We start from the raw sequence: 57,671 nt of genomic DNA, 5'->3' as shown, positions 1-57,671 counted from the left end.
ACGATGTCCGCCCGGTCCAGCTGCCAGCCGTCCAGCCCGAGGACCATCACCGACAAATTGGGCAGGTCCGCGATGGCGCCCACGCCGAAGGTGTGAAGGAGCTGGTTGGGGCGCAGCTCTCCGAGCCGCACAGTGGCATTCACGCGTTCCCTCCAGTGCCGTCCGGGCCCGAGGCGGGCAGGAAGGGCGGCTGATCGTGGTCCCCCAGATCGTTGCCGGTGGCCATCAGCAACCGGATGCCGGGCTCGACATCACGCAACGAGGTGGGGCACGTCGTCAGCCGCCAGCGCCCCTGATCGGGTTCGCGCAGCAGCCCGGCGACATCGTCGGCCTTACCCCAGGGCTTGCGGTAGGCGAGCCGGCGGGCAGGCACGGACCGCTCGTGCGCCCAGTGGTCCAGGCGCTGCTCGAGGGCCTGCTCGACCTCCAGGCCCGTGGCGTTGGAACCGGTGGTCTCCGCGGCACGCCGCTTCAGATACCGCACCACGTGGTCGGCGAGCCGGCTGTGCCGGTCGACGTCCCGAGCCCGCAAGTTGCCGTTGTACGTGGACTCCAGATTCCGGATCAATCCGGTGAGCACGCCGGTCAGCCCGCGGTCGACGGCACGCTCGGCGAACGGCGTCACCGACAGCGCCTCGACATGACGGTAGACCGTTGCGTGATAGTGCTCGAACCGCTCGTAGTGCGACAGGTCCCGAGGCCGGGCCCAGTTGAGCACGGTCAAGACCAGTCCCGGCGCCGCACGGCCCACGCGGCTGGTGGCCTGGATGTACTCGGCGGCCGACTTCGGCTGATTGGCCACCACCATCACACCCAGGCGGGGCACGTCGACACCGACCGCGATCATGTTGGTGGCCAGCAGCACGTCGATGGGCCGCTTGACCCCCTTGCCGCTCCTGCCCGCCCTGGCGCTGGTGGCCGGGAAGGCGGTGGACAACTGATCGAGGATCTCGGGGATGTCGCTGCTGGACAGTCGGGAGGTCAACTCGCGCAGCACCGGATCGTACCGGCGGGCCAGCACCGTACCGTCGGCCTGCGCCAGACGCGTGGAGACGTCGTCCTCGACCAGGCGCCGCATACCGCCCAGCTCCCGCAAGCTGTTGAAGTACCCGACCAGCGTCATATAGGGGTCGGTGACCGGGTTCCGGCCGTACTTCTCATGTAGACGCTGCGCCGATCCGAGCACCGCCACGTAGACGCGGATCAGGGTCGACTTGATTCGGGTGCCGTGGGCGCAGATCCCCACATAGCGCCGCCCGGGCACCTCAGCGGTGTCGCGCTGCCGGGCGAAGAAGGTGTCGCGCACATCCAGGCCCGGGGGCGGGAAGACGCGGGTGTCACGGAAGAACAGCGCGCTGATCTGCCGCTGGGCCCGCCGCACGGTGGCGGTGGAGGCGATCACCTTGGGTCTGACCGACCGGCCGCCGCCCATCTCCCAAGTGCACAGCCGGTCCACCGCTGTCTCGTACAGGCCCACCAGCGAGCCGAGCGGCCCGGAGATCAGATGCAGCTCGTCCTGGATGATCAGATCCGGCGGCCGCAGCGCACTCACCGGCACCGTACGCGCCGCCCGCGCATCCCCCTTCGCCGGATGGGAACTGCTCTCCCAGTCGGCGTCCTTCAAATCCGCGGTGAGGTAGCCGTGGCGTTCACAGCGCTCGGTGACGTTCCCGAACAGCGCCTGCGTCTCGCCCTTCCACGGCAGCTGCGCGAACTTGTCGACCGTGGCAATGACCAGGGACGGCAGCAGCCGGTAGATCTCCTCATCCACCACCACGACCGGCAACCCCTCCGGCCGGCCCTCGTCGTCCGAGCTGTTCCACTCCGTGAACGGGCAGACGAAGTGAGGGTCACCGCACAGGATCAGCGTGCGCCGCCGAACGCCGTCGACCCGGATGTCACGCCCCGGACTGATCGGGTTGCCGCACCACGGGCAGCCGGTGAGCTGGTGCGGGGAAGCCCGGTGCGACTCGCCGCGGTCGTTCCGCAGCCGGGTCAGCCACTCCTCGGCCGCATCCGTCCGGTTCGGCGTGACCTGCCCACCGACCCACAGGCCGATCCTGAACCGCTCCTCGCCCCAGGCGCCCGGGTCCTGGCGGCGCAGTACCTCGCACGCGCATATCAGCGCCGCGGCCCGCTGGAACTGCTGGATCGTCAGCAGCCGCAGCGTGTAGCGCATCAACACAGCCATGCCAGCACGAGGATCGCGATCCCCCCACGAGGGCTGCAGACGGCGCATCGCCAGCGTGAACGCAGTCAACCCTAGATAGGCCTCGGTCTTACCGCCACCGGTGGGGAACCACAAAAGGTCCGCCACACCCGAGTCCGTCCCGCGTTCCGGGTGAGCGGGATCGGCCAGCGCGGGCAAATTCAGCAGCACGAACGCCAACTGGAACGGCCGCCAGCTCCGGTTCTTGGCAACATCGCACTCCGCCAGCGCCGCCTCCAGCGTGACCCGCTGCGGATCCGCACGGCGCATGGCGGCGGCAAGACTGTGCACGCGCTGGAGGTGCATGGCTTGATTGGCAAACGCGAACGCCTGCCGCGCCGTCGCATCGGTCAAGACGAGCCGGATACCGGCCTCGATCCGCTCGGCCGCCTCCCGCGCCTGCGCAAGGTTGGCATTGGCCTCGTGCGCAAAGTCGTCCAAGTGCGCGCGGGAGTCGCTGATCTCCGCCTCACGGTCGGTAATCCACCGCCGGTAGCCGGTCACCAGCGGCATCAACGCCGCCTCCAGTTCCGCCGAACCCATTGCTCCCAGCCGGGCCATGTCCGTCACCAACTCGGCGAGTTCCGGCAGGTCCGGGTCCTCCGCCGCGGTAGGCACGTCGGTGTGCGGAATCTCGTACCCGGGCACGGCGGCCGTGCGGATCGCGACCGCGGCCAACGGATCCCCGGGCGCTACCTCTACATGAACCGCGACACCGTGGCCAACCGCGAACTCCGGATTAAACCGGTACGTCATCGCCAACCGGTTCTGCTCCTGCCGGTCAGCGGCATCCCCACCGGATGCCCGATCGACCACACGGCGCCGGAACACCGCAGCGCCGTCCGCAGCCGCGGCGGACAACTCAGCCTGGAACAACCACGCCTGCTGCTTACCTATGGCACCCGCCTGATCATTGACGAGGAACAGCGACACCAGCCAGTTGCCACCGAAGCGCCGCGCGCGGCCCCGCACCCGCACCTGCGGCGCCTCCGGATCCGGCGCGACCGGCTGCAAGTCACCTTCCACGAGCGGCACCGTGACCATGTCACCCATCGGAACCCGCCGCCACACGCTGCTGCGACGACTGCCCTCCGGCGCCGTCGCCGTCTCGTAGCGACCCCACGTCGCCGTCACAGCCAACTCCCGGGCCTCGCCGTCCACGCACGCGGTGAACCCAAACGTAGACGGGAAAAGGCTTGGCACATTGGGGGCGTCCGGCTCCGCATCGCCCTCTTCCCCGCCGCTGGGCTCCGCGCCGGCCAGGTTCTCCTGCTCACCCGGCTCGATCACCGCACCCCTCGGCGCGAGCCGCCCCAGCAGATACCGGTCGGTCGGACGCTCCGCGATCTCCTCCTGCACATCGCCCACCGGGCCGAGCAGGTCGGCCACCACGGCCGCCTCCAACTCGTTCCGGATCTCCGCCGCGCTCGGCACCCGCAGCACGCCCTCATCACCCATACGGCTCACCATAGGTTCCACGACTGACACGTCGGCAGCTCGCTTTCAGAACAAGGCATCCGGCGGTGGCAGCAGCGCGCCATCGTCGAAGCCGACGGCGTCACCGCCTTTTCCCCGGCCGCCGGCCTGCTCCTCGGCGTAACGGGCCTGGTTCAGCTCCAGTAGCCGGTCCAGCACCTCGACCTGCGTGTCGGGAGCTATGGTGAACCGGGACCCCTGCCAGGTCTCATAAAATCCATGGTCCAGATCCAGGTCCGTCCAGCCATAAGCTTCGTTAACCGCCTGGTCGATCTCGACGTGGATACGCCGCAACCGTTCGATCGCCGGATCCTTCACCTTCGGGTCGTGTACCTGGTTGTAGAGCTTGGTCAACCCCAGTTGCCGCTTCAACATGAGAGAGCGGCGGTAGGTGTCCAGCTCCTCGCCAACCCTGTCCATCCCGTCGGTGAGGTCGGGTTTTGGAAAGGTCTCGTAGACGTCAGAAGGGGTATACCGAATCCCCGCGCCAGCCCCGATGGTGGATGCCCGGGTAAAAACCCACCAGAAGTTTTGTGAACTGGATAGCAGGGCCAGGTCGCCAGCACGGTCGGTGGCAAATGTTATCGTTTGTTCGCTCGCCACTTGGCCAACTGGAACAAAAACGGGCAACACGGTATTGCTTACTCGCGCGATCACCAGTACGCGGTCAAGGCCAGCGGTGGACCTTATCAGGGCCGGGCGCTTCTCGGCATACTGCCACCAATAGTCTCGGTAAACCTTACGATTGTTCTTTTCCCGCTCCGGCTTGACCTCCGACTCGAGGATCGCGTAGAGATCTGAGTACTCCTTGGCCTGCTCTTCTGGCCAGTCGCGAAAGTTGATCACCCAGCGGCTGCCGAAGCAGTCTGCTCGGGAGTTGAGGTCCTGGCCGGTGAGGTAGGGGAAGAGTACGTCGGCGTTGCGCGGACTCTTCTCGATCAGTGCGCGCGCTTCTTCGGTCTCGAGGATGAAGCCCTTACCGAGGACGTAGGAGCCAACGAACGATTGCTTCGCGTTGGCCGCCAGCCGGTTTGGACGTCCGCTCACCCGGCTGGCTGGGTCGAGCAACGGCGTGATGCCGCGAACGGGTCGACCGTCGAGCAGCCGCCGCTCCGTCTTGCCGAGTCTGCCCAGCCACAGCAGCGAGACTTCCAGCGCCGCAGCACCGGGCCACGGCTGGGACTTCACCGCGCGGTAGATCAGCCGACCGCTCCCGGCCACCTGGTCTAGTCCGACTTCGCGGGTATCGCCCTGGGCAATGGTGTTGGTGGCGATGATGCCGATCCGACCGGTCGGCACTAGGCGAGTGTCGCGGAGAAGGAAGTACGCGCACAGGTCCGCACTGCCCGTCTGACCGTTCGCTATCTGTCCGACCAAATAGTCGCGGTAGTCCCTGCCCGAGCTTCCGGTGATCTTCTGTCCACCCACGAACGGGGGGTTCCCCACGACGGCATCGAAGCCTCGCCCGTTCGGCCCAAACAGCTCAGGGAACTCCAGGGGCCAGTGCAGCGGCCGGATCGGCTCGGGGCGCGGGCCGCGCAGCCAAGCGTCGATCCGCTCTCGTGCCGCCTGCTCCGCCGTGCTGTCGCCGCGCAGTGCGGCGTGAACTCCTTCGGACAGGCCAGTGAGTCGGTCGTCGTAGGCAGTTGCCTTCTGACCGGCGGCGGACAGTGCTGCGGCGACTACGGCGTCGGCGGCGAGGCGGAGCTTGTCAGTGAGATCGTCCGCATACATCAGCTTCTGCGCCTTGAGCTGCGCCTGCCGGATGTCGATGACGGGCGTGGCCGCGATGTCCTGGCGCACTTCGGTGGCCCGGGCGAGGATGCGAGCCGCGTCTTCCTCGATGTCGCCGTGCAGGCGGGCGTTGATCCGCCGGCCGGTGGCGGGGTCGAGGTGGAAGGCAGTGATCTGGTCGACGGAGGTCACGCCGATGAGAGAGTCGCCGTGGCGCAGGGCGTGGTCGAGGAAGCTGAAGGGCTTGTCCTTGGAGAGGGTGACCAACCACAGAGAAAGTTTGGCGAGTTCGACCGCCATGGGGTCGCGGTCTACCCCGTACAGGCACCGGTCCGCGACCAGCCGTCGCGCCGTCCGAGCCAGCTCGTCCCGGTCGGCCTCCTCACCGACCAGCACCGCTACTTCGGCAGGCAGGCCGTCGCGCTCCCACGCTTTCACCACCCGTTCTGCCAGGTAGCGACAGGCTGAGACGAGGAACGCGCCGGAGCCCATGGCGATGTCGGCGACGCGCAGGGCCAGTAGTTGGTCGGCAGTTTTGACCTGCCAGGTGTCGGGTTCGGCGCCGTCAGCGGGGCCGGGGGAGTAGCACAGGGGGGTGAGGGTGTGCTCGACGACTTCTTCGGCCAGGGCACGGGGGGTGTAGTGGGTGCCGGTGGCGCGGCGGTCGCCGACCTGGGTGAGGACGACGGAGCCGGTCGGGCCGACCACGGGCCAGCCGCGCAGGTCGTGGTGGAGCAGGCCGAGGAATGGGCGGATCCGTTTGGCGAGGGCGGCGTCGTTGTCGCAGGCAGCGTCCAGGTCGGCGAGGTCGTCGCCGGTCGGTTCGGTGGCGAGCGCCTTCTTCAGGGTGGCCGCGGTGAAGCCGGCCTTGTCCTTCAGCCAGGCCGCGAAGGCGGCTTCGCCTTCGGCATGTGCCTGCTCGACCTGGACGAGGGGCAGTTCGGGTTCCAGCTTGCCGGCCAGTCCCACGTACGGTTCGGTGACCCGCAGGCAGGAGAATTCCAGCAGGCCTTCGTAGACGTGGCCGATCTGTTCGACGTTCAGGCCCGCGTAGGAGAGCTGTTCGGCGCCGTGCTTGCCGCGCAGTACCAGGAGCGCGTCGAGGATCTCGCGGGCGACCCGGTCGCTGACCTTGGTGTCGGCTAGCCAGGAGTAGCGGTCGGGGTCGAACAGGGAGCCACCGTAGGCGGGGATGCGCAGGTCGGGGTGTTCGCTGCCGTCGTGCAGTGCGGCGAACGTGGCGAGCAAGCGCGGCCATGCGGCGGAGCGGCGGTCGCCGACCTCCTCGCCGTACAGGCTGCGCTCCTCCTCCAGGTGCCGGTGCAGGGTGGAGATGGCGTAGGAGTCGGCGTACAGCTCCGACTCGATCGGCAGCAGGCGCTGCTCCTCGGCATACAGCATGAACACCAGGCGCATCATCACGGTGAGCGCGGCCCGGTAGACATCGCGCGCCTCAACCTGGTCCAGCAGGGTGCCGCCGGATTCGCGGTCCAGGCGGGAGAGTTCGCCAACCAGCAGGTCGACGGCGGCGCGGACCTGGCGGCCCAGGGTGTCGGTGATCTCGGCCTGGGCTGAGGCGCTACGGTCGAACAGGGCGGCCAGGCTCGTGGTGGACGTCCCGTCCGGCCGGGTTGCGGGCGGCAGGACCCGCTGTGCGCTGAGGAGGGTGGCGAAGGCACGGAGCAGGATGCGCTCTTCCAGCCACAGGTCCGGGTCGAAGGCGGCGGCGCTGGTGGGTTCGCCGCGGCGGGCGTGGACCAGGATCCACAGGCGGCCGTTGGTGACCAGGGCGAGCGGGGTGCCGGTGCGGCGGCAGGCCTCGGCGGCCTGCTCGATGGGGGAGGGCTCGCTCTTGGATGCGCGGGTGAGTCGTTCCTCCCAGGGGCGGCGGTAGACGAGCAGGCGCGCGACGCGGCCGCCTGTCCCGTCCGGGCCGAATGCCATGGCGTCCGGCCGCAGGCTCCCGCCGTCGGTCAATGTGGTTGCAGTGAACTCGGCCGGTACGGCCGCCCCTTCGGCGAGGGTTGGGCCGCTGTAGGCGAGCATCTCTCGCAGGACCAGGTCCGTCCAGGCGGGCGCGAGCAGGTCGGGGGCCTCGCAGACCTCGGCCCAGGCCTGCCGGACGCGGGCCAGGGTGTCCTCGGGGATGGTTTCCAGCCCGTGCGGGAAGACCTCGGTGAGGACGGGCAGGGCGAGAAACGGCCCGTCGACCGGGAGGAGGCGCAGCCAGTCGGCGTGCTGCTGGCCAGGGGCGGGGGCGGCGGGCTTGGTTGAACGCGGCATCAGCGGGCACCTCGGGCCAGCGCGGAGGGGACGAGGAAGGTGACGGCGGCGGGGAACCAGCGCGCGGTGGGGTCGGCGTAGCGCTGGCGCAGGGCTGCGGTTTCCTGCTCGCGCAGGCCGGGGATGGCCTCCAGCCGCTCGGTGAGCGCGGCACGGTCCTTGCGGAGCTGGTTCGCTTCGGCGGCGACCTCGAAGAGGCTGGCTTGCTCCCAGTGGGCGTGGTCGGACAGCGCGGTGCGGATGGAGCGTTCCAGGTCGGCCAGAACGCTTTCGACTCCGGCGACCTCTTCGCTGCAGCGCCGTTCGAGCAGGCTGTGCAGGCTGCGGGCCCGCTGCTCGGCCCGGGCGCCCAGGGCCCGGCCCAGGGGGCCCTCCAGGGTCGGCCACAAGTCGGTGAGCCGGCCGAGGAGGGCGGTGTCGGGGAGTTGTTCGGTGGCGGCGTCCAGCCAGGAGGTCAGGTCTGCCTCTTTGGCGCGGACCAGCTTGCCACCCTCGATCAGACCGCCAGCGGTCACGATCTCCTCGTGCAGGCGGGTGCCTTCCGAGCCGGTGACTACTACGCGGCCGTGGGCGACGACGGCCGGGGTGCGCAGGGTGGCGCCGGGGACGACGCGGGCGGTGACCCGGGAGAGCTTCGCGCTGGTGCCTCCGGCCCAGATCTCGGCGCGCAGCAGGCGCAGGCACATCTGCACCAGCCGGTGGCCTAGATGGAGCAGGACCAGGTCGGTGCGGTCGGCGACTGCGTCGGCATCGAAGGTGATGGGCCGCTCGGCGCCGGTGACTGGGTGGTGCAGGCCGTCGTTGCGGGCATCGGCCCAGGCCCCGGGAAGCTCGGGCAGGCGGAAGCACGCGGCGCGGACGCCCTCGGGAGCCTTGGTCGGGATGAGGTCCTTGCGGTGGGCGAGGGCCAGCCCGGTGCGGACCACCCGCTCGACGGTGGCGGGGGAGAGGTTCAGCTCGCTGCGGCTGTCGGCCAGCGTCTCGGTGAGCCGCTGCAGGTCCCGGGCCAGGTCACGTTCGATCTTCAGTACCGCACGCCCGGAGCGGCGGGTGATCTCCGCATCAGCGGTCTGCCAGTCGGCGCGCTTCCCGAGCATCTTCTGCTCGACCTGGGTGGCGATCACCTCGCCGGCGCTGCCGAGGTCCTCGCGGATCTGGTCGACCTTGCGCGCGGCATGGTGCAGGAAGTACAGCTCGTTCTCCAGCGAGCCCTCGGCGAAGGCATCCGGGTCAGCCTCCGCTCGCTCCCAGCCAGCAGGCACGAAGTGGAATACCGCCACGCGTGAGGCGCGCTGGCCGTGCCGGTCGATGCGGCCGTTGCGCTGCTCGAGCCGGTTGGGGTTCCACGGGATCTCCCAGTGCAGCAGCCTGTGGCAGTACCGCTGCAGGTTGATGCCCTCGCTGGCCGCGTCCGTGGCCAGCAGGATCCGAACCTCACCACCGGGCAGGTGCGGGGACTCCTGGAAGACGTTCTTGACGTGCTCGCGTTCCTTCCCGTCCTGACCGCCGTGAAGCTGGGCGATCCGCTCGGCCGGAACCCCGGCGGCGATCAGCCGCTCATACAGCCACCGCTGGGTGTCGCGGTACTCGGTGAAAACGATGACCCGCTGGTCAGACCACTGGCCGCCGGGGCGGACGATCGGGTCGAGCCAGGTCGTGAACGCGCGGAACTTCCCATCCGCCCGGTCCTGCGCGCTCCGCGCCCACGAGCGCAGGCGCTCCAGCAGCTTCCGCTCCTCGGCCGACAGTGGCGCAGCGACCTCACGCACAGCACTGAATGCGTCCGTGGCCGCGGAGGCGAACGCCGCATCGTCCTCGGCGGTCTCCTCCAGCCGGTCGATCAGGGGCCGCAGCACCCGCGTGCCCGCCTCCTCGGCCAACGACGGGCGCGTAGCCAGCCCGAGGGGCCCGTGTTCGCGGGCGTTCATCGTCGCCAGGTGCGCGTCCACCGTCTCGGCGAACGCCTTGGGGGAGGAGAACAGCCTTTTCTTCAGCAGCGTGGTGACGAAGTCCGCGGCGGTACGCTGCGCCGCGCCCGAGGCCGCCTGCCGGCGGCTGGCCGCGTAGGAGGCGAGCATGCCGTGCGCCTCACGCTCGGCGTCGTCGTAACGGACCGGCAGCACTTCGAGGACGCGCTTGGGGAAGCGGGGTGTGCCGTCCCAGCGCGGCGGCAGATCCCGCTTGAGCCGCCGCACCATGACCTGCGCGAGCTGCTCGGGATTCGGCTTGACGCCGCGAGCGAACCGCTGGTCGTCCAGCAGCTCCAACAGCGCGGTGAACGACTCCAGATAGCCGTTGTGCGGGGTGGCCGACAAGAACAGCCGGTGCTCGCAGTGCGGGGCCAGCGCCCGGATCGCCCGGGTGCGCTGGGAGTCCACCGCGTATCGGCCGGTGCCGGACGGCACACAGGTGTGCACCTCGTCGACCACCAGCAGATCGAAGGCACGCGGGTAGTTGGGCACCGGTGGGAGCACCTCGCGCAGCAGCCGCATCGGTCGTTCCCGCTTGAGCCAGTCGATGCTGACGATCAGCCGCGGGTAATGCGTCCACGGGTTCGCGTACAGGCCACGGGAGCGGCGCAGCTCCTTGAGCATGCCGGTGTCGACGATGCGGAAGTCCAGGCCGAACTTGTCGCGCATCTCATCCCGCCACTGCACGGTCAAGCCGGCGGGACACACCACGAGCATCGTCCGGGCCCGGTGGCGAAGCATCAGCTCCTGCATCACCAGGCCCGCCTCGACGGTCTTACCGAGACCCACGTCGTCGGCGACGAGGAGGTTGGTACGGGGCATCGACAGCGCACGCACCACCGGGTCCAACTGGTAGTCCTCGATCTGAATGCCGGAACGGAACGGCGCCTGCAACGCGGTGCGGTCCGCCGAGGCGATGGCACCCCAGCGCACCGCGTCCAAGAACGCATCCAGCCGTTCGGGCTCGTCGAAGCCCCGCTCGGGGGAGGGCAGCACGTGCTGGTCATGGGCTACCGCCCCGTACTCCAGCTCCCAAACCACCCGCAGTTCCTCATCGCGGGCATCGTCCTCAATCGACACCAAAGTGACGACGTGCTGGGGCGGCGTTGTGAACGACGCGGTCGCGTCGCTGGAGGCCACCGTGCTGGCCACGACATCCGAGGCGATCCACTGACGATTGCGGACCGTCACAAGCTGTCCCGGTGCAGGCGCACCGGCGCTGTTGACCTCAACGAGATCAGGCATGCTTCGAAACCCCACCCCTGAAAGGCGCCCCGAATCCCGGTAAGAGAACCTCACCGAGTCTCCCCAACGGGGCAGTAGTGTGAAGATCGTAGTGGATTTGTGTAGCCCCGGGCAGGGGGTCTGCCTGGAGATGTGCCGGTGCGGGCGTCCGCACTCTCGACACGGCTCTCACCGCCGCGGAGTGAGCGTCATCGTCTGCACCCTGTGGTCGTTGCCGGACGCGCTCTGTGCCATCTAGACCACTGTCCTCCACGCCTGCCTCAAAGAACCAGGCCGCGACCCGAGGCGAGGCCTTCCGCGCGGGCGTTCGCTGCCAGGGCGACGAGGGCTGGGAGCGCACCCCAGAGAGCGCGGCTCCGTACCCGGCTGAGGACGCCTTGTCGGCCGCAGACCTGGAGTGGCGGGCGAGGATCAAGCGCTTCCCCGCGGGAGAGCAATCGGAGTGGCCCAAGCAATCGGCGCTGTCGAAGAGCAGCGGCGTGCTGCGGTCAATCGCGACAGGAACACCAGCGAGAGCGACGGCTGGCCCGCGTGCGGCAGCCCGGACGGCGACCGTCAGACCCACGGAGTCTGCCGCTCCGCCTCCGTGCCCAACTCGACGGCCTCGGCCCGGCATCGGAACGCCAGCGCGCCCGCATCCTCACCATCGGCGACCCCGACGCGTTCCTCGCCTGGACCGAACGCGTCCGACCCCTACTCGAGCCGGACACCGAGGCCGTACCCGACACACTGCGCGAGCTGTACCGGCGGGTGCTCGACGACACCCGCCTGGGGCCCCGGTCCCTGCTGCGCCGGATGGCGGCCGACCAGGGGACCGACGCCGCGAGTATGATCCGGCGCCACTCGGCGGACGCCGTGCGGCGCGCGATGAGCAGTGGATCGTGGGCCGCATTGATCCGCGACGTCGTGCAGGACTGGTGGCGCGAACAGGCGCCGCGTACCGCTGTGACGGTGCGCGACGACATGCGCCAGGAGGACTTCCTCCCGCTGCCCCTCCATCTCGGCGCGCTGCACGAGACCCTGAGGTGGTGCGGTGAGGCGGCCGAGGCAGCCGGCGCTCGGATCGACGTCGAACTGACCGTTCAGAACGGCGCGCTGCACGTCTGGCTCGGCCTTGACCGGGTCCATGTGCGGTCGGCCTGCGAGGACTTCGCCCGACTGCTGTCACACACCCTGCCCTACACCGACTGCCTCGTCGCCGACGACCACGTCTTGCTCCGCCTCCACGGTCGGCCTGACACGGAGGTCCTCTCCCCGTTGGCGGCCGCTGGACTGGACGCTTACCTGTCGAGCACCGACGTGGAACGACGGCAGTATCTGGAGAGGGCCGCAGAGGAGCCCATGGGAGAGAAGCAGCAGGTCTCCTGACACCAAACCCCGACCAGGCCGGGGTTCAGGGTCGGGTTCGCCGCCACCGACAGCGCGCTGCACGTCCGCTGCGGCGCCAGAGCTTCGCCACTTCGGCGATATTCCGGTGGACCCGCCCAGCTCGAGGTGGCGGCGGTAGAACCCGGGCGGTTAACCCCCCGTCCACCAAGGCCGCAGAGCCTTCTTTGTTTTTGCTGTCCTTGACCGAAAAGCTGCCCGCTCCAGAGCTCGCGCACCCGGCTGCGCAAGGCCCCGGGCCTGTTGCGCTGCCAGATGAGCGTGACCCATCCAGGGGGCGCAGCGGCCTGCTCACAGAGCTGGGCTCCGGGTGACTCAATGGTGCGCTGTGTGGGCCATGATGTGCGTGGGGAGCGCTGCCGTGCGGGTGGCGCTGTAGTGAGGGGTGAAGCGTGTTGCAGGAGTTGGGGGAGAAGGATCCGCGTACCTGCGGTGGTTTCCGGCTGTTGGGCCGGTTGGGAGCCGGTGGGATGGGCGTGGTGTATCTGGGCGAGGACGATGCGGGCCGGCAAGCTGCCGTGAAGATCATGCGCTCGGAGTACGCGGATGACGCGGTGTTCAGAGAGCGTTTTCATCGTGAAGCCCGGGCTCTTGCCGCAGTCAGCAGCCCCCACGTGGTCGAGGTGGTGCACCTGCCCACAGCAGGGGAGATGCCGTATCTGGTCACGGAGTACGTTTCCGGAGGTTCCCTCGCCGAGCGCCTGGAGGCTGGCCCTCTGCCCGCAGAGGATGTCGCGCGGCTTGCGGAGGCCTTGGCGCGGGCATTGGAGACGATTCACGCGGCCGGGATCGTCCACCGCGACCTGAAGCCGTCGAACGTGCTGCTGGGCGCGGACGGCCCGAAAGTGATCGACTTCGGCATTGCGCAGCTGGCCGACGCCACCGCGGTGACCCGTACCGGCTGGAGGCTGGGCACCCCCGGATACCTGGCGCCCGAGCAGCTGGCCACCGGAACCGCGGGTCCTGCGGCCGATGTGTTCACGTGGGGGCTCGTGGTCGCCTCTGCCGCCCTGGGACGTCACCCCTTCGGTACTGGGCCTGCCGAAGCGCTCGCCTACCGTATCCAGCACACCACACCGGATCTGAGCGGACTTCCGCCTCACCTTGTGCGCGCGGTCAGCGCAGCCCTCCGCTCCGATCCACGCCTACGACCCCTCAGCAGGGACCTGCCCCGCCTGCTGCGGGAGCCGGCCCCGCTCACCGCGTCCTACACCTATCCAGGCACTGCCACGCCGGCCAGCCGCGGCATGCGCTGGTGGCACAAGGCCGCTATCACCGCCGCCCTCTCAGGCGCCCTCTCGGCGACGCTGGTCGCCTACGCCCTCTCCCGTCAGTCGCCAGCAGCCGGCCATGCCTTGACACCGTCTGCACCCCCCGTCCGCCACAGTGCTGGCTCCACCACGCAGGCTCAGGCGGCCGCCTCCACCGCACCCACTTCGCCATCAAGGAAGCCGCCCGCAGCAACCAGTTCGCTGGCCATGTCCGCCCCCACGCCGTCTTCGCGCCCTGTCACCCAGGTCAATACCTACACGCCCTGGACGTTCGGCGAGCCCGCTGACGACGTCCGCGTCGTCGCGAGTGCCGACGGCAGTTGCTTTGCGTCCTCCCAGGCGGCCGTACGCTCTGACGCCTATCGGTGCATCGTCGGCAGCGAACTGAAGGATCCCTGCTTCAGCCCGCCCAATGACCTCAGCCCGGCCGTGCTGTGTCCCACCTCCGGCGCCATCGGCAAGGTCTTCAAGATCGACCTCACCGAGGCACTGCCTGATACCGGCGACATGGATGAACAGCAGCCCTTCCCCTTCAAGATCGTGCTCTCTGACGGACAGGTCTGCGATTCCTATCAGGGGTCCGGCGTCGCCATCGCCGGCAAAACCATGTCCTTCGGATGCCCCCACGGCGATCTCTTCGGCGGGCCCGATACCACCAGCAGCACCTGGACCATCGACTACCGTCCCACCGGCGCGAGCAGTTTCCACTCCACGGACATCGCCGTGGTCTATCAGTGAGCACCGCTGCGGCCTGCGCGGGCCGACGGGACCAGGTGATGGACGCAGCGATGTTCAAGGACCACATCAGCCAGTGGGCCTGCCAGTACGCCGGATACGTCCGCGTGTTTCGACAGGCCGTTTACCGGGCTCGTCGCTGGGCTCGCTCCGGATACGCAGCTCACCCTCGTACCGGTGGAACACACACAGCGTCTCTTTGAGGCGGACCGTCGGCGACCGGTCACCGTGAGCTGGGTTTCGACTTCGGGGGCGCGCCGTTGATGCCAGTTTTTGCGACCCGCCCGGCTCGAACTTGTCGAGGGTCTGCCGGTACCGTGCGTTGGAGACGTCCACCGCGTCTTTGACGTGCCAGGTCGGCGTTGGCTGGTGATCAGTGCGGTCAGGGCGAAGAGAGCGGTGGCGAGAGCGATCCGGATTTCTGCGGTCATGTCCTGCTCCTCCGTGTGTGGCGGAAGGTGTGACGCTGCAGGGCGCGGGTCAGGCGGGTCGGGTCTGTATCGCACGGGGCGGACGCGGCCCCTTCCGGGTCTTCCGCGTCGCAGCGGCACCAGAACTGTCCATGTGTCCCACGGGTTGGACGACCGTGCGGTGACGCCACGGTAGGTAATGGCGTGTATCGGCCAATTCTGGTTCATCTACTGCTCGGTTGGCCGTGTGGCTGCAACACTCTGTGGCCGGATGGCGGGTGATCCGCCGTCATATGTCATGGGTTTCGGGGGTGTTGGACGTGGCGGGGCGTTCGGGTCGGTACTACCGGGCAGGGCACTGGGTGAACCGGTCGTCAGGTAAGACGAGGCAGGTGAAGAAGTCCGCTACGGGTGTGGTAGTGGTCGGACTGCTGGTGGTGGGGGCCTGGTTGGGTTTGTTTTCCCACGGGTCGGACGCCAGCGGCACGACGCCTCAGCCCTCGCCCACATCCTCGTCCTCGGCGGGGCGGTGACATCGCACCGCCGTCGTGCCGTCCTGCGGCGGTGACGCCTCACACGCTGCAAGACGCGCTCACGGTCTGTTGCGCCTCCTTCCCCCCGGCAGACGCGGCCGCCATCCACGCGAACGGATTGGGGTGTCGCCGGTCGGCGGGGGAGTGGGTGCCAGATGTTCGGTGGTGCGCAGGTTGTGCCAGGTGTCTTTCCACGCCTGGATCCGGTCCGAGGGCACGCCGCAGGCGGCGAGGTAGAGGGCCGTGGTCTTCCAGGTCCGGGGGAGGGTTGTGCGGTTGAGGAGGGCGCTGATGGCGGCAGGGGACATGGGCGGGTCGACCTGCTGGCTGACAGCTTTGATGGTCTGGCCGCTGACTGCGCGTACTTCGACGAGTGCGTCGAGGAAGGCGTGCGGGGTGTGGCACTGTTCCGGGTCGGGCCACTCAGCTCCTGTAGGGTCAGCGAGAGTGCTGGCCGGTGTGGGCAGGTAGGCCTGATTGCGGGCGAGGATGAGCCGTCCGGCGGTGTTGCGGACACGTTTTTGCGGCTGTGGGAGACCTTGCGCCGCCAGCGCCGTGCGCAGCTGTCGGTAGACCAGGTCCAAGTCCAGGTCGCGGGCCTGGCCGGGGATGCCCTGGCGCAGGATGCGCAGCAACTCGCCGGTAAATGCAGTATGCGCGGCATTGGGCGGGGCCAAGGCCAGGCCGTTGTCGGGTGCTGCCGCCAGCAGGTAGCTGCCTTCGATCTCGGCCTGGTCCGCCAGCTGGTCGCTGCCACCCATTAGTCCCAGGGCCCGTCCACTCATGCAGCAGTCCAGGACGATGACGAACCGCTGTGCCGGTGAGTCTGTCAGGATTTCGCGCAGGGCCTGGTAGGTGACGCCGGTGTGGCTGCGACCGGAGACCGCATCGGGCAGGCCGAAGTAGAGGTCACCGCGGCTGTCGAGGAGCCCATGCCCGGCAAAGTAGATGAGCAGGGTGTCCTCGGCGAGCTCTGCGGCATGCTGTACGGCATCCAGCATGGCTGGTGCGGTGGCCGGTTCGGCAACCACCGTGCAATGGTCAGCCGGCAGACCCCAAGAGAGCGGGCTCGTCAGCAGGGCTGTTAGCTCGGGCAGGTTGTTGGCCACCGCTGGCAGCGGCTCAAGCCGGGTGTAGCGGCTGACACCGACGAGCACGGCCCAGGACATAACCGGATTGGGCAGCGCGCTCACGATGCGGACCGCGGCGTGCTGTCCGCCTGCTCGAGCGCGGCCACGATTCGCCGCACTTCCTCGTCCGTCCCCTCTGCCAGACTCACCTCGACATCGCCACGTCGAATCACCACCCGAGCTGGCCGGGGCCGGGTCTGCCGCCATGCGACCAGCGACAGCACGAATGACGCCGCGCTCCAGCCGTTACCGGTCACCAACTCCAGGACATCAATCAACTGCCCCATGGAACCTGGCTCGGGGGCCTTGCCGCCCAGCGAGACATTCTCCCCGCGCGCTGCTGGCTCGCGCCGCAACCAGCCCTGCAACGAGCGCAGCTCGGCTTCTTGTTGCCGCACCCCATCGACCCGTACCTGAATCCGCACCCGCTCCCCCTTCTCCCCCAACCCGCCTGGCGGCTGGACTCGTTGCATCCTGCCCACACCGGCAGGCCCGGGCACCTGCACCGTTAAGACAATTCGCCAGCCGTCTTGCCGCCCGCGGCGGAAGCGACCTGGGGGCGCAGGGCGGTAGGCGTCTGACCCGTCATGGTCGGTGGTTGACCCTGAACGGTTTTGAAGATCCGCGCCCGGATGCGTGCAAGACAAACCGATGACCAAGCGATGCTCCTTCTTGGGAACACCGGTGGCACCGACCACCAACATGCCGCCTGAATGGCCCGCCCTGAGTCGACGTGCAAGAGGTTCTGAGAGCCGTCGACTGCGCAGTCATCCACGTCCAGGCCGCCATTGATCCTCAGCTCGGTGAGCAGTATTTCGTGCAGGCGGAACCAGACGCCGGCCTCGGTCCAGTCCCGCAGACGCCGCCAGGCTGTCAGTGCGTTGTGGCAAACGGAACCCTTGCTCGATGAGCAGGGGTTTCTTCCTGCACGAGCTCGTCGAAGGTGCCGCGTTCGGTGCGGACGCTGACCAGGCACGGGCGGATGCCCTTGCCGGTGGCCCGGTCCTTGGCCTGCACGTGCCCGTTGAACGCCACCGAGCTGACCAGGGCAGGCGGGGTCACGGCGAGGACCTCGTCCACAGCGCATAGCGCGAGGCGGGCGACGAGCTGCTTGTACAGGTCCTTGGTGTCCGCTTCCTTCCGCGGTTGCGGCACCACCGCCGGTGGGTCGGCGGCCTTGTACCGGTAGCCGGTCGCGGACGGGATCACGTCCTGCCCGGGCAGGTCCACATCCACCATCAGCTCACGGGACTCCGGCGCATAGGCCAGCCGCCACGCCCGGCGCAGCCCCGGCGGATACCCGCACCCGGCCAGCACGCCCTCCACCGCCTCCACGAACGCCGTCGCCCCTCCGGCCAGCGCCCGCTCCACAGCCTCACGGTGATCACGCAGGCCGAGGGAGCGGTCCACGAGCACCCGGTCCAACGCTGCCTGGCGCGCCTGCACCTCGCCGGTCCGCTGCTGCGCCTCGGCCTTCATCTGCTCGACCTGCTCCTGCTTGGCCAGCCGCGCCGCCTACGGCGTCCGCGTCCAGCAGCCAGCGTCCGTGCCGGACGCACACCCGCCGCCAGCGCGGCAGATACCGCACCGCCCGCAGTGCCTGCCCGGTGCGCCGCGCGGTGCACAACCGGCAGCCGAACGCGGCAGGCCCCGCCACCGCCACCGCCGCCCGCCACCGCGCCTGCGCCACGGCAGCCTCCCGGCCGGTGCTGATCTCTGCGTCCTGCACGGTGAAGGCCGGCAAAGCGCGCGCCAGCACCTGGGGCTCAACCCCGCACAGCTCGGCGAGCACGCGCCGCCCGGCTTCGTTGAGCACGACCTCCGCATCGGCTCGCAGGCCGCCGCCGTCGTGCCGGGTGGGGGAGTTGCGGCACGTCCACAGCCGCAGCACGTGGGCGGCCGCCAGACCGTAGCGGTCCGCGGCCCGGTTGATCAGTGACGCGGTCAGCTCCCCGGCCAGCGGCACGGTCCGCAACGCCCCTGCTGCCACAGCTTTCCCTGACGCCATGTCCTGCTTCCTGTCCAGCGCCCTGACCGGCTACAGCTCGAACTGGAGGTCGACGAGGTCGGTGAGTTCCACTTCGAGGCCGTGGGCGCGGCGGCCGTTGTCGCGGAAGTAGACCTCGCCCAGGGCTTCGGCGGCGATCTCGCGGAGCCGGTCTTCGTCGGCACCGGCCTCCTGGGCTTCGAGGAGACGGGCGGCGTGGCGGGGCGGCAGGGCGAGGGTGAGGTGACGCACGCGGGCCTGGTCGGTGGTGCCGGGGGCGGCGGTGTAGCCGAACCGCCCCTGGACATCGATCATGATGCCGCTCGTGGTGGCCGCGGCCTGCTTCGCCCGGGCTGTGATCTGCGGCTGCCAGCGTGCGCGGACCTCGCGTTCGAGGCGGTCGGCGAGCTGCGGCCGGGGGGTTTTGATCTGGTTGTTCACGTACCGCTCGACGGTGCGCTGGCTGATGCCGAGCAACTCGGCCACCGGCTTCGTCCTGCCGCCGTGCTTCTTGACGAGGTAGCGCATCTGCGCCCCGGCCGACTTGGGTGCAGGGCGCGTGAACGCGCCCTGCACCGCCTTGTCGAGTTCTTCTGCGACCGTGACCATCGCCGCCTACTCTCCGGTGTCCTTGGCACTGACCTCGCCGGTCTTGATGTAGCGGGCGAGATTGGCGACCTTGCCCTCGGCGCCGAGCTGCTCGAGCACGTTGGCACCCCACAGCACGCTCTGGCTGCCCTCGTGCTTGACCATGCCCGGACTGACGCCGAGCCGGAAGCTGCCCGGCACGGTCTTGCCGTCGGCGTCGTAGGGCAGGACGTCAAGCGGGCTGGAGCCGTCGGCGGCGTACACGGCGCAGTCCGAGAGGACCGCGACCGGATAGCGGCCGGTGGCCGCCGCCAAGTGGAGCATCTTGCGGTGCATGTTGATCCGGGCCCGGGAGATGACGGTGGCGCGGATGTCCGGGCGCCACGTCGGGCGGGTGAGGGCGGGCCAGGCCTGCCCCGGCTTCCAGCCGCCGCCGCGGGCCTTCTCCTGCAGCTTTCCGATGCCGCCCTTGACGGTCATCTTGACGGCGTCCACCACGATCGCCAGCTCCGCATCCCGCTGCTTGTAGCCGTCCATCGCCTCCAGGAACTGGTGCGGGAGGAGCTTCTCGCCCACGCCGAGGTCCGCCATGGTCTCGACGTAGGCGTTGCGCAGCCGCTTGTACCAGCCGTCCAGGAACCGGCCGCCCTCCGGGCGCACCCAGGCCTCAAGCGGGGCGACGTCGTAGCCGAGCTCGACGGCGTACGCCACGGTGGGTGTGGCGTACCAGGCCGGACCCTCGGGGCGTTGACCGGTCGGCGTGAACGGGCTGGGCAGCAACGCGGCGTCGAACTCACGCCACTGCCTTCCGACCTTCACCCTGGAGAGGTCGACGTGGGAGAGGTCGACCAGCCAGGAACCGGGCAGCGCCGCATCGAAGACCGGGCTGGTGGCGTGCACGGGCGGCGATGCCAGGCCGACGACCGCCCCGTTCGCGGCCGCACCGAACGCCAGGTTCACATCGAGACCGACCAGGTAGCGCTGCATGCACTCGGCATCGGTCAGATCCCGCGCCCAGTCGTAGGCCTCCTCGAACAGCCTCTCGCCGGGGCCGCGCACGTGGAACCGGGGCAGGCCGGCCAGAACAGGGTGGCCGTCGGTCGCCTCACACGGCGCCGGGTCCATCGGCTGCGTGCCCAGCGAGCCGGGCCGGTGCTCGGCATGCCGATGGCCGTCCGCGTCAGGCTCGCTTGCGCGGGTCGGCGGGGTGAGCGCGGTCATCAGCTCCAGCCCCGTCACGGCGGTGGAGCCGACCGGTGTCATCACCCGCGTCGCGTACACACCCAGCACCCGGGCGAGTTCCACCGGTTCCAGGTGGGCGGCATGGCCCCAGGCGCGGTCGTCGAGGGCGTGCCAGGAGGGGATGCACAACTGCACGCACTGCCGGCGGCTGCCCTGAGCGGGGCGGTAGATCCGCGCCCACGGCCCGAACCCGCGCCGGGTGAGCTGCCAGTTCGCGCGGTCGAGCTGCTTGATGACCTTGTGCCCGTCCCCGAGCCGCCCGGCCAGCCGCTCGGCCTCGGACAGCGTGGCGGGCAGGCCGTACCGCTCGCACGCCGCCCCGGTGAGCACCAGCAGCGGGTCGGCGTCCCTGCCCGAGCCGTGCAGCTTCTCGGCCCCGAGCTGCGCCTCGGCCAGCGCCCACTGCACCAGCGCGGGCAGCGACTTGGCGGGCACGTCCAGGATCAGGCCGCCGATGCCGTAGCCGGTCACATTCCGCTCGGCGTCGGCGTCGAGGACGAGCAGCGGACCGTGCGCGTACGCCCCGCCAGGCGCGGGAGCGCCGGCCGCAGCGGCCTTCGGCGCGCCCGGGCGGCGTGATCCCCGCGGCGGCCGGACGGCCCGCGCCGGACGCGATGCGGCGGCCGGTGCGTGAGCGGCTGCAGGCGAAGCAGACGGGGCGGCGCCGGGCGTTCTCACGGCCCCAGCCTCAACAGCCCCGCCCGCGCGCCCGGTTTGCGCCGTGGGCACCGGGCCGCTGAACGTCTTCGGTGCCGGGGTGTCCTCCTGCGGGGCGGCGGTGCTCTCGGCGGCGGGGTAGAGCCGTGCAAGCTGCTTGAGCAGGCGCGCGTACGGCTCCCGCTGCGGCGGCCGCGGCTCGGTCCTGCCCGACTCCCAGGCGCTGACCGTTGCCCGCCGCACGTCCAGGGCGGCGGCCACCTCGTCCAGGGTGAGCGCGTGGGCCTGGCGCAGGCGCTTGCGCTCCGCCGGGGGCGGCAGCGGGGACCGGGACGCGACCAGCGCATCGACCGCATCGAACAACTCGGACATGGGAGCACCTCCGCTCCCACCCTACCCCATGAACCGTACGTATCGCGTACGGACAGCATCTATTTAGCGTACGGATTGCGTTCGCGGGTGGTAGGGTGCTCGACCGGAGGGTGCTCTCTTCGGTGGCCTCGCCGCCTCCCCGGCCCGGCCGCCGCCCGCTTCGGATCGAGGAAGAGCTCTATGACTGTGGTCGAACTGCCGCGGCCTGGCCGTCCCGAGAAGCCGCGGCTCTTCCCCGACCAGGCCGAGGCCGTCAAGCGGCTGGTACGGCACCTGTGGCGCACCGGGACACGAGGACTGTTCGTGTCGGCGACGGGCACCGGCAAGACGCTGGTGTCGATCCGGGTGGCGGACGAACTCGGCGCGCGGCTGGTGCTGTTCGTGGTCCCCACCCTGGACCTGGCGGCCCAGACGGCGCTGGCCTGGCGCCGCGACGGACACCTGGAGCACATGGTGATCGTCTCCTCCATGGACACGAGCGGCCGGGACGACCTGGTCGCGGCGCGCGTCATGTCCACCACCGACCCGCACGCGCTGGGCGGGCTGATGTCCGTGGTGGGGGAGGGGGAGGACCAGATCCCGGCGCTGACGGTGATCTGCACCTACGACTCCCTGAACAAGATCGAGGAAACCCAGAACACGGGGTACGCGGTGCCGCCGTTCGACCTCGCGGTCATGGACGAAGCGCACCGGATCGCGGGCCGCGCCGACAAGAAGTGGGCAGCCGTCAACGACGCCCAGCGGATCCACGCGGACCGCCGCCTCTACATGACCGCCACCCCCCGCATCTTCGCCGCTCCCGAGCTCGCCGAGTCCGCCGACACCACCCGCCCCCGCCGCCGGCACCGCAGCGGGCCGGACGCGGACGCGTTCGCCAACTCCATGGACAACGAGGCCGTGTACGGCAAGAAGGTCTTCGAATACCCGCTGGCCCAAGCGGTCGCCGACGGCCGGGCGGCGGACTACCGCATCGTGGTGCCCACCCTCACCGACACCGACCTGCGCCGCCGCCTGAACATGCCTGCCCCCGGCACCGCGGCCCCGGGCGCCGCCGGCGAGGACGGGAAAGACGACGGTGCGCTGCGCACCACCGCCCTGCACCTGGCCGTCCTGCGCGCCATGACCGAACACGGCCTGAAGAAGGTGCTGGTCTACTTCAACCTGGTCTCCGACGCGCGCCGCTTCGCCCGCGAACTGCCCCACACCCTGCGCCTGCTCCGCCAGACGGATCCCGGCCTCACCCCCGGCATTGACCCGAAGCTGTTCTTCGTCCACGGCGAGCACACCCCCGAACAACGCGCCCGCAACTTCGCCGAGTTCCGCGCCGCCGACGTCGCGATCCTCGCCAACTCCCGCCTGATCGCCGAAGGCGTCGACATCCCCAGCGTGGATGCCATCGTCTTCGCCGACCCCACCCGCAGCGTCATCCGCTGCGTCCAGGCCCTCGGCCGCGCCCTGCGCCTGGACGTGTCCGGCAAGACCGCCAGCCTCATCGTCCCCGTCTACGTCCCGCCGGGCGCCGACGGCGAGAACATCCTCGGCACCGCGTATGAGCCGGTGTGGGCGATCGCCTGCGCGCTGGCCAGCCACGACCACCGCATCCTGGAACGCCTGCCCGACAAGGCCAACCGCCTCCCGAAGGAGACCAGCGACGCCATCGAGCGCCGCTGGCACTTCGACTTCACCGTCCACCCCGAGCGCATCGCCCGCGCCATGGACCTGACCTCCTTCGACCCCCGCGACCCGGCCGTCTCCCGCTCCCGCCGCCTCGGCCTTGCCGCCGCCCAGTCCTACCGCGACGAACACGGCCACCTCGACGTCCCCGCCGACTACACCGACCCCACCGGCTACACCCTGGGCACCTTCATCACCACCATGCGCGACGCCGCGACAGCCGGCCGCCTCGAGGCGGACTGGATCGCCGAACTCGACGCGCTCGGCATGATCTGGGACAAGCACGACGCCGCCTGGCGCTCCCGTCTGGCCGCGGCCGCCGACTACCTGCGCACCCACGGCCACCTCGCCGCCCCCGCCACCACCCCCGCCGGCGCGTGGCTGGCCGAACAACGTCACCTCGCCGCCAAGAATCAGCTCGATCAGGCCCGCGCCGACGCGCTGAGTGCCCTCGCCCCCGACTGGCGCCTGCCCCACGGCGCGGACTGGCACCGCAAATACCACCGGCTGCGCGCCCATCTCGCCGATGGCGCCGACCCGGCCGGGCTCACCCGTGACACCCTCCTGGCCGGTGTGAAGATCGGCTCCTGGCTGCACCGGCAGCTCACCACGTGGCCCGCCCTGCACTCCGGCCAGCAGCACCTGATGACCGCCCTCGGCCTGACGCCCGAGACCAACCCGCTCATCCCCGCACGCCGTACCCGCCGCACCTTCGAGCAGACCGTCCAGTTGCTGGAGCTCTTCCTCCACCGCGAAGGCCGCGCCCCCGCCGCCCGTGAAGCCATCAGCGTCGACGGCGACACGGTCAAGATCGGCGCATGGCTCGCCAAGGCCCGCACCAAGCACCGCGCAGGCGAGCTCCCCGATGAACACGCCCGCCTGGTCGCCGCACTGTTCGACGGGGACTGGACGACCGAGGACGCCGTCCCCGTCCTCCTGGTGTAGGCACTGCCCCGCCCGCTCACGCGGCCGAGTGTGTGGCCCCGGCTCGATGCCGGTAATCCGGTGAGCCGCAACCCGTCGCCCGAGGTGCGGCGGCCAGCGGTCACCGCACCAGCCATACGACTGTCAGTGGTGGGTGAGAAGCTGCCCTCTTGGCCAATGAGAGCAGACCGAGGGGGAGAAGTGCGGGGGAGCGGCGGCCTGGAGCGACGGGACTTGCCCACCTGGCTGCGAGGACGGCAGGCACGATGCCCGGCATCCGAAGAAGACCGGACAGCTCATGTCCTGGGGCGGCTCGGCGTGGGCTACAAGCTGGCCATGCACACTGGCGTGGGAAAGACCATCGCGGCAGGTCTGATCGCCGCCGAAATGGCCGGTGAACGCCCGCCTCCCGTCTACTGCTTTCCGGTCACCGACGGGCAGCATCGAATGCCGGGGATGTGGCGACAGTGGTGGGAGGAAACTGCTCGCTACGCGGGCCAAGGCGCAGGCGCGGAGCACGCTGAGGTTCCCCTGCATCCGCAGCCGTTCGCCCGCCGCAAATTCCGCGCGCGGACGGTGCCGCGGCGGGAGCGATACCGCGAGCTGCGACGCCGGGTGGAGGAGCGGGAGGCGGACGGACGCCACCAGGAGCATGCCGTCACCGCCGGCATACGCCGGGTGCGCGACCGCGAGGCCCGCGAGGCCGTTCTGCTGCGCAGTGAAGGCTTGTGTGAGAACCCGTGGTGCCTCCTGCCCGCGCTTCCCTACCGGACGGCGGCGGGCGGCTACCTGCTGGAGGTCGACCACATCGACGACCATGCCCTGGGAGGCCGCGATCACCCGAGTACCATGATCGCTCTGTGTCCCAACTGCCACGCCAACAAGACGCGTGGAGCCGACCGTACCGTGCTGCGAGAGCGCCTTAGGACTGTGGCGAGGGAGTTGGACGCCGCTCAGGACAGCGACGCTGTCCGGGACAAGGATGCGATGCCGCCACGGAGCGAGGCCGTCCTGGCGCAGTGCGCTGCGCTCCTGGCGTCTTTGGACGACGTCGACCGCGACCGGGTCCTCGCCTCCCTCACCGCCTGCTTCGGGTGAAGCGCGGCCCGGCTTCCCGCCAGTGCCGGGCCGCACTTGTGATGCGGGCCCGCCGCTGTCCGTCCGGGCCACGCCTGCCCCGCCGCCTGGCGTCGTTGTCCGTCTGGCAGTGCCGCCCTCACTTGCACACCCTGCATGCGCGCTTGGGGGGCGACTTCGCCCGCTACACAGAGCCTGACGGCGTCCTCGTGCCGACACCGCACCCCGGGGACCGCTCACGTGGCTGGGCAGCGTCCCGGCGACATCCCGGCTTCCTCGCCCGGCCGCCCGGCCGCCGGGCACCCCGCGAGGTTTCTCCCATATGGGCGGGGCGGTTGTGGCGGGATAGGGGGGTGCCGGCGCGCTGGGGTCGGCGTGGACAGGCGGGTGGCCTCCACAGGAACCAGTCCGCCCTGGTTGAGAGGAGTCCGTGCGTGCGCAGAATGCGTCTGTCCGGTCCGGGTGCCGATCCCGGAGTTCCTGTGCTGCTGCTGGTGGCCGTCACCGCGGTGCTGGCCGCGCAGAGCCAGGCGTGGGCTAGCGCCGTCACCGCGGCGGCAGCCGTCTACAGCGTCGTCGCGGCGGAGCAGGACCGCGGGAGGCGGCCGTGACCCGCACACCGCCCAGCGCCGTGGAGATGCTGCTGGCCGCCGAGCTTGCCCGATGCGGACTGACCGCCACCCCGCACCAATTCGAGCGGTGGCGCGGGCAGAGGTGGCTGGCTCCGGCCGCGCAGTGGACCGACCCCGCAACGGGCTCGCTCCGGCCGGAGATCGTCCACCGGGCCTCCTGGCTCGCCGCACTGTCCAGGGCCGGCCGCAGCATCAGCTGGATCGGCTGGACCTTCTGGGCGATCGACGACACCCCGCAGACCGCACAGCGGCTGCGCCAGGCCGTGGCCGAGACGCTCCAGTTGCCCCTGCGCCGGGCAGGCATCACCCTCGACCGGATCCCGCACGGCGACAGCGACACCGCGTTCGCCGCCCGGCAGGAGCTGGCCGGCCGGCTGCTGGACGGGCGGCGCGCCATCGGACGGGACCTGGACGGGACCCTGCGCGCGCACCCCGCCGCCGCGGGCCTCGCCCTGCCGGCTCCTCGATCAGTTTCCAATCCTTTCGACAAGGCCCTGGTCCAGGTCGGTGCCCGCCTCCTGATCGGCGGCATGGACGACGTCAGCCCCGAGGAGCTCACCGAGGCCTGGAAGAGCGTCTGGAGCGGACCGCCGGACCAGCTCGACCGGATCGGCGCCGCCCACATCGCTGCCGACACAGCGGGCCTCGACCTGCGCGCCCACTCTCCCCTGGCGGACGGCCTGCGCGGACTGCTGCGCGCCGTCGAGACGGCCGAGGAACGGCGGCTGTGCGCGGCGGTACGCGCCTGCACCAAGGCGAGCGGAACACTGGCAGAGCTGCTGCTGAAGCACGCGGACAGCGAACCGGTGATCCTGGCGAGGCTGATGGACGACGTGATGTGGGACCAGTGGGTCCGTGTAGGAGGCGTTGCCCCGGCCGGACGCCTTGGTGAAGCCGCGATCGCCCTCAGCACCGTCCAGTACCTCGTCGTCCCCGGCTGGGCCGAGGACCTTCACCGCTACCAGGCCCTCATGGACACCCTGCGGCCCGCACCCGAACCTGAGCATGGAGATGCCACTGTCTGCGACGGCCCGGCGAGTGGCGCCGGTCCGGGCGAGTGACGAAGCCCCTGCTGAGAGACCAGCACTGGCGGGAGCTCGGAAGACGAACGGTTCCGACGCACGAATCGGCGGCGAGAGTGGAAGTGTCACTCTGCCGGGCCGCTCGCATGCTTCACCGCACCATGGGGCGGGACGGCGGCACCGCACGGAGATGGCTGCCGGGCTGGGCCGTGGAGAATGGGGGCCGGTCGGTCAGGATTGCGGGGGTGCAGATGGCGGGTGCGCGGCAGGGGCGGCTGCTGGTCGTCGACTTCGACTTCTTCTTCCACAATCCGCTTCAGGGGCTCGGGGCCGGGGCGACGCGCAGGAAGGCACAGCGCTTGGACATCGGGTTCAGGACCGCGACTTTCACGATTCTTCCCGGCCTCCAGCGGCCCCGCCTCGCCCAGTGCCCAGTGCACACCGACCGCGTACAGATCGACGGCGGCCGGCCTGATCGCGAACATCGGGCAGCAGCGTTGCCCACGTACGTGTCGGCGGCGTCCTGTGCGTGTTCCAGGGCACGCAGGCCCTACAGGACGTTGGTATCGGGCTCCCAGTCCGGATCTACCTCCGGTTCGTCGTCCAGCGTCTGGGCTTTGATGGCCGCGAGGTCCAGTTCCTCTTCTTCGGTCAGGGTGAGCCGGCAGACCCGGCACCCGAAGTGGCGCGGGAAGAACCAGACCTCTCCGTAGTCCCCGCTCCTGTCGCGCCCGCTGACGAAGGCGGGACTCTCACAGGCCGGGCAGGGATGAGGGATGTGCAGGAGCCATCTGCTGGGCACGGGCGCAGCCGACAGGCTGGCGATGACCGCCGCCCTCTCGTCGGCGGACAGGTGATCGGTCGTCCTCGCGAAGTTCTCCCGGGCCTGCCGGAGCTTTGCCTGGTAGCGCAGTTCTAGTTCGCACATCGCTTGTGTGACGAGATGTCTGCTCGGCTCGAAGAGCCGCCCCCAAAACCGTTCCTGCTCTCTCGACAGCGCGGCAAGGAGCGAGTCGATGTAGGTCACACCGGAGGCCAGCAGTTTCTGGCACTCACTGGCCGGACGGCCCCACCCCATGTGCGTGATGCCGTTGCGGGCATCCCGCAACGCATCGAGGTGCGCCGGCCGCCGCTTGTCGCCCAGCACTTCCCCGGCCCGGTCCACGGCGTCCTCGCCGCCGACGGTCCTCAGCGCGGCCCGGCCCTTGGCTGTCTTGTCCTCGTGGCCGCCCAGCACCAGCAGATCGCTCACCTTAGGGTTCTTGGGAGTCAGTAGCCCCGGTGTGACGGACACCAGATACGCCTTCGCCATGTGCTCGACGGCCACGGCCATGTGATGCACCGCGAAGTCCTGGTCAGGGGGCTCCTCCAGGTAGGCGTCGATGGAGGTCCGCGCCCACCGCCGGGCGGAGCTCACCAAGTCCTCGCAGATTTCAACCTGGTTCATCAGCCAACCGTAGAGCGGCATGCCGAACCCGGCCCCGGAAACCAGCACTTCGGCTACTACCGGCCTCCACCTGCACTGGGCAACGCGAGATGCCGCGTCTGGACCCGTGCCCGGGCCTGGCTCATCATCAGGGGATGGCTGCACAGCAGATGGACCTGCAACGGTTGCGGGAGCTCATCGACGAGGTACTTGCCGATTCCTACCAATCGCCCCGGCACAAGGACTTGCCCGCCCTCTGCGACCGCCTGCGCCTGCCCTCACCCCCGCCGGAAGAGGGCCATTCCAAGCACGAGCGGCTGACCGCCAGCCTGCAGGCATGTCCGGACGGCCACCTGGCAGGCGTCGCCGAAGCGATACTCGACCACCAGCCGCTGCCCGCCTGGCAGCGCAACCAGATCCAGGACCTGCTGTGGCTCGGACGTCCCCACGTCGACATACCCGGCCGCACCCGACGGGAGCTCGCCCGGGACTTCGACCTGTCCGACCATCTCGAACACGCCCACCGGCTGATAGACCTGCTGGAGTGGATCTGGGACCTGGGCGGCGACCTGCCTGAGTGGGGCGCTCCTACCACCAGCTTGCGTGACGACATTGAGCGCCACGTGGTCCGATTCCGCGACGACTGGACAGTCGAGCGTCTCTTTGAGGAACTCGGCGCGTTCAGCGCCCCACATCCCCGCTTCGGCCGCTTCCTCGAAGGACTGGCCTCAGCCGAGACCATCCCGGACGAACAGGCACAGCGCCGCTTCGTCGAGATGGCCAACCACCACCTGGAGCCGCTCGGCGCGCAGCTGCGCCAGGAAGGGGAATCGGACGGATACCCGCTGTTCCACCTCGTCCAGCCCGGCCACGGCCCGGCCCGCCGGCCGCGCAACGTCATCTTCGCCACCCTGGGCAAGCCGGACATCCGTTTCACGGACGCACTCGACAACGACATCGAGATCGCAGAACGCGCCGACCAGGTCCTGGTCTACGACCGCGACATCACCAAGGACGGCCTGCTCGGGCGCGACCTGCTGACCTGGTGGCAGGAGACCCGCCACGTCCTTGACCCGCAGGAAGCCACCCGCTCCCTGTACGCGCGGATGAAAGCATCCCTGCCCCCCGAGTCAGAGGGCCAGAAGAACCTGCTGTGGCTCTACTACAACATCCACCAGGACAACCTCCCCGACGTGCCCGCCCTGCTGCCGGAGGTCTGGGTCCACTGGGATCACAAGACCGTACGCCAGCGTGGCGTCCATGCCCTGCAAAACCTCCGCATGGACTTCCTCATGCTGCTGCCGGGAAACCGCCGCATGGTCCTTGAGGTCGACGGCATGCAGCACTACACGCGCCGGACCGCCGACGGCAGCATCCAGCCCGACAGCACCACCTACGCCGCGACGATGGCCGGAGACCGCGACCTGAAGTTCAGGGGCTACGAGGTGTTCCGGTTCGGCCATGACGAACTGCGTGACCTCGACACCGCGCGGCCGCTGATCACCGACTTCTTCGACAAGCTCCTCGGGCGCCCGCCCGGCGCGCCACCGCAGCCGGCCTGACCCGGCGCCCGGGCCTCCGCACGGACGTGACGCGACACCGCCAGACCGCCGAAGCCCGCCATGCCGGTCCAGGATCCCACCACTGCCAAACTCGCCCGCCGCCGTGGCTTCCGGCGGCCACGGCGCGCCTCCGGCATCCTCCCGCAACCGATCAGGGCAGCGGCCTCACCGGCGTTGACGGCCTGCTGATGCGGCGTAGCTGTCGCGCGGTAGGCGGGTGGTTGCAGCACCGACTTGGTCCTCCGCGCCGCCCTCGCGGAGTCGACGCCGCAGCTGGCCGCCTTCAGCCTCGAGGGGCTGCCGCGAACGCTGGCCGGTGGGGCGCGGCGGCAGCTGGAGGCCGAGGGCGAGAAGCGGTGGGCGGCCGGTGTCGTTGATCTGCCGTCGCAAGCGCAGTGGCCTGGTGATGCGCGATTGGTCTCAGGGGGTGACGTGTGCGCCGTCGAGCCGCCGGTGCACCATCGACAGCGTGGTCAGCAGTTCCAGCAACTCCTCGTCGGTGACCGTGCGGTGAAGCCGCGGCTCGTGCGCGGCCGGGTTGCGGTACATGCTGAACAGACCCTTGACCAGGTTCGCCAGCCCCTTCTGCTCATCCAGCTCGGGCCCGGTGACGTTCGCGTTGACGGCCACCCGGGCCGTGCCCTGGCTGGGCATGAGCACCGCGTCGACCAGCCGCGCCCCGTCCAGGTGCTGGCCGGTGAGCTGCTGCAGCCGGTCAGCCACCGACTTGACCGCCTCCAGGCTGGCATGGAAGGGGTTCTTGGCCAGGATCTCCAGCGTGCAGTAGCGCAGCACCTCCGGATGTGTGGAGCGGCGGCGCAGCTCGGCCCGCAGTGAACTGGCGTGCTGCGCGGCCTCGCTCAGGGTGGCCGCTGCCGGGCCCTTGGCGAGTTTTCCCTCGTCGTTGACCCGCAGCCCGACGTGGACGAGGACCTCGTTGAGGTCGTCCTGCCGGCGCGAGAACGTCTGCGGCTGCTGCGCGTAGCGCACCGGGGCCATCGCCGCGGTGATGAACGCGATCACGCAGTTCGACGCCTGCTGGCGCGTCTGCTGCGCCAGCAGTGCCCCGGCCTGCCGGTCCCGTTTGTTGCCGCCGTCCATGTCCGGCACCCTCACGGCCGCCAGCAGCTGTCCGATCTCTCGCCCGGTCAGGCCCTGCGCGGTGTCGCCGAGCACCGCGGCCACCGCCGTGACGACCGGTGCAGGCCAGGGCTCGTACGTACGTGCTGCCATGTCTTCTCCGCTTTCCCTCGCCTCATGGCCAACCGGACAGGATGACACGGGCGCGGAAAGAAACACCTGCCAAATACCAGCGCCACGGGGCGAGCTGACGAGGTCCGTGGCTGTACGGCGTGACCGCTCCACGCCACAGCTGACGGCCCGCTTACCGGACCGGGCACGCGATGACACAGGGCCACTACCGCTCCGGCATCGGCAGGGCGCACGGCCGCGTGGGCTGCCGGCACGTCTGTCAGAACTTGGCGTACCGGATGTCCAGGCAGTCATTGCACAGATCGGCCAGATCGAGGTCTGCGGCCCGCTGGCACGAGTCACAGATACCCCCGAGCGGGTGCGCGCCCAACAGGCACAGCAGGACCTGCCCGTCGGGCTCGTCGGCCGTCTGGGTCGGCACGACGCATGCCTGCCCCGAAGAGCACTCCGCGCACTCGTAGGCCGGCGGCTCACCGCCTTCGGTGATCGCCGCGTAGAAGCTCCCCACGCCGTAGGCGTCCACCACCTCCGCGACGTCGTCGTACGCCTTGCCGCACAGCAGGCATCCGACGGGCCGCACACCGCCGTTGCCGGGGGTGACGAGTGCCGCGAAGTGGCCGCAGGACAGGCAGCGCAGCGTGTGACCGCTGGCGGGCCCGAGCTTCTCGCCCAGCGGGCCGAGACGCTGGTCGACCAGGCCGCGGATCTGGCCGACCAGCGGCCTGATGGTCTCCATCAGCTCCCAGGCATCTGCCGCCGCGTCGCTGTCGTCGTGGGGCAGCAGCTCCTCGTCGATGAAGGTCAGCAGCAGGTCCAGGACGGGGATGGCCCGTGCCTCGACCGCGACGGCGGTGTCGATGGCGCCGAAGTGGGTGAGACGGTTGCGCAGATCGACCAGGGCCTCGAGGGCGCTGTCGTCCGGGTCGACCGGGTTCGCGATCTTCACCGTGTCGCGCAGACGCGCGAGGGCGCCCTTTGTGCCGACGCTCGTGAACTTGCCCTGGTGGTGCAGCCGCTCGTCAAACTTCTGCGGCTTCACCCAGACCAGGGCCGCATCGTGCAGTTGTCGCGGCCTTCCTCAAAGTGAGCAGTCCTTCGAGGCTGACCTGTGTATTGCTCAGTTCGGGGAGCGGGACCCACTGGATGTTACTGGTGGGTAAATGGTGGGTCGCGTCGGCTGAGCTGGTATGGCCTGCGAGTTTCCGAGTTCTGCGCACTATGAGCGTTGATTGCTCAGTGTTGCGGAGCCGCCGGTAGTAGCGGTCGAGTTGGTGGCACTGGTGCAGGCCACAGGAGCGAACACCTCACCCTGATCCGCTCTGAAAGCCACCCGGCCCGCGCCACCCACTCCCACCGACGCTGCGTCCGTCTCAACTCCACCGCAAGACCCGCAACATCGACGCACTGCAGCGAATGGCCCTGACCGACGTCCAGCAGCCACCGGCCCTGCCGCACGCACACCCGCCACCGCGGCCGATACGCCCACACATCCTCAACAGCCCCGCGCCGAGCCGCGCACAGCGAGCTGCTGAAGGCCACCGGCCCCAATTCGCATGCCCCCATCCGCCACCGCGTCCACCCCGCGGCGTCTTTCGACCTTGAGTAAGATCACCGCTTGTATACCCGGGGGTGGGAATTGGCAGGGCCACCTGCCGGCCTCCGGGTGGGGAGCCGAGGGGGAGGGGCCGAGATGCCCGAGGGTATGGGACCGCTCAGCCCGTCGTTTGAGCGACTGCTCACGATGGGGTTCGCGCATCTGGCGCCGGGCCCGGTGACGGTACTGACCACCACTTCAGAGGAGGACCAGCCTCGTTTCGAGTTGCCCTCGTCATGGCGTGCCGCGCAGGGGCCGTCCTGGCAGGAACTCAGCGTCTGCGCTACGCGCCTGCTGCCGCAGGGTCCGCTTCTCCTCGTGCCACCGTGGCAGCGTCGCACCGGCACCGGGGGGAGGGCGAAGCGAAATGCGTCCTATTTCGCCTACGACGACGTCCTGGGCGCATGCCGTCCCGCCAACGCTGACAGTGTCTTGGCAGTTCTGACTCCTGCCGAGCTTTGGACCTCAGAATCGCCGCGCGCAGCGCAACTGCGCACGACGCTGGCTGAGCACTGGGATACGCTGGCCGTTCTCTACGGCACGGGCGTGATCCCGCAGATCCATCAGTCTGTCATCGTGGCAGCCGCCTTTTTGAAGGCCAGGCAGGAATCCCGGCCGCCGATGAAGATCTTCCGGGTGCCGCACACGGACGAGGGCGCGTCTGTTGAGAAGGATTTCGAGGTCCTGTTGCAGCGTGGAGGCGGAAGCACTCGGTACGGATATGTAGTCCGTAAACTGCCGCCCACCGAGGAGAGCCTCGACTTTGACCGTCACCATCCGGACGTCGTGTCGCAGCGAGCCGACCTGGCCGGCTTCGGCAGCATCACCGCGCTGGGCGAGCTTTACGAGGCTGTCCCGCGTATCAACATGACGGCAGACTCACAATGGATCAGTACGGAGGAACAACCTGGTGCCGTCCGGCTCCTGGGAGGCCGGGACGTCTTGCGTGGCGGTTCCATCGCACTGCCCACGGACGAAAGCTACTGGGTGAAAGCCCCGCCCAGGTGCCTCCTGCAATCAGGCGATCTCATCGTCCGCGAGATACATGGACGGAACGACCTGCCCGGTCTGATCGTCGCCGAGGTTACCGAGCAGGATCTCCCCGCCGCGCCCGCTCACACGACGATCGCTCTCAGACCTCGCGCCACCACCACGCCACAGCAGATTCGCCTGGTCGCCCAGTTCCTGCGCACGCCGCTGGCCGACAGACTGGTCGGCAGGTCCTCCGTGCACATCACGATGAAGCGAATGCTGGAGCTTCCTGTGCCCCAGCCGGACGACGTCCTGACCGCGGCACTTGACGATCTCGACGCCGCCCGTCACCGACTGGAGATCTGGCGCAATGACGCGGAGACACTTCTCGAGTCCGCATTCACCAGCAAGACAGCGATGCAGGCTCGGGACAGAATCGTCGCCCAGGGCCGTGGACTGCGCCTGCGCGTGGAAGCCGCGACGCTCCTCGACGACCTCGGACACACCGTGCGTACACGCTTCCCCTATCCCGTTGCCTACCGCTGGCGTGAGAGCGAAGCCCGCATCAGCGCCGGCGATCAACAGGCGGCCTACAGCGCAGTCCTGGAGGCGGCAGAAATCCTGCTCTGCTACAGCGCGTTGCTCGCGCTGGCACTCGCCTGGGAAGCCGGTATCCCTCTGGGCTCCACCACGGCGATCAAGGAAAAGCTCCTCAGCGGGCGCAGCGGCCCCGGCTTCGGCGACTGGGTGGCCGTCCTAGAGGAAGCAGCCGGCAGCCGCAAACTGCGCGCGCTGCCGCATCAGCACCCCATCCACGGCATCCGTTCCCTGCTTGCAGGCGAGGACACCGCAGATGCACGCCAACGGCTGAGTGAACGCCGCAACGACGACGCCCATCTTCGTCGTCTTGACCCCATCGATCTCCCGCCCGCGGTGACGGAAGCCTTCGCCGATCTGACCTTGCTCATCGAACGGTCCCGATTCCTTGCCGACTTGCCTCTCGTGCATGTCACCGCGATCCAGTGGGACAGCCTTGCCCAAACAGCTCAGGTGCACTATCGCGAACTGATGGGAGATCATCCCGTCGTGCCGACCAAGACGGCCGCCCTGCCCAGGAACGACCTAGAAATCGGCAGCCTGTATCTCTGGGACTCCATGCATGATCTGCACCTACTACGCCCGTTTTTGACCGGCCTGGTCTGCTGCGTGTGCCGCACATGGTCGACCTTCCACGCCGATCTCGTCCCCAAAGACAGGGTGCTCCTCAAGAGCCTCGAACACGGACACGTTCATCCCCAACCCGCAGACACAGCATCAGCTCTGACCACGGTCGGCCTACTGTGACTGCCGAACCCGCTTACCCGCCTCCCCCGCCCATTCCCCGCGCGCGGGCACACCGCCGGGTAGAGATCACCAGGACCTGATCTCATGTCGCTAGGGTCGCTGCATGAGCTTGCGCGACGCGGACTGTTCCTGGCTGCCCGACCACCAACTCCATGTGGTGGAGACGCTGGCCCATGTCGATCACACGATCGAGCGGTTGCTGCGGCTGACGCACGATTACACCGAGCACGGGACGATCACGTTCGCCGAAGTGAGCAAGGGTGACCGTGTGGACGTCGTGGTCCGGGAGGTCGCCCCGCTCCCGCAGGCGATACCCCGGCTCGTGGCCGACGCCCTCACCCAGAGTTGCGGGCCGCGCTGGAACACACCCTGTATGCGGAGGTTGAGGCCGCTCTTGGGCGGCTGCTGACGGAAGAGGAGGCGAAGGGCGTGGAGATGCCGGCCACGTGTGACGCCGCCGCCCTCGCCCAGTGGTTCGGCAATCGCAGGCGACGGCAGCTTGCGCCGCTGAATGCTGGCACGCCGCTCGCGCAGCGCATCGAGCGGCTGCAGCCGTTCCAGCGCCGCAACCCCGACGAGCATCCGCTGCGGCTCCTCGCCGTCTACACCAATGTAGCCAAGCACCGCGCTCCCGCTGTCGCGGCGACCCGGCTCGGCGCCGTGCAACCAGATGATCCGCGCAGCGATCTGACCGTCGCCCTTCCCCTTAAACGCGGGCCCCAGCCGGGTGATGGACTGCCCTTGCGGGAAGGCGACGTCCTCGCCAGCGCCCCGCGCGGCGCCCGCATCCCCTTCTCTGTGTGGCCGACCGTGTCCGTGCAGCGGCCCGACAGCGGTATGTGGGCTATCGCCGCCAACGAGCTGGAGCTTCTCGAGGAGTGGGTGCGCACCGTGGCCATCCCCGTTCTGGTCACCGACCGTCACGAGGTGAGCCCGCTGCCACCGCACCTCGACATCACCGTCGGACACCGGGACATGCGCGCCGCCTTGGCGACGGCGGGCCGCGCACCTGCGGTCGTACGGGCCAGGGACAGGATCGCGGCCGCCACCGGCCGTGCCGGTCTCGTCGAATTCCTTGCTTTCTTCCCGGAACGGCCCGAGGCGGAAACGGTCCGGGCATGGCTCGACTCGCTGGACGACACGCAGGTCGTGGAGCACGTCCTGCGCCTGCGTACGGTAAGCGACCGGGCGCGTGAACTGATCGAGGCGGGAGGCGAATTGATCACTGAGGTCCGCAGGTACAAGGAACGCATCGGGGAGCCGTACCGCACGGGTGGGGCGGGCGCGTAGGACAAGGACCCGGGGCTGCCCGTACGGCTTCGGAACGCGGCAAATCCGGGGCCGGGCGGGCCCCGGAAGGCTCGGTGCGGCCGCCTGCCGAGTCCTCGCGTTCGCCGGAAGCGGGGGAGTGCGGGTCATACCGCCGACGCGGTCTGGAGGCTCTCCACGATCCAGGGCGGCAGGACGGAGCGGGCGGGGGCGCTGTCGGCGGAGGCGAGGTAGGTCAGGAGCCGCGTGGGCTGCTCCGGCCGGCCGAGAGGGACCGGCTCGACGCGGCGCCACCCGCGGGCGGAGGCCGCTTTGATGGCGGTGAGATAGACGTTCTCGCTCATGCGTCCGAGCGTCCGCGCCCGCATGAGCAGGGCGGCGAGCGAGACCTGCCAGTGCCGTTTGAGATGGAACAGGGCCGGCCAGTCCACCGTGGTCGGCAACTGGTCGTGGATGTCGTCGGCGGGCATGAGGAAGGCCGCCGCGAACTGGTGGGCCTGCGTCTCGACCTCTTTGACACCCCAGATCTGCTCGCCGTGCAGGACGAGGTGGGCGAGTTCGTGCGCGCCATCGAACCGGGCGCGAGCGCGGTCGCTCTTGTCACTGCCCAGAACGACGACAGGGTGGTCGGGAAACGGCAGCGAGAAGGCATCCACATCGCGGTTGTCGAGAGGCAGACGGGTCACGGCGACCCCGTGTCCCTCCAGCAGTTCCACGACGTTCGATACCGGCCCCGGAGGAAGCCCCCACAGCGACCGCACCCGGGCCGCCGCCCCTTCGATCTCCGCCCGCTGCGCCTGCAGGCTGCTCACCGGGAGGCGTGGCATGTCCGCGACGCGGAAGCGGCCCACCGCAGACGCGTGGACGGCGAGATCGTGGGCGACGTGGGCGATCGCCCGGGCGCGGCGGCGGTCGGTCACCGAGGTCCGTCGCAGCGAGCGGAAGAAACCGTCGTGGCTGTCGGTCATCGCCTCGTCGAAGAACGCCGGCGGCACCGCGAGGACCCGGGCCAGCACGCCTGCCGTCTCCGGGCTGGGGTGCGCGGCCCCGCTCTCGAACTGGCTGATGGCGGCCGGCGTGAGCCCGGCCTCGCGAGCGAGCCGAGTCTGGCTCAGCCCGGCCAGTTCACGGGCGGTCCGCAGCCGTGCCCTCTCGAACACCTGCGTGCTCATATCTCCCCTTGCCTGCCCTGCCCGATCTTGGTCTCCACATCTTGGCGGATCGCGCAGGCCCCGCACGCTCCGGGGACGGCGCGGTCCGGCACGACTCTACGACCCGCGCGCGGAAACACGCGCGGAAATCCATGCCGTGATATTAAGTAGTCCCGACAGGGAAGATCCGCTTGCACCGGCAGCGGCCCTTCAACGATCCGCGTGACGGGGGCGGTTGCACTGACCGAGCGTTTCCAGATCCTGGCCCTGGACGGCGGCGGCTTCCGCGGCATGTTCTCCGCGGCGGTCCTCGCCCGACTCGAGGAAGACCTCGACATCCGCATCGCCGACCACTTCGACCTGATCGCCGGCACCTCGACCGGCGGCATCATCGCGCTCAGCCTTGGCCTGGGCCTGACACCCCGCCAGATCCTCACCTTCTACACCGAGCACGGCCCGCGGATCTTCCGTGACCGCTCCAGGCTGCGCGGCCTGCGCCACCTTGTGCGTGCGAAGTACAGCACCGAGCCCCTGCGGGCGGCGCTCACCGACGTCTTCGGCGAACGGACCTTCGGAGAGAGCACCAAACGCCTGGTGATCACCTCCTACAACATCGCCGCCGACGACGTCTACCTCTTCCGGACCCCGCACCTGCCCACCCTCAAGCGGGACTGGCGGGAAAAGGCCGTCAATGTCGCGCTCGCCACCTCCGCCGCACCCACCTACCTGCCCGGCATGCCCCTGGACGGAGCCCGCCTCGTCGACGGCGGCGTGTGGGCGAACAACCCCACCATGGTCGCGCTCACCGAGGCGGTCGGACCGCTGTCCGTCCCCCTCGAAGCCATCAAGGTCTTCAGTCTCGGCACCACCACCGACGTCCGAAGCCGCCACCGCCGCCTCGACCGCGGCGGGCTGCTGCCCTGGGCCGGCGACGCCGTCGAAGTCCTTATGCGGGCCCAGAGCGAAAGCGCCGCCAAACAGGTGCGCCACTTCATAGGCAAGGACAACGTCCTGCGCCTCAACCCGACCGTCCCCACCGGAGCCGTCGCGCTCGACAACGTCGACACCCAGACCCTCTCCGGACTGGCAGGCCACGTCAGCCGCGACGTCTCGCCGGCCGTCCACCGCGCCTTCTGCGACCACCGCGCCCCCGCATACACGCCCTGCCACCCCACCCGTGAGGAATGACGTGAACACGCTCCACCCGATGCGGGAGGCCGACACCGACTCCCTGGAACAGATGCTGTCCATGCTGCTCGACGGCGCGGTGGAAACCCTCGATATCTCCCCGGACCTCTACGACACCGCTGTTCGCCGTTACAAGGACGTCGGCACCTGGCTCGGCCTGCACGCGAGCCCGGACTACGAGATCTACTCGCAGGGGTCCTTCCTCCTCGGTACCGTCGTCCGCCCCCAAACCCCTACCGGCGAGTACGACATCGATCTCGTCTGCCGCATCCCGCTGCACAAGACGAGCACCACTCAGGACGATCTCAAGCAGCGAGTGGGCGACCAGCTCATCGCGTACCGGCGCTGGAAGCAGAACCAGGGCCACGGTGACGGCCCCGTCAGCCTGGAATCCCGCCGCCGGTGCTGGACCCTGGGATACACCGGCTTCCACCTCGACGTCCTGCCGGCCATCCCGGACGACGAACACCAGCCCACCGGCATCCTCTTGACGGACAAGAACCTGCACGTGTGGCAGCACGGCAACCCGATCGGCTACGCACACTGGTTCAGCGCCCGCTCCGAACTCTCTCACGCCCTTCTTGAGAAGCGCGCCAGTATCGCTGACGTGCCCGTCTGGCACATCCGCAGCACTCTCCAGCGCCTCGTGCAGGTACTGAAGTGGCACTGCATGACCTACTTCGCCGACGACACCGACAACCGTCCGCCATCCATCCTCCTCACCACCCTCGCCGGTCGCGCCTACCGCGGGGAGGACGACCTGTTTACCGCCCTGCGCAACGTGCTCGCCGCCATCCCCGGCTTCATCGAACGGCGCAACGGCCAGTGGAGGGTCGCCAACCCCGCCCACAAGGAGGAGAACTTCACCGACAAGTGGAACGAATACCCTGAGCGGCGCCAGGCCTTCACCACGTGGTTCGACGAGCTCACGGCGACCATGGACAATCTGTCCCGGATGCACTCCGAGGGCCTGGATACCGTCTACTCCTACCTCACCAAATCCTTCGACCCCGGCCCCCTGCAACACTCGTTCACCCGCTACGCGAACCGCATGAAGAACACGGCGGCCCAGCAGCGGATGAGCACCACGGGACTGCTCTCCACCACCACCGTCGGCCCGCGCAGGCGCCCCCAGACCTTCCATGGCCAGCACACCGACGCGCGCGATTAACCTCGCCCGGCAGATGGCCGCCGTCAAAGCGGCCGTCCCCACAGTCGAAGCGACGTTGCGCAGCGGCGAACTCGTCTGCATCCTCACTCTGCAGCCCACCCCCGTCAGCAGGCGCTACACGGTCAGGATCGCTTACCGCCACCGAGGCAACCCCCGTGTGAGCGTCATCGACCCGCCTCTGGCACTGCACCCGGACGCCACACACCTTCCGCACGTCTACGCCAGTGGCGACCTGTGCCTGTACCTGCCCGGGGAGTGGAACGATCACATGTTCCTCTCCCAGACCATCCTGCCGTGGACCTCGGCCTGGCTCCTGCACTACGAACTCTGGCTCATCACGGGCCGCTGGACTGGAAGCGGCGAAGAGCACGCCCTCCCGACAGCCTGGCCATCCAACGCCGGCCGGTGAACCAACCGCACCATCCCGCAGGCCCCACCGGGGCGGACGCCTGCGAAAGCGGGTTGTCGACGATGTCCGATCCGCCGACGATGTCCCCTGTGAGTGAACGCAACCACACGCGCAACGCGGGCACGGGCCTGCTCGGGCCGAACTTCAGCCGCCGCAACCGCCAGGAACCCACCGACGACACAGCCGGCGAACACCGCTGGATGGCCATCGACGAGTCCGGCTACCACGGCGATCAACTCCACGGCGGCGACCGCTACATGATCCTGGGCTCAGTGGCCATCGACGACGCCGAAGCCGCCGCGATCGTGGACACGCTGCGACGCGAGGCAGGGATCCAGAAGTCCGCGCCAGAGGTGAAGTTCCAAAAAATGTTCACCGGCGGAGGAGCCGGCCAGCGCCGCCGGCTCCTGAGCGAACTGCTGGGGCCGGGCGGGCCCTTGTACGACCGTGCTTCGGTGTACGCGATCGACAAGCACTACTTCGTCGCGGCCAAGCTCGTAGACCTCCTGCTGGAGGAGCGGTTCAACGCCCTGGGCTACGACATCGTCAGCAACGGCGTGGGCCGGCAGTTCGCCCTGGACCTGGCCACCGAAGGGCCCCGGGCCCTGGGTCGTGACGGCTTCGACCGGCTCATCGCTGCCGCCGTGGGCTTCTTTTCCAAGAAGAACCGCAAGGGCGCCCAGGTCACGGTCGACGACCTCTACGCCGTCATCCGGGAGTCCCACGCCTACGCCCGCCGCCGCAAGGCGCCCCAGGCGAAGAAAGCAGCAGAGGTCCTGGACATGCTGCGCAAGACCCGCCCAGAGGCCGAGGAGTTCGCCCGTGAGCGTCCGGCCGAGGCCATGCCGACCGGAGAGCACGGCCTTCTGGATGACACGATGGATCCCCTCGTCACCGCCGTGCCCACGGTCATCCTCCACGCGTCGATACGCTACGGCGGCAAGCTCCAGGTCCTCGCGGACGATCAGCGGCTGCTGACCGACGACAAGCTTGAGGTCCTTGAGCGCGGGGCCACTGCCGTGGGTCTGGTCCACGGTCTCATCAAGGGAAACCACCTCCAGGATCTGGTGCGTGGCCGCTCGGTGGACCACCCCTCCCTCCAACTCGCTGATCTGGTGGCGGGTGCGGGGCGTGTGGTTGCTCGGTGGCATGACGGCGAGGACGATCCTGCCGGAGACGACCTTCACCCGGTGGTGGCGCCGCTGGTGGATCCACAGGGAATGCTCATGGACGAAGGGCCTGAGGATTTCGCGCGGGTCGACTCCGCCCGCGCGAAACGCTGCTGACGCCGACGGGGTTCGGGAACCGGCCAGCGTGATTCGGGCGAGCTGGCCGGTGTGGTGCGGGAAGCCGGATGTCCCGTCGGCAATCCGCGCGCCACGTCGCCAGGGAGCGGACTCGCTGTGGACTGGGCTCTTCGGCGTTGGTGGAGGGTGGGTGTCAGCCGCAAGACTGCCTGCGCCCCCTGGAACGGGACCGGCCTGCCTCTCGTGGCCGGACAGACGGGGAAGCGGCAACTCCCGTGCCTCCACGGTCAGACAGGGCCCGCATGTGGGAGGGCATCGCCCTCAGGCGGCCAGGGCCGTTCCTGCGTGCAGGCCGCCGGGTAGGGCCCCAGCCTGAGGACTTGTCCCGGCGGTGTCAGCCTTCGCGGGGCGCTGCAGGGCTGTGCGGGCCTCGCCCGGAGTACCGGACCGCACCATGGACGATCATGATCTCGCGGGCGGACCAGGCGCGGTGACAGCCGTCGCACACCGTCTTGATCCACCCCGCTGGTACGTCATTGCGCGGCCGCGCCCGCCCCGGGCCTGCACAGAACTCGCAGAGTACGGCAGCATCCGCCTCGGCGGTCCTGATGAGCGGCGCGGCCGCCTCGCGGACAGCTCGCTCACCGAGATCGACCTGTACTCGCAGGCCCCCGAACTTCTCCTTCACCCCGATGGCCCGGTAGCCGGGACAGAGGGCGACTAGCTGGTCATGCAAGCGATACAGCACAGCGTGCCAGCCCGGGCCGACCGCCCTCAGGAGACGCGGAATCTGCACCACAGGCGGATCCAGCATCGGTTCTTGCGCGTGCACGGTCCTCTCCTCACCCGCTCTTTCAGGACACATCGAAGTCGGACTGCTCTAGCCAGCCTGTACTGCCTGCTCCGGCGATGGCCACGACACCGCACGTCAGCCAGATCATCGCCGGCAACAGATCGTCGTCCAGATCCTCTGCCACCTCCACGGTCGCTTCCCCGCCCCGGGAACTCCGATCACCGCCGACATCTGGCCTCCGGTCCAGTCAGGCTTTCTTCGACGATGCCGAGCGCTGCACTTGGCGAAGGTGAACGCGTAGCAGCGCGCGCAGCTGGGGCAGAGGAACGCGAGCGTCCAGAGCGTTGAGGAAGTCTGGGACGCTCCACGTGATCAGGGAGCCGTGGCGGGAAAGGTAGAGGCCAACCCGGTCGATGGCGTACGCGTTGTCGTAGTCGAGCAGCAGGTATCCGGTGAGCTGTTGTACCGCGGAGCGTTGGATCGTGTGGGGGCGGGTGGTGGCCTTGCAGTCGATCAGCAGTCCTCCCACGATGAAGTCCGCGTCGGCCCCGCCGAGGTCACTGCTGCCGGTGAACACCGGTCCGCACACCCGCTGTTCGTCCGGCAGCTGCCTCAACGGCGTGAAAGGCTGCTCGGCGAGCGCCATCTGCTCGGCGATGTCATCCAGTACATACACCGGGACCGCCGCGGTCAGCTGGGCCAGGGTGGTGCGCGCGTTGGCGTGGGCGAGCAGGTTGCGGCGCCGGGAGAAGACGCCGTTGCGATAGACGGCCTCATAGAACCCGGCCACGTGACACAGCCGGGTCAGTTCCTGCTCATCCAGCCGGGGTGCACCTTCCAGGTGGGCGTGGAGCCGGGCGAGCAGCCGGATACCGGCCGTGTGCAGAGCCATCCGCACCTCGGGTGCGGGAGCACCGTCAAGCGGGACGGTACTGCCAAGAAGCTGCACGCCGGCCGCCACCGCGCCTCCCGGGCCGCAGCCGAGGGCAAGCCGGAGGCGGTAGTCGATGGTGCGCCCCAGAGCGGCATAGTCGGGGCGCCGCTCGTCCATCGGCTGTACCGCAGGCGGAAGCCCCCGGGAGCGTTGCAGGTACGAGCCGACCACCCGCTCCGTATGCGGCAGATGCCGGGCCAGGAACACCGACATCGGCGAGTACGGGTACTCCAGCTGTGCCGTCAACGGCAGCGCAGCCAACGGCACACCGTCCGCCGTCTTCGTCACGGGCCCGCGCGAGGCCTGCCGGATCTGGGCCTCGGCCCACTGGATCCCCGTGGTGTCCAGCACCTCGCGTGCCCGCGTCACCGCCACGTAGATCAGCCGTGCCTCGGCCGGATGCACGCCCCGGGCCCGGGGCTCGTCCGCCGACGGTGCGAATCCGTCCCCGATCCGCACCCGCCGCCACTCGCGGCCCTTGGCCTTGTGCACCGTGGACACCACCACCCGCGCCTGGTCCTCGTCGACCATCCGCTTAACGGCCGCGATGATCTGCTGCGGCCCGTAGGTATCGACCAGCTCAACGATCGCCTTCAACTCCGCCGCCGCAGAGTCCTGTTCGGCGTACTCCTGCACCTCGCCCCAGGACGAGAACAAGAACAGCTCATGATGTGAGGTCCGCCGGCCTGCCTGCAGATCGATCGCCGCCTCAGCGATCTTCAGCAGAGGCTTGCCGCCCCCGGCCAGCGCAACCGGCACCCCCTCCTCGATAAAGCGCAGCACCTGCGCGAGCGCGTCCGCGTTCCCCCGGCACAACACCGCATCGGGGACCTCCACCCGTCCGAGCCCCGAGGCCTCGCCGGCGTGTCCGGTCAGCTGCATCGTCGACGAGGCAGCCCGCAGCCACCGATTCGCCACCTCCGCGATCGCCGGGCCGAACCGGAACGACTGCGTCAACTCCAGCCGCTGTCCCGGAAAACTGCTCATGATGTCCTTGGCATGCCGCCACTCATAGATCTGCTGCGCCGGATCCCCGACACACACCCGCTGCGCGTTCTGCGCCAGAAAGATCTCCTCCAGGACCGGGTTGGTGTCCTGCGCCTCGTCCAGCAGAATAAAGTCTGTCGACAGCCTCGGCCGTGTCAGCGCCCACATCTTCAGGTAGTGGTCGTGCTGGAACGGCAGCTTTCCTGTGGGCGAGCAGATGTCCTCCCACGCCCACCGCGCCCGCTTCAGCAGCACCTCCGCCAGATACTGCGCACCCTGATCATCCAGCCCGTTCACCGGCCCCAAGTGCCGGGCAGCCACCTGCTCGTCCGTGCTGTAGCAAAAGCGCCGGACCATCTCCATCACGAGCCGCGCCAGCGTCGTCGCCCTCAGCCGCCGCTTGCCCACCGCCAGGTCCCGGTCCAGCCCCAGCAACTGCGCCGTACGCTTGAGCGGCATATGGCGAGAGGCGTCGAGCCGATCCTGAAACTGGCGGCCTACCGCGCGGTGCGCCAGCGAATGCGACGTACGGCATTCCACGTTCGGTCCGAACCGGCCCTTGGCCTCGTCAGCGATCGGTTTGTTGAAGGCCACGTACAGGCCCCGCCGCCGCGTCACCGAGCCCATCATCACCAGCGTTGACGTCTTTCCCGTACCGGCGCCAGCCACCAAGGCCAAGTTCTGGCCCGCGGCGAACGCCTCCCGGGCCGCCTCCTGTTCAGCCGTCGCCCTCAAGGCCACGCCGCACGTCCCTTCCACCCGCACTGCGAGTCATTTCAGCCCTCGGGCCTGGCTCCGGCCGCGAGCGATCAGCATGGCAGCGCCCACTGACACCACGTCGCTTCACATGAGACATGCGCGCGAAATCTCGAAAAGGCGGCCGATTTTTGATGCGACGGTCCCTCCGTCTCGCAGCCAACGACCCCGATGCCGCAGTCGCCGGTTTCATGGTCAGTGCGGTGCGCAAGGAGAAAGGGAATCTCGGCACGTGTCAATCCGCACCAGGCCGGCCACGTGCCGACTATCTGACGAAGAAAAACTGCCGACGTCCGGTGGTCGGCAACCCGGTTGGAAAAACCTGCGTGTGCTCTTCAGTCTCCGTGCGCCGCAGACAGGGCTGTACTTTGGCCGGAGGACCGGACCACACTGCCGATGATCATGACCTTGCGGGCGGGCCATGCCGCACGACGGTTGTCGCACATCGTCTCGTTCCGCCCCGGCAGACCTCTCACCCCGGCCGCCGACTGACAGCCGAGGCTCGCGTGCGCGCCACCCGCTGTCCTCGCCATCGGACGCACACCACGTCCTTGGTGCACGCGGTTACGGTTCTCTTCATGCAGACAAATCGATGTAGGCGGCAAGCCGTTGCTGCCAGATGGCGTCCTGTTCAGGCAGGACAGCGCGGCAGATTCGCTTGAGGGTGCCGTCGTCGCGCCAGAGAAGAAAGCGGCGCCGGCAGGTCAAGAAGGGGCCCAGAGCCGGGGGAAGACGCGTCCACGCCTGCGTGGTGCAGGCGATGTGGACGATGGCTTCCAGGATCTGCCGTTCGCTGCGGGGGCGGCCACCGGTGTGGGGACGGGTGGGCAGCAGCCCAGACAGGGACTGCCAGGCGACATCGCTGATCCGCGGCTGCCACATCGGCACCCCACCGGTCGGCGACAGCAGCTCATCGACCAGACGCCGCTGCTCTGACAACAACAGTGTCCGTCGCGCACTCTGCTCACGCAGCCAGGCGGCGGCATGCTCGTCGTTCGGGGCGCCTGGCCACCACTCAACACCGTCCGGGAGCCCGGTCAGGTGGTAGCGGCAGGCCCACCACATGCGTTGCCAGGCCACTGGCCAGGGCGGGTTCCACCATGCATCGAGGTCCGTCAGACGGTGTCCCAGCCGAGTGGGCCGGCCGAGGCTGCGCTGCCGCTGGCGTTGATTTCTGAGCCAGGTCCCCAGCGCGAAACTGTCCACGATGGTGGGCTGAGACACGGCGAGGTGGCCGTGACGAACAGAGTAGGCATGCGCGACAGCCAGGCCATCGGCGACCGGACGCCGCCGCCCGGACCACATGTGGAACAGCTCGACCTCGCCCGTAGACAGCCCGAGCTCAGCCAGCAGCATCCGCTGGCCATCGTGCAACTGCCCGTAGCAGGCGATCTGGTGGCGCAGCCACCGCTGAAGCCAGCGCGGCAGCCCGGCCAGGTTGTCACCGCCGTGCACCAGCCCCTGCTCGTGCACGTGGCCGCGGGCGCGATACCAGGCACGCTGCCAGTCGACAGGCCACGGTGGGTTCCACCATGCATCCAGCTCTAGAAGCTGCTCCGCCTGCTCCGCGGTCAGTGATGCGGCCTCGGCACGCCGGTTGGCCAGCCATCGCCCCAGATCGAACCCCTCCTGCACCCGGCCACTGGTGTGCGCGACGGCTAGATGCCCGAACCGCTCCACATGAAGACGGGCCTGCTCAAGGCCTTCGGCGAACAACTTCACATGCCACTGCTCCAGACCCCGGCCGTGCCCGGCACGCCGCGGCACCGCCAACTCCGCCTGCCACCCTCTCTGACCCGCCGGCCCGCCACGCTCTGCCGTACCTAAACTCTCGCCCGCACCAAGATCTGCGCCTACTGGGTCTGCCAGCAGGCGCAGACCCACTCCCACCTCCACCGGCCGGTGCGCGATGGGTACCCACCACACACCAGACCGCCCCTGTCGCGGCAATGTCCCCGCCGGACGGGGCTGGTCACGGACCACCGCCTGCGCCCAGGACGCCAACGGCCCTCCTTGGCCATCCGCCTCCAACTCGACCAGCCACACCCGTCCCAGACGCTCGCCCAACGCGGCAGAAAACTGTTCACCGCTACCTCGGCCACGCACCAGACCACCCGAACCGTTCCCGGCGGCCAACTGCTGCATCCGCGGGTCCACCAGCACCCTCGCCACCGCGACGATCTCCGGGAACACCACCACGTCCCGCACCAGCAGCCGCCACTGCTGCACGCCCCAGCCTGCCGGATCCGGACACCACCGGCGCGTAGCTGCCACCACCTGCTCCAGACGCGACCCCCACGCCGCCTCCCGCTCCCAGAACTCCTCCTGCTCCCACCACCCGCACACCACGGCACGGGCCAGCTCGAACACATCACGGGGCACCGCGCCAGCCGCTACTCCAGCCCGTGCCACCCGGCCCCAAACACGCAGCGCCCGGACCAACTCCGCCACCAGATCCCCGGCATCAACAAACTCCACCGGATGCCCCTCACCCACATCCAGCAGCCACCGGCCATGCCGCACACACAACCGCCGCCACCGCCGCCGGTACGCCCACACCCGCCCTCCACCGCTGCCCCGCCGGGCCGCGCACAGCCGGCAGCCGAACACCACCGGCCCCCACTCCGAAGCCCCCGCCCGCCACCTCGCCCACCCCTGCCCATCCCCACCACTGTCGGCCAACACCGCAGGCCCGGCGGCCCAGGACGGCAACGCCCGCGCCAGATGCCCTGCTGACACGCGACACCATCCGGCCAGTTGCCCCTGCGCCACCTCGTCGAGGAACACCTCGCCGTCGGGACGCACACCACGTCTTCGGGGCACGGGGTTCACCCACCGCCACCATGTCATCAGGTCGGTCACCGGCAGCCGGTAGGCGGCCGCCACCCGGTGCAGAAAAGACCACGTCGTTTCCCCCTGAACAGGTGTCACCCGCAAGACCGCCTCCTGGTACTGGCCGACGTGCTCCCTCCGCAACCGGCGCTAGTCTGCCGCAGGCGCGAGATAACCAGGGGGTACTGAGGGTGGTGCAGCCTGACGAATTCGAAGTCTGGTACACAGCAGAGGACTTCCCTGACAGCTTCCACAAGACCGGTCGTATGGTCTTTACCGTCGAAGCACTGGCTCATGCTCTGTTCGTCACAGGCAGAGCACCACAAGACCAGGCAGCCTTCGGCTGGACATCCGTCTACGAGTGGCTCCACCGTGTTGCCTTGATCCCGGCGTACATCCGTCGCGCGCCCACAGGCCGCCTCACACGCTCGGACCTTGCTCGCGAACTCGACCGGTCGGAGAAGGTGGGACTGTCCTACACGCTGGGACAGGGAATGACCGGCATCTTCAGCCAGCAGGTGATCTCGGTGCGCTTCCTCATGCACGTGGACCGGTACGCCGCCCGCTACGGAATCCGCTTCGCTGCGAACACCCGCCGACGTGCTGATCTCTTCGGAGAAAGAGAGACAGGTGGATGGGTCGTTGCCGAGGCTAAAGGACGCTCAGGGAACATCGACGACGAGCTCAAAGAGACCATGCGTGCCCAGAAGCGAACGATCCGATCGGTAGGTGGTGAACCCCCCGCCCTGGCCTACGCCTGCGCCGCTCATTTCCCTCAGTACAAGGGGATACCGGACCACCTGAAGCTGCACGCCGTGGATCCGGTTGAAGACGAGTTCGAAGCCATCGACCTGCCCGTGGACCGCAACAGATTCGCCCTGGCCTACTACGAACCCTTCCTTGCTGCGCTGGACACGGGCCAGGAGGAGCCCATCACCGACGGATACCAGGTTGCCTCCTTCGGCCCCTTCAGAGCCAGCATCGGTGTCTTGGACGTAGTAGTCCAGAGAGTTCAACAGGCAGGCCAGGGCCGCCTAGACGGTCTCTACCAGGACGTTGTAGAGCTTCTCGAAACCCATCTGGCAACCGCCAGACCTGCCAACCGGTTCACGGACGGAACGTTTGTGACCACCAAGTGGCAGGAAGCCCTCAACCACGACGACTGGAGCGCCGAGGAGGGCGAGGGGTTCTACGGCTGGCGGTGAAAAGCCAGGACGGCAGACGTCTTCGTCGCAGAAGCGGCGGCACGAGGGCCCTGCGGCGAGGACGAAGCATCTTTCTGCAAGAGAAGCGACCTGAGGAACGCATCGAGTCGACACCTGGCGCAGGTCCCTGCTGCCTCTGCCCGCTGACGTCCGGCCTGGACCGTTCGCCGACAGACCTGACGCCGGTGCTGCGAAACGGCTGGACGAACGGCGGGACGTGCCGGTCGTCGTGGTACTGGGAGAACGTGGTGCAGGTAAATCCGTGGCCCTGCAGCTGGAAGAAGCAGCCGGGGTTGTCTTGCTGGCCGACGCTGGGCAGGTCAGACAAGCGCTCCTGGACCAGGCACCGAGCGGGCGAGAGGAGCCCGGGGCTTCTCTCGCCCGTCAGCGGTGGCGTTCGAAAGGTGCAAGCCATAACGTGTCGCGTTTCGTTGATGCCCGGCAGAAGGCGGCGCCTGTGCTGCGTTCTGCCGGGCGCCCGGCCCACGGGCGGACTCGGGGGGAGAGAAGTTCAGGAACAGAGGCGATGAGGGGACGGGCCGTCAGGCGGATTCCTGGCCGGGGGCGTCGGCATCGGCGTCCAGGGCTTTGTCGACGAACTCCCGTACCAGCTGCCTGACCTGGGCGGCCGGTACGACCTGCTCCCACCGGGGTGCAGACGCGCACCGCCAGCAGCGGAGCCGGAAACGGATCGATCCGTCTTCCTCCACCGAACCCCACGCGGAGTGGGGCTGCTGTGCGCACGGGCCGTGAGGGTCGAACACGAACGTCTGCAGCACGATGTCGGACTGATGGTGCGGCGGCACGGTCCTGTCGCGGCGGCAGCCGTCGCACAGCAGGAGGTGGCGGACCGCGCCCGGCCGGTGGATGAACTTGTGGCCGCCGCCTTCGTAGGTGTTGCAGCTGGCACACACCGGGCCGCGCACGAATCCGTGCGTGTGGCAGTGGTCCCAGTACACGGCCTGCCGCGGACCGGGACACAACCGGCACAGGAACGCCTCCGGCTGCGAGTTCTTCAGCAGCGACGCATACGGCCGACCGCGCAGATGGTCCTTGTAGGGGCGTGCGACGGAGGTGGCGCACGCGGGGCACAGGGTGGTGTAGCCGCTGTTGCTGGACGTGCGCCACTTCCAGACGTCCCCGGTGGCGTTGCAGCGGCTGCATCGGGCGGCCTGTTCGACACACTCCGCGGCGATCTGGTCCGCCCGGTCGAGAAGGGCGGCGTAGGCGCGCGGCACCATCCAGGCGGTGCCGGACCACGTCAGCAGCGGCAGGGGGCTGGTGCACGCGATGGGCCACCGGCCGTAGCGTTCCTTGACCTGCTCGAAAGTCGCTCCGCACCCCAGTCCATGGCGGTTGGGCCGGGTAAGGTGGCACGGCCGCTGCCCTTCACAGCGGCAGCCGTTGGCGCTCTGGTCCCGGTAGGAGATGTCGTCGAACCAGCGCAGGATCTGCGCGCGCCACGTCCGATCGCGCTCGGAGGACGAGAGACGGGCGTCGACCAGGTCGTCCGGATCGAACGGGAGAGAGGCGAGCCGTTCGCCGGCCTTGCGGATGTCCCGGTCGTCCAGCCGCCACCGGCCCTTGTACTTGTGGCCGCGGACGGCGGTGTCCCCGATGAGGACGTGGTTGCTGATCTGGAAGGTGTAGCGGGACAGCGAGGCGGGCGCTGCGGGGACGGGGCAGCCCTCAGTGAGTTCCGCCAGCAGCCGGTTGGCGTACTCCGGGCTGATTGGTGCCATGGTGTGTCTCTCCTTTATGGGGGGGAAGCGGGCGGGGCGGGGGCGTGCAACGAGGGGCGGTCCGCGGACGCCGACGTGATGCAGTCCGGGCCGGGGACGGCGGGTGGGGGAGCCGGGGACGGGGCCGGGAGACGTCACGGGCGCGGCACCGGCCCGGGCCGCGTTGAGGGCACCGGTTCCCAGCCGCCAGTCAGGAAGGCTGCCCCGGCCTCTTCCCAGACGGTGCGGGGACGGCGGTCGGTGAGGAAGCCAGCGCGGTCGCTGTACTCGGTGGGCCGTGCCGCCGTCCGGTGCACCGTCCACAAGCCGTCACTGTTGGTGCCGGTCGCAGCGGTGAGCCGGTGCAGCCACCGATCGAGCGGATCGGTCCGTACGGCTGTCCTGGGCCTGGTGCGGGTGTATGCGATCAACCAGTCCGCGAGCCACGGCCTGTCGGCCTGGCGGCTGATTTCCCGGAGCAGCAATTCCGTTGCGGCGGCGGCCCCTTCGGCCGCGGCGGTCTCACGCAGCCGCTGCTGCCAGCGCGCGGCGCCGAGCAGCCGGGCCACGGCGATCGTCTCCGGGTAGGACACCAGCGCATGCGGCACCACGGCCGCCGGCCTGCACCCCGTGACCGCGGCCAGCCGACGTACACGGTCCTGCCAGACCGTCTCGGATCTCCACCCCTGTACCTGCCACGACCACACCACCGCCGCGGCGAGCGCCACCACGTCTGCGGCATCCGGACGGGCCCGCACGAGAGCGGCATGGCGGCGGTGAGCGGTGAGAACCTCGGGCAGGGTCTCCAGCGGAATGTTCGCCGGCCTTCCAGAATGCGCGAGGAGCCAGCGCCGGTGACGCCGGCAGACGTGCCCGGCCGTTCCCGGGTACACCAGCACGGTCTGCCCGGCCCGCCGGGCCCGCCCGGTGCACGGAGCGCAGGCCCCCACCCATGCCTCGCACGGTGCGTACCAGGCGGCCCGCAGGATGTCGTCGTCCACGAGCCGGTCGTGCGCGGCAGCGAGGCTGGGCAGCAGGGTGGTGAGCCGGGCCCGGGGCACGCCGGTGAACCGGGCCAGGGCCGCCTGCGCGGGGGTGTTGAGAAACAGTTCCAGGCCGGTCCCCGGGGTGCCCGTCACCTGCACGCTGTGCGGGCTGCCCAGGACGGCCCGCAGCAGGTCCTGGGCCGGAAGGCCGAATCCGGCGGTCATCCTGCGTATCCACGAGCCGGTCAGCTCCTGCTCGACGGGCGGGCGCTGGGCGGGTGCTGGGCGGGGGGACTGCACCGGCATGGTTCCTTTGCGGTAGACGGCGACGAGGGCGCCGGGGACGGGGGCGGTCCCCGGGGAGCCTTCGAACGGGGGGAGCGGGGCCGCGGTGGTGCGGCGCCGGGAGCCGCACCACCGCGCGGCTTCGCGGGCGGCGGGCGGCTAGGGGGTGGGGCGCTGCCGGCGCGTGGCGCGTGCCGCGTTCGTGGCCTGGGCGTCGAGCACCACCTGCGACAGGAGCTTCTTCGTGACCGCGTAGCTGCCGTCCACGATGGAGCGGATCGCGGCCTCCCGCACCAGGAGGGAGAGACTGGCCATCACACCGCCGGTGAGCAGGTGGATGTAGTCGGCGTGACGGACCAGCGTCCCGGGGCGGTGCCGGGCCAGCCGCAGCGCTCCCTCCATGCCCTGCAGCAACGCGCGCCACGCCTTCTTCTGCTCGGACGTGCCGTTGAGCAGCGGGGGAGTGCGCAGGACCTTGCAGCGCGCGGCGAGCTGGGCGCTGCGCGGCCCGGTCAGCAGCGGCGAGCGCTCCACATCGACACCGGCCAGCACGAACGTCGCGGGCACCCGCTCCGCGAGGGTCTTGACCTGGTCGGAGGTGTCGGCGCCGGGCCGGGTGCGGGTGTTGAGCTGGTGGACGTCGTCGAGGAACACCAGCCGGGTGCGCCGCTCGCACAACACGTGGCACACGGCGTTGGTGATGGTGTTCTCGGTCATCCGGTCGTGGACGGGGATACCGGCGAACCGGGCCAGGACCTGGACAAGGCTCTTGGGGGTGCAGGTGGGCGGGATGGAGGCGAACGCCACGGGCATGTAGCCCTCGCGGCCCGCGAGGCGGCGCCGCTCGCTCAGCTCGAAGGACCGGCCCAGTTCGGCGAGCGTGGTCGACTTTCCCGCCCCGGGAGGCCCGGACACGATCAGGCCGCGCCGGGCCGTGCTCCGCTGCCGGTTGTTCACCAGCAGCGTCAACTTGAGCTGGGTCAGCGCCTGTTCCATGGACCTGGTCTTGAGGACGACGAACTCGGAGTGGTAGTCCAGCAGCGCTTTGCGGCTCCAGCACGGGTCGTCCACCGGGGGCGCGGGCACGCGCGAGCGGGACACTTCCGCCTGCCACAGAACCCAGTTGGTGACCGCACCGGGGGCAGCCTCGTCGTCGAAGAAGCCGTCGTCTGCGGCAGTGGTCACGGCAGCCACTGGTCGTCCTCCGGGTCCGCCTCGTCCAGGACGAGACCGCCGCCGGGCCGGCGGGCCCCCCACGCGTCGTCGGGCGAGCCGAAGACGTCGTCACCCTCGTCCACGCCCCCGTCCTCGTTTTCGTCGGGGACGGTCTCGTCGTCGATGTCGGGCACGGCGTAGACGCCGGCGAGCCCGAACGACGGCGCGGGCACGTCCAGGACGTTGAGCTCGCCCTCGGGCACGGGCACCGCGCCCGCGGCGCGGGACTTCGCCACCGCCCGCCGCTCCGCGGCGGACAGCTTCTCCTTGCGGGCGGCCCGTTTGAGGAAACGGTCCAGGGCCAGGGCCAGTTCGGCCTCGTGCTGTTCGCGTGAGCCGGTGCGTTCGACCACCTTGCAGATGTGCTCCCAGATGTGGTGGGTGAACGGCAGGCCGACCGAGGTGGCATGGATCCACGCCACCTCACGGAACCCCTCCGGCAGCCGGACCCAGATCCGCGCGGGGTCGTAGGGATTGTGGTGCACCTCCCACAGCCCGTCGTGGGAGCGCACCCCGGAGTCCTGCCCGCGGTGGCCGTTGAGGCAGGCGCCGTCGTAGGTGCGGTAGTCGAAGCGGATGCCGGCGTCCGTGATCGGCTGCCAGCGCACCGGCAGCAACTCCACGAAGTCGTCCGCCGACAGCGGCACCGGCACATAGCCCGCAACCGGAAGCAGCGCCGCCCACATCTGGTTGGGTGTGAGGGCCTTCTTCGGCATCAGCGGGTGGCGCAGTCCGTCGTGCGGGCGGTGGTGCCAGTGGATGAGGAACTCCTCCCACAGCGCCTGGATCTCGGACACGGTCCACAGCCGCTCCTGGTCGACGCGTGAGCCGCGCTCGCCCACGTTCGAGCCGGTGAAGCCGGGCAGCCACTGGCAGAAGTCGGTGCTGATCGAGCCGTACGACCGCTCCACGTGCCCCTTGGCCGGCCCGTTGGCCGGAGGCACCGGCTGCAGGGAGATGCCCAGGCTCTCGCACGCGGCCCGGGTGGCGGGAGAGACGAACACCTTGCCCTGGTCGACGACGACCGTCTCGGGCACGATCACCGGGCGAGCCGCCGCATCTTTCAGCCGCTCGTCCACCGCGGTCAGCCGTTCGTGCGGCACGGCCGATGCGGCCATCGACAGTGCTGCGTCCCAGCCGGGGCGCATCGTCATCGGCGTCATCATCTGCGCCAGCAGCACCGCGACATCGGTCAGTTTGCTCCCGACCGGCCGCAGCACCCCCCACAGACCGCGCATGGCCACATCCACGGCGGTGGTCAGCTCCAGCCGCCCCACCACCCCGTCGTCCAGGACCACCAGCACATCCATCGGCGAGCTGTCCAGCATCACGATCTCACCGGGCCGCAGCGCCAGCGTCGGCTTGAACGGCGGGGCCGGGCGCGCGGCACGGGCGCGGCGCTGCGCCACCGTCCCCTGGAGCCCGAGAGATGCCTCCACGGCGTCGAGGAGCTTGTTGAACGTGGACTTGGCAGGCACCTCGACCCTCCCCTCGCCGTGCTGCGCGTCCAGCCACCACTGCGTCTCCCGCCGCATCCGCTTCTTCCACCCCCGCGAGCGGGAACGCAAAGCCTCCTCGGGCAGCAGGGCACGCAGCGCCTCCACCACCTGGGGATCGGCCCGGTCCAGCCGGGTCGAGCCGCGCCGTTTGGCGACCAGCCCCCACACCCCGTCGGCTCGGTAGCGCGTGCGCCACCTGCGCACGGTCGCCCGGCTCACGTCCGACCAGCCCTGCGCGGTCAGTTCATCGGCCTTCGCCTGCTCGCGCTGTGCCAGCGTCCGTGATGCGGGGTCGTACTGGGGCTTCACCGTGCCCTTGCCGTTCGGCACCGGGTATCCGGTCTCCACCTCGCGGACGTGCCGCTCCACATCGAGCGCGCGCAGCTGCTGGTCCTCGGGCACGGTCGACAGCAGGCCGGTCTGCGGCACCCGCAGACGCGGGCCGGCCGCCGGGCCGAAGCCGGGATCCGCCAGCAGCTCGGCCAGGCCGAACACGGCCAGGGAGCCGTCGCCATCTGTGTCGGCCAGCCAGATCCGTGCCCCGGACGCCATGGCCCCCTCGATCCCGGCGACGGTCCACTCCCGGCCGCCGTGCCGTACGGTGGCACCGACTGCGAGCACCGGCCGGCTCATCGCTCTGCCCCCGCCCGCGCGGCCACCGCGATGACCCGCTCGTGCAGCACACGCTCCAGCGGCACACTCAGCACGCCGGCCCACAGGGCGTGGAACACCGGCGGCCACACCGCGATCGGATCGCCCAGCAGCCGCACCCCCTCCACCAGAGGCCGCGGCGTGCGGAAACAGGCGGCGACCTCCGGCAACCGGTCCTGCCCACACCGCGGATGCCGGTAGCCGGCCAGCCAGCGCACGTTGGCCTCCACCTCCCGGGGCGGCGGACCGACCAGCCGGTAGTGCCAGCCCGCCGCAGCCGCGGCGGCCTCAAGATGCGCGGCCCGCCGCACCAGCCGGTGCCCCGCCCCGAAACGGCCCACGCAGTCCACCAGCAGTCCGCTGCCGTCCGCCAGCCGCGCCATCAGGTGCGGGGCGTGGCGGACGGTCTTGCCGCCCCGGCCCTGCCACAGCAGCTCCACCGGCCGGCAGGCCAGTGCCACGACCTGTGGGTCATGGTCCAGCATCATGACCTGCGTGCGCATGGCCTTGAACCCGTAGTGGACTAGACGCTGGTTGGTCGCTGACCACCACCAGCCCGGCGCTACACGGCGGCCCTTGAGAACTGGGAACTGCAGTACCGGTAGGCACTCCTCCAGCAGCCGCTCGCTGGAAGCCTCCAGCCACGGCATCTCATGTTCGGTACCCGACGGGTCTACGAACCGTGCCGTCATGCGGGCCGGATCCGCCAGACGACGTTGGCCGCCGCAAAGCGGCGTGGAGCCAGGCTGCCGCCGTCTTGTAAATGACGAAGTGAGCACGAACAACTCCCTTTTGAGCAGGTTGAATTCGGATCCGGCACCGTTCGGCGGCAGGGTGTCCGCATGGCGACGGGCCAGGGGGGAACGGTCTGCTGTTGGCGAGGACCGGTACAGGCCACACCGCACCGATGCGCGGCGCCCACGCATCAGGTGTGAGAGGGCAGGTTTCAATACGTGGCGAAGAAGGCCAGCTCGACGAAGGTTTACGGGTGACAGCTGCCGTCGGCGGATTACGGCAGCACTCCGCAACGCGTGCGATGGCCTGCTCAGACCGCGCACAGCCGGGCCTGCCTCAGAGTTCCGCGGCGTGGATCGGCTGCAGGGTCAGTGAGGATCAGGTGGCCGGGGCCAGTTCCAGGAACTGAGTCAGATTGTCGAGCACGGCGCAGTAGCGGTCGGCAGCCAACTTCCGCAGTTCGCTGTTAGTCAGTCCGAACAGGGCGGCCGGCTCCGGAAGCGGAACCTGCTCGGGAGCCGGCCGCGGTGCGGAAAACGCCGGACCTCCGGTACCTGCGACTGCAGCCAGCGCCGGGGCAGGCCACACCAACCCGTGTCGGCCACGGTGCACCAACAACGCCAATACCAGCCACTCAACGAGATACACCCCGCGTCGCGGCTTGCCCGGCAGATCGCCTTGGAGGCGCTTCGCCAGGAGCTCCACGGGCACCGGAGCGTCACGCATCGAATCCCACGCAGCCGTCGCCCAACGGTGCGGCAGAAACTGCGCCTGCAGTAGCAGCCGCGCCTGCGTCTCATCCTCCCGCCACCGCTGCGCGATGGCCCAACCGGCGTCGGTCACGGCGAACTTGCCGCGCGCGCCGGTGAACAATCCCAACGAGGTGCAAAAGCGCAGCGTTTCGGTGGCGGTGTCGGCACTTACCGATTCCTGGCGGGCGAGGTCCGCGCTGGCGATCGTGCGCTGGTCTACGCCGCTGCTCTCGGCACCGGCACACAAGAGCGCCACCTGCCGCTGGACATTCGCACGATCGCTTGGGAGCGTCGGGCCCTCGTGCAAGGAGTCGGAGTCGTGTGCCGTTCCGTGCTCGCCGGAGATGGGTGAAGTGCCCGGATGTCTGGCCGAGTCGGGATGGGAGAACAGATTTTCCATATGCGTGAGGCCTCTTTCAAACACGTGGGGATGACACAGAGCGCTCCGCCGCCGACACGCTCGGTATAGTGGCGGGGCGCGTGAGGCCCAAACCATGCGCACCGTGACGCCGCCGGATGGCACTCCGGCGGTGTTCACGCATGTTCGGGACTGGTTCCTCAGCGACTACCAGGTATGTCCGAGGTGCGGGTGCTGAGTCGATACACGCCGGCGCAGGGCCGCACGAGATCCCCTCGCTTCACCAAGCGCGTCAGCTCCGGATTGGTGTTCTTGACGTTCACATCCGGCCGTACACGCCGAATGTGCTTCGTGATCTCTTTCGTCGTGGCCTCCCCCTGCGCCCTCAGGAGTGCACGGATCGCATCAGCCACGGTCACTCGTGTACCGGCCTCTCCCTCGTTGCCAGCCTCCCTCGCGGCTACGCGGTCAGCGGCCTGTGTCGTTCCATTGCCGGAACGACGCTGCTCGATGCGCTTGTCGATGGTGGCGAGCAGTGCGCCGGAACTGCTCGCCATGCCGGCAACAAGGTCCTTCTCAGCCTGTGCTGCTGCCAGTTCAAGCGCCGCCGCCTGCACGCGCTGCGTAGCCGCTTCCAGCCGCGTCTTGTCCTCGGCTGCCAGCTCTTCGGCTTGGAGCCGCATGCGCTGCAGGTCACGCAACTGCACAGCCCACCCCTCCCTCCGGCCATCGAGCAAGCTCTTGCGAGGGGCGACATTAGCGGTCGGGCCTTCCCCCGTGAAGGTGGGCACGCGGTTATTGATCACGCGGCGAGCGTGAGTTTAGCGGTGTGGTGTCGGTGTTCGTATTCGTTGGGGCTG

General features: G+C 69.4%; 40 protein-coding genes and 1 pseudogene (1 of these 41 running past the window's edge). 16 read left to right on the top strand and 25 right to left on the bottom strand.

All coding sequences use genetic code 11. The annotated features are described in order from the left end of the window. The 4 genes from drmB to drmD form a co-directional block, all read right to left on the bottom strand. Nucleotides 1–143 carry the beginning of a DrmB family protein gene (gene drmB, locus ACFYXB_RS35920; RefSeq protein ID WP_389589231.1) on the bottom strand. Its footprint begins 1,693 nt before the window's first position, so the window shows 143 of its 1,836 coding nt (coding positions 1–143); it begins with the start codon at nt 141–143; the stop codon falls past the left edge of the window. Then, nucleotides 140–3,667, bottom strand: a complete 3,528-nt coding sequence (gene drmA / locus ACFYXB_RS35915; RefSeq protein WP_389589230.1) for a DISARM system helicase DrmA — start codon at nt 3,665–3,667, stop codon at nt 140–142. Before drmA ends, drmB begins: the two co-directional genes overlap by 4 nt. A gap of 45 nt (nt 3,668–3,712) precedes the next feature. After that, nucleotides 3,713–7,465, bottom strand: coding sequence for an Eco57I restriction-modification methylase domain-containing protein (locus tag ACFYXB_RS35910; protein ID WP_389589229.1), 3,753 nt, complete (start codon nt 7,463–7,465; stop codon nt 3,713–3,715). Nucleotides 7,466–7,701: 236 nt separating this feature from the next. Next, complete coding sequence (drmD, locus tag ACFYXB_RS35905) at nt 7,702–10,917, bottom strand: DISARM system SNF2-like helicase DrmD (RefSeq protein WP_389589228.1); 3,216 nt, start codon at nt 10,915–10,917, stop codon at nt 7,702–7,704. A 531-nt stretch (nt 10,918–11,448) separates the two neighbouring features. Here drmD and ACFYXB_RS35900 point away from each other — a divergent pair. After that, complete coding sequence (locus ACFYXB_RS35900; RefSeq protein WP_389589227.1) at nt 11,449–12,285, top strand: hypothetical protein; 837 nt, start codon at nt 11,449–11,451, stop codon at nt 12,283–12,285. A 410-nt stretch (nt 12,286–12,695) separates the two neighbouring features. Then, complete coding sequence (locus ACFYXB_RS35895) at nt 12,696–14,312, top strand: serine/threonine-protein kinase (RefSeq protein WP_389589226.1); 1,617 nt, start codon at nt 12,696–12,698, stop codon at nt 14,310–14,312. Between the two features lie 999 nt (nt 14,313–15,311). Here the strand turns inward: ACFYXB_RS35895 and ACFYXB_RS35890 are convergent. The 7 genes and pseudogenes from ACFYXB_RS35890 to tap all read right to left on the bottom strand — a co-directional run bounded on the left by ACFYXB_RS35890 (nt 15,312) and on the right by tap (nt 21,228). Next, entirely contained in the window at nt 15,312–16,445 is a 1,134-nt protein-coding gene (locus tag ACFYXB_RS35890) for a caspase domain-containing protein (protein WP_389589225.1), read from the bottom strand. Further along, nucleotides 16,442–16,807 (bottom strand): hypothetical protein, encoded by a 366-nt coding sequence (locus tag ACFYXB_RS35885; RefSeq protein ID WP_389589224.1) that lies wholly within the window; start codon nt 16,805–16,807, stop codon nt 16,442–16,444. Before ACFYXB_RS35885 ends, ACFYXB_RS35890 begins: the two co-directional genes overlap by 4 nt. 323 nt (nt 16,808–17,130) lie before the next feature. Continuing rightward, nucleotides 17,131–17,265, bottom strand: a pseudogene (locus tag ACFYXB_RS35880) (IS5/IS1182 family transposase); the annotation flags it as partial. Further along, nucleotides 17,256–17,861, bottom strand: coding sequence for a hypothetical protein (locus ACFYXB_RS35875; protein ID WP_389589241.1), 606 nt, complete (start codon nt 17,859–17,861; stop codon nt 17,256–17,258). The pseudogene ACFYXB_RS35880 and the gene ACFYXB_RS35875, both read right to left, overlap by 10 nt. Continuing rightward, nucleotides 17,767–18,390 (bottom strand): TniQ family protein, encoded by a 624-nt coding sequence (locus ACFYXB_RS35870; protein ID WP_389589223.1) that lies wholly within the window; start codon nt 18,388–18,390, stop codon nt 17,767–17,769. The genes ACFYXB_RS35875 and ACFYXB_RS35870 overlap by 95 nt, the downstream gene beginning before the upstream one ends. Before the next feature lie 30 nt (nt 18,391–18,420). Further along, on the bottom strand, nt 18,421–18,978 hold the full coding sequence (gene tpg, locus ACFYXB_RS35865; RefSeq protein ID WP_389589222.1) for a telomere-protecting terminal protein Tpg: 558 nt from the start codon (nt 18,976–18,978) through the stop codon (nt 18,421–18,423). Between the two features lie 6 nt (nt 18,979–18,984). Then, complete coding sequence (tap, locus tag ACFYXB_RS35860; RefSeq protein ID WP_389589221.1) at nt 18,985–21,228, bottom strand: telomere-associated protein Tap; 2,244 nt, start codon at nt 21,226–21,228, stop codon at nt 18,985–18,987. A gap of 180 nt (nt 21,229–21,408) precedes the next feature. On the opposite strand from tap, the gene ACFYXB_RS35855 reads away from it, so the two are divergent. From ACFYXB_RS35855 to ACFYXB_RS35840, 4 genes are all read left to right on the top strand, one after another. Next, nucleotides 21,409–23,847: a Helicase associated domain protein gene (locus ACFYXB_RS35855; RefSeq protein ID WP_389589220.1), complete on the top strand. Its 2,439-nt coding sequence runs from the start codon at nt 21,409–21,411 to the stop codon at nt 23,845–23,847. 315 nt (nt 23,848–24,162) lie between these two features. Then, nucleotides 24,163–24,924, top strand: coding sequence for an HNH endonuclease (locus ACFYXB_RS35850; protein ID WP_389589219.1), 762 nt, complete (start codon nt 24,163–24,165; stop codon nt 24,922–24,924). Between the two features lie 413 nt (nt 24,925–25,337). Then, nucleotides 25,338–25,514, top strand: a complete 177-nt coding sequence (locus ACFYXB_RS35845; protein ID WP_389589218.1) for a hypothetical protein — start codon at nt 25,338–25,340, stop codon at nt 25,512–25,514. Continuing rightward, nucleotides 25,511–26,596 carry a hypothetical protein gene (locus ACFYXB_RS35840; RefSeq protein WP_389589217.1) on the top strand — a complete coding sequence of 362 codons (1,086 nt, stop codon included), beginning with the start codon at nt 25,511–25,513 and terminating at the stop codon, nt 26,594–26,596. The genes ACFYXB_RS35845 and ACFYXB_RS35840 overlap by 4 nt, the downstream gene beginning before the upstream one ends. Before the next feature lie 511 nt (nt 26,597–27,107). Here the strand turns inward: ACFYXB_RS35840 and ACFYXB_RS35835 are convergent. Then, nucleotides 27,108–28,004, bottom strand: a complete 897-nt coding sequence (locus ACFYXB_RS35835) for a hypothetical protein (RefSeq protein ID WP_389589216.1) — start codon at nt 28,002–28,004, stop codon at nt 27,108–27,110. A gap of 134 nt (nt 28,005–28,138) precedes the next feature. On the opposite strand from ACFYXB_RS35835, the gene ACFYXB_RS35830 reads away from it, so the two are divergent. Further along, nucleotides 28,139–29,545 carry a hypothetical protein gene (locus tag ACFYXB_RS35830; RefSeq protein ID WP_389589215.1) on the top strand — a complete coding sequence of 469 codons (1,407 nt, stop codon included), beginning with the start codon at nt 28,139–28,141 and terminating at the stop codon, nt 29,543–29,545. Between the two features lie 420 nt (nt 29,546–29,965). On the opposite strand, the gene ACFYXB_RS35825 is transcribed toward ACFYXB_RS35830, so the two are convergent. Then, on the bottom strand, nt 29,966–30,778 hold the full coding sequence (locus ACFYXB_RS35825; RefSeq protein WP_389589214.1) for a TIGR02391 family protein: 813 nt from the start codon (nt 30,776–30,778) through the stop codon (nt 29,966–29,968). A 238-nt stretch (nt 30,779–31,016) separates the two neighbouring features. Beyond that, nucleotides 31,017–31,796, bottom strand: coding sequence for a hypothetical protein (locus ACFYXB_RS35820; RefSeq protein ID WP_389589213.1), 780 nt, complete (start codon nt 31,794–31,796; stop codon nt 31,017–31,019). Between the two features lie 651 nt (nt 31,797–32,447). Here ACFYXB_RS35820 and ACFYXB_RS35815 point away from each other — a divergent pair. From ACFYXB_RS35815 to ACFYXB_RS35805, 3 genes are all read left to right on the top strand, one after another. Next, nucleotides 32,448–34,667 carry a hypothetical protein gene (locus ACFYXB_RS35815; protein ID WP_389589212.1) on the top strand — a complete coding sequence of 740 codons (2,220 nt, stop codon included), beginning with the start codon at nt 32,448–32,450 and terminating at the stop codon, nt 34,665–34,667. Between the two features lie 103 nt (nt 34,668–34,770). After that, entirely contained in the window at nt 34,771–35,076 is a 306-nt protein-coding gene (locus ACFYXB_RS35810) for a hypothetical protein (RefSeq protein ID WP_389589211.1), read from the top strand. 20 nt (nt 35,077–35,096) lie between these two features. Then, the gene (locus ACFYXB_RS35805; RefSeq protein ID WP_389589210.1) at nt 35,097–35,957 is read left to right on the top strand and encodes a hypothetical protein; all 861 of its coding nucleotides are present in this window, start codon (nt 35,097–35,099) and stop codon (nt 35,955–35,957) included. A 125-nt stretch (nt 35,958–36,082) separates the two neighbouring features. On the opposite strand, the gene ACFYXB_RS35800 is transcribed toward ACFYXB_RS35805, so the two are convergent. After that, entirely contained in the window at nt 36,083–37,108 is a 1,026-nt protein-coding gene (locus tag ACFYXB_RS35800; protein WP_389589209.1) for a helix-turn-helix domain-containing protein, read from the bottom strand. A 201-nt stretch (nt 37,109–37,309) separates the two neighbouring features. On the opposite strand from ACFYXB_RS35800, the gene ACFYXB_RS35795 reads away from it, so the two are divergent. From ACFYXB_RS35795 to ACFYXB_RS35775, 5 genes are all read left to right on the top strand, one after another. Next, complete coding sequence (locus ACFYXB_RS35795) at nt 37,310–38,275, top strand: CBASS cGAMP-activated phospholipase (protein ID WP_389589208.1); 966 nt, start codon at nt 37,310–37,312, stop codon at nt 38,273–38,275. 1 nt (nt 38,276) lies between these two features. Then, nucleotides 38,277–39,446 carry a nucleotidyltransferase gene (locus ACFYXB_RS35790; RefSeq protein WP_389589207.1) on the top strand — a complete coding sequence of 390 codons (1,170 nt, stop codon included), beginning with the start codon at nt 38,277–38,279 and terminating at the stop codon, nt 39,444–39,446. Then, nucleotides 39,418–39,855, top strand: coding sequence for a hypothetical protein (locus ACFYXB_RS35785; protein ID WP_389589206.1), 438 nt, complete (start codon nt 39,418–39,420; stop codon nt 39,853–39,855). Before ACFYXB_RS35790 ends, ACFYXB_RS35785 begins: the two co-directional genes overlap by 29 nt. Before the next feature lie 89 nt (nt 39,856–39,944). Further along, the gene (locus ACFYXB_RS35780; RefSeq protein ID WP_389589205.1) at nt 39,945–41,141 is read left to right on the top strand and encodes a DUF3800 domain-containing protein; all 1,197 of its coding nucleotides are present in this window, start codon (nt 39,945–39,947) and stop codon (nt 41,139–41,141) included. 415 nt (nt 41,142–41,556) lie between these two features. Beyond that, on the top strand, nt 41,557–41,826 hold the full coding sequence (locus tag ACFYXB_RS35775) for a hypothetical protein (RefSeq protein ID WP_389589204.1): 270 nt from the start codon (nt 41,557–41,559) through the stop codon (nt 41,824–41,826). A 130-nt stretch (nt 41,827–41,956) separates the two neighbouring features. Here ACFYXB_RS35775 and ACFYXB_RS35770 read toward each other — a convergent pair whose 3' ends face one another. The 3 genes from ACFYXB_RS35770 to ACFYXB_RS35760 form a co-directional block, all read right to left on the bottom strand. Further along, nucleotides 41,957–42,085 carry a hypothetical protein gene (locus ACFYXB_RS35770; RefSeq protein WP_389589203.1) on the bottom strand — a complete coding sequence of 43 codons (129 nt, stop codon included), beginning with the start codon at nt 42,083–42,085 and terminating at the stop codon, nt 41,957–41,959. Nucleotides 42,086–42,142: 57 nt separating this feature from the next. Beyond that, on the bottom strand, nt 42,143–44,557 hold the full coding sequence (locus tag ACFYXB_RS35765; RefSeq protein ID WP_389589202.1) for a UvrD-helicase domain-containing protein: 2,415 nt from the start codon (nt 44,555–44,557) through the stop codon (nt 42,143–42,145). A 591-nt stretch (nt 44,558–45,148) separates the two neighbouring features. Then, on the bottom strand, nt 45,149–47,050 hold the full coding sequence (locus ACFYXB_RS35760) for a Helicase associated domain protein (RefSeq protein WP_389589201.1): 1,902 nt from the start codon (nt 47,048–47,050) through the stop codon (nt 45,149–45,151). Nucleotides 47,051–47,595: 545 nt separating this feature from the next. Here ACFYXB_RS35760 and ACFYXB_RS35755 point away from each other — a divergent pair. Then, complete coding sequence (locus tag ACFYXB_RS35755) at nt 47,596–48,609, top strand: hypothetical protein (RefSeq protein WP_389589200.1); 1,014 nt, start codon at nt 47,596–47,598, stop codon at nt 48,607–48,609. 542 nt (nt 48,610–49,151) lie between these two features. Here the strand turns inward: ACFYXB_RS35755 and ACFYXB_RS35750 are convergent. From ACFYXB_RS35750 to ACFYXB_RS35720, 7 genes are all read right to left on the bottom strand, one after another. Continuing rightward, nucleotides 49,152–50,351 carry an endonuclease domain-containing protein gene (locus ACFYXB_RS35750; protein WP_389589199.1) on the bottom strand — a complete coding sequence of 400 codons (1,200 nt, stop codon included), beginning with the start codon at nt 50,349–50,351 and terminating at the stop codon, nt 49,152–49,154. Nucleotides 50,352–50,485: 134 nt separating this feature from the next. Further along, a complete protein-coding gene (locus ACFYXB_RS35745) occupies nt 50,486–51,622 on the bottom strand; it encodes a hypothetical protein (protein WP_389589198.1) in 1,137 nt (378 codons plus the stop codon). 138 nt (nt 51,623–51,760) lie between these two features. After that, nucleotides 51,761–52,786, bottom strand: a complete 1,026-nt coding sequence (locus tag ACFYXB_RS35740; RefSeq protein ID WP_389589197.1) for an AAA family ATPase — start codon at nt 52,784–52,786, stop codon at nt 51,761–51,763. Next, on the bottom strand, nt 52,783–54,936 hold the full coding sequence (locus ACFYXB_RS35735; RefSeq protein ID WP_389589196.1) for a transposase: 2,154 nt from the start codon (nt 54,934–54,936) through the stop codon (nt 52,783–52,785). Before ACFYXB_RS35735 ends, ACFYXB_RS35740 begins: the two co-directional genes overlap by 4 nt. A gap of 8 nt (nt 54,937–54,944) precedes the next feature. After that, on the bottom strand, nt 54,945–55,616 hold the full coding sequence (locus tag ACFYXB_RS35730) for a TnsA-like heteromeric transposase endonuclease subunit (protein ID WP_389589195.1): 672 nt from the start codon (nt 55,614–55,616) through the stop codon (nt 54,945–54,947). Between the two features lie 463 nt (nt 55,617–56,079). After that, a complete protein-coding gene (locus ACFYXB_RS35725) occupies nt 56,080–56,853 on the bottom strand; it encodes a hypothetical protein (RefSeq protein ID WP_389589194.1) in 774 nt (257 codons plus the stop codon). Nucleotides 56,854–57,011: 158 nt separating this feature from the next. Then, nucleotides 57,012–57,617: a hypothetical protein gene (locus tag ACFYXB_RS35720; protein WP_389589193.1), complete on the bottom strand. Its 606-nt coding sequence runs from the start codon at nt 57,615–57,617 to the stop codon at nt 57,012–57,014. Between the last annotated feature and the right edge of the window lie 54 nt (nt 57,618–57,671).

Origin of the sequence: Streptomyces sp. NPDC002619 (assembly GCF_042889305.1) — a bacterium.
In the GTDB taxonomy this organism is placed as follows: domain Bacteria; phylum Actinomycetota; class Actinomycetes; order Streptomycetales; family Streptomycetaceae; genus Streptomyces.
This window is presented reverse-complemented; position numbering and strand designations above follow the sequence as displayed.

Coding starts and splice junctions, on each gene's coding strand:
- ACFYXB_RS35785 (WP_389589206.1), top strand. CDS start 39,418: ATGGCCAGCACACCGACGCGCGCGATTAACCTCGCCCGGCAGATGGCC.
- ACFYXB_RS35775 (WP_389589204.1), top strand. CDS start 41,557: ATGGACGATCATGATCTCGCGGGCGGACCAGGCGCGGTGACAGCCGTC.
- ACFYXB_RS35815 (WP_389589212.1), top strand. CDS start 32,448: ATGCCCGAGGGTATGGGACCGCTCAGCCCGTCGTTTGAGCGACTGCTC.
- ACFYXB_RS35725 (WP_389589194.1), bottom strand. CDS start 56,853: ATGGAAAATCTGTTCTCCCATCCCGACTCGGCCAGACATCCGGGCACT.
- ACFYXB_RS35830 (WP_389589215.1), top strand. CDS start 28,139: ATGGCTGCACAGCAGATGGACCTGCAACGGTTGCGGGAGCTCATCGAC.
- drmA (WP_389589230.1), bottom strand. CDS start 3,667: ATGGGTGATGAGGGCGTGCTGCGGGTGCCGAGCGCGGCGGAGATCCGG.
- ACFYXB_RS35810 (WP_389589211.1), top strand. CDS start 34,771: ATGAGCTTGCGCGACGCGGACTGTTCCTGGCTGCCCGACCACCAACTC.
- ACFYXB_RS35750 (WP_389589199.1), bottom strand. CDS start 50,351: ATGGCACCAATCAGCCCGGAGTACGCCAACCGGCTGCTGGCGGAACTC.
- drmD (WP_389589228.1), bottom strand. CDS start 10,917: ATGCCTGATCTCGTTGAGGTCAACAGCGCCGGTGCGCCTGCACCGGGA.
- ACFYXB_RS35875 (WP_389589241.1), bottom strand. CDS start 17,861: ATGAAGGCCGAGGCGCAGCAGCGGACCGGCGAGGTGCAGGCGCGCCAG.
- ACFYXB_RS35835 (WP_389589216.1), bottom strand. CDS start 28,004: ATGAACCAGGTTGAAATCTGCGAGGACTTGGTGAGCTCCGCCCGGCGG.
- ACFYXB_RS35800 (WP_389589209.1), bottom strand. CDS start 37,108: ATGAGCACGCAGGTGTTCGAGAGGGCACGGCTGCGGACCGCCCGTGAA.
- ACFYXB_RS35870 (WP_389589223.1), bottom strand. CDS start 18,390: ATGGCGTCAGGGAAAGCTGTGGCAGCAGGGGCGTTGCGGACCGTGCCG.
- ACFYXB_RS35730 (WP_389589195.1), bottom strand. CDS start 55,616: ATGCCGTGGCTGGAGGCTTCCAGCGAGCGGCTGCTGGAGGAGTGCCTA.
- ACFYXB_RS35825 (WP_389589214.1), bottom strand. CDS start 30,778: ATGGCAGCACGTACGTACGAGCCCTGGCCTGCACCGGTCGTCACGGCG.
- tap (WP_389589221.1), bottom strand. CDS start 21,228: ATGTCCGAGTTGTTCGATGCGGTCGATGCGCTGGTCGCGTCCCGGTCC.
- ACFYXB_RS35745 (WP_389589198.1), bottom strand. CDS start 51,622: ATGCCGGTGCAGTCCCCCCGCCCAGCACCCGCCCAGCGCCCGCCCGTC.
- tpg (WP_389589222.1), bottom strand. CDS start 18,978: ATGGTCACGGTCGCAGAAGAACTCGACAAGGCGGTGCAGGGCGCGTTC.
- ACFYXB_RS35850 (WP_389589219.1), top strand. CDS start 24,163: ATGCACACTGGCGTGGGAAAGACCATCGCGGCAGGTCTGATCGCCGCC.
- ACFYXB_RS35910 (WP_389589229.1), bottom strand. CDS start 7,465: ATGCTCGCCTACAGCGGCCCAACCCTCGCCGAAGGGGCGGCCGTACCG.
- ACFYXB_RS35855 (WP_389589220.1), top strand. CDS start 21,409: ATGACTGTGGTCGAACTGCCGCGGCCTGGCCGTCCCGAGAAGCCGCGG.